This is a genomic window from Longicatena caecimuris, from assembly GCF_004341945.1.
Taxonomy (GTDB): domain Bacteria; phylum Bacillota_I; class Bacilli_A; order Erysipelotrichales; family Erysipelotrichaceae; genus Longicatena; species Longicatena caecimuris.
The window spans coordinates 1-57,671 of record NZ_SMBP01000010.1; the positions used below are offsets into that span (position 1 = coordinate 1).

At 36.2% G+C, this 57,671-nt stretch carries 48 protein-coding genes and 6 tRNA genes; 7 read left to right on the forward strand and 47 right to left on the reverse strand.

All coding sequences use genetic code 11. The features are described from left to right. From EDD61_RS07155 to nagA, 5 genes are all read right to left on the reverse strand, one after another. The coding region (locus EDD61_RS07155) for an InlB B-repeat-containing protein (protein ID WP_207900999.1) at positions 1–2,902 on the reverse strand (2,902 nt) is incomplete at its 3' end. A 191-nt stretch (positions 2,903–3,093) separates the two neighbouring features. Beyond that, on the reverse strand, positions 3,094–3,360 hold the full coding sequence (locus EDD61_RS07160; RefSeq protein ID WP_008687304.1) for a GNAT family N-acetyltransferase: 267 nt from the start codon (positions 3,358–3,360) through the stop codon (positions 3,094–3,096). Continuing rightward, positions 3,360–4,223, reverse strand: coding sequence for an aldose 1-epimerase family protein (locus EDD61_RS07165; protein ID WP_132224799.1), 864 nt, complete (start codon positions 4,221–4,223; stop codon positions 3,360–3,362). Before EDD61_RS07165 ends, EDD61_RS07160 begins: the two co-directional genes overlap by 1 nt. A 52-nt stretch (positions 4,224–4,275) precedes the next feature. Next, positions 4,276–5,061, reverse strand: a complete 786-nt coding sequence (locus EDD61_RS07170; protein WP_132224801.1) for an HAD family hydrolase — start codon at positions 5,059–5,061, stop codon at positions 4,276–4,278. A gap of 78 nt (positions 5,062–5,139) precedes the next feature. Continuing rightward, positions 5,140–6,279: an N-acetylglucosamine-6-phosphate deacetylase gene (gene nagA / locus EDD61_RS07175; RefSeq protein ID WP_132224803.1), complete on the reverse strand. Its 1,140-nt coding sequence runs from the start codon at positions 6,277–6,279 to the stop codon at positions 5,140–5,142. Positions 6,280–6,638: 359 nt separating this feature from the next. Between nagA and EDD61_RS07180 the strand changes: the two genes are divergently transcribed. Then, positions 6,639–7,838, forward strand: coding sequence for an FprA family A-type flavoprotein (locus tag EDD61_RS07180; RefSeq protein WP_132224805.1), 1,200 nt, complete (start codon positions 6,639–6,641; stop codon positions 7,836–7,838). 178 nt (positions 7,839–8,016) lie between these two features. Here the strand turns inward: EDD61_RS07180 and EDD61_RS07185 are convergent, their stop codons facing one another. From EDD61_RS07185 to EDD61_RS07265, 17 genes are all read right to left on the reverse strand, one after another. After that, positions 8,017–9,855, reverse strand: coding sequence for an ABC transporter ATP-binding protein (locus EDD61_RS07185; RefSeq protein WP_132224807.1), 1,839 nt, complete (start codon positions 9,853–9,855; stop codon positions 8,017–8,019). Continuing rightward, a complete protein-coding gene (locus EDD61_RS07190; RefSeq protein ID WP_243642700.1) occupies positions 9,830–11,920 on the reverse strand; it encodes an ABC transporter ATP-binding protein in 2,091 nt (696 codons plus the stop codon). The genes EDD61_RS07185 and EDD61_RS07190 overlap by 26 nt, the downstream gene beginning before the upstream one ends. A gap of 222 nt (positions 11,921–12,142) precedes the next feature. After that, positions 12,143–13,327 (reverse strand): sensor histidine kinase, encoded by a 1,185-nt coding sequence (locus tag EDD61_RS07195; RefSeq protein ID WP_132224809.1) that lies wholly within the window; start codon positions 13,325–13,327, stop codon positions 12,143–12,145. After that, on the reverse strand, positions 13,328–14,041 hold the full coding sequence (locus EDD61_RS07200) for a LytR/AlgR family response regulator transcription factor (protein ID WP_132224811.1): 714 nt from the start codon (positions 14,039–14,041) through the stop codon (positions 13,328–13,330). 122 nt (positions 14,042–14,163) lie between these two features. Then, positions 14,164–14,775, reverse strand: a complete 612-nt coding sequence (locus tag EDD61_RS07205) for a thermonuclease family protein (RefSeq protein WP_132224813.1) — start codon at positions 14,773–14,775, stop codon at positions 14,164–14,166. 294 nt (positions 14,776–15,069) lie between these two features. After that, on the reverse strand, positions 15,070–15,990 hold the full coding sequence (locus EDD61_RS07210) for a SufB/SufD family protein (protein WP_020991147.1): 921 nt from the start codon (positions 15,988–15,990) through the stop codon (positions 15,070–15,072). A gap of 8 nt (positions 15,991–15,998) precedes the next feature. Further along, entirely contained in the window at positions 15,999–16,703 is a 705-nt protein-coding gene (locus EDD61_RS07215; RefSeq protein ID WP_008687291.1) for an ABC transporter ATP-binding protein, read from the reverse strand. 108 nt (positions 16,704–16,811) lie between these two features. Then, the gene (locus EDD61_RS07220) at positions 16,812–17,735 is read right to left on the reverse strand and encodes a hypothetical protein (protein WP_132224815.1); all 924 of its coding nucleotides are present in this window, start codon (positions 17,733–17,735) and stop codon (positions 16,812–16,814) included. A 226-nt stretch (positions 17,736–17,961) separates the two neighbouring features. Then, the gene (locus tag EDD61_RS07225) at positions 17,962–19,320 is read right to left on the reverse strand and encodes a PFL family protein (RefSeq protein ID WP_008687288.1); all 1,359 of its coding nucleotides are present in this window, start codon (positions 19,318–19,320) and stop codon (positions 17,962–17,964) included. 14 nt (positions 19,321–19,334) lie between these two features. Beyond that, positions 19,335–19,604: an ACT domain-containing protein gene (locus tag EDD61_RS07230; RefSeq protein ID WP_008687286.1), complete on the reverse strand. Its 270-nt coding sequence runs from the start codon at positions 19,602–19,604 to the stop codon at positions 19,335–19,337. A gap of 120 nt (positions 19,605–19,724) precedes the next feature. Further along, entirely contained in the window at positions 19,725–20,240 is a 516-nt protein-coding gene (locus EDD61_RS07235; RefSeq protein WP_008687284.1) for a hypothetical protein, read from the reverse strand. A gap of 60 nt (positions 20,241–20,300) precedes the next feature. After that, positions 20,301–21,419 (reverse strand): sensor histidine kinase, encoded by a 1,119-nt coding sequence (locus tag EDD61_RS07240; protein ID WP_132224817.1) that lies wholly within the window; start codon positions 21,417–21,419, stop codon positions 20,301–20,303. Beyond that, on the reverse strand, positions 21,416–22,516 hold the full coding sequence (locus EDD61_RS07245; protein ID WP_132224819.1) for a sensor histidine kinase: 1,101 nt from the start codon (positions 22,514–22,516) through the stop codon (positions 21,416–21,418). Before EDD61_RS07245 ends, EDD61_RS07240 begins: the two co-directional genes overlap by 4 nt. Continuing rightward, positions 22,506–23,195, reverse strand: a complete 690-nt coding sequence (vanR, locus tag EDD61_RS07250; protein WP_008687279.1) for a VanR-ABDEGLN family response regulator transcription factor — start codon at positions 23,193–23,195, stop codon at positions 22,506–22,508. Before vanR ends, EDD61_RS07245 begins: the two co-directional genes overlap by 11 nt. Before the next feature lie 454 nt (positions 23,196–23,649). After that, positions 23,650–24,570: a transketolase family protein gene (locus EDD61_RS07255; protein ID WP_117548193.1), complete on the reverse strand. Its 921-nt coding sequence runs from the start codon at positions 24,568–24,570 to the stop codon at positions 23,650–23,652. Continuing rightward, positions 24,570–25,394 (reverse strand): transketolase, encoded by an 825-nt coding sequence (locus EDD61_RS07260; RefSeq protein WP_132224821.1) that lies wholly within the window; start codon positions 25,392–25,394, stop codon positions 24,570–24,572. Before EDD61_RS07260 ends, EDD61_RS07255 begins: the two co-directional genes overlap by 1 nt. Positions 25,395–25,953: 559 nt before the next feature. Beyond that, complete coding sequence (locus EDD61_RS07265; RefSeq protein ID WP_132224823.1) at positions 25,954–28,107, reverse strand: Tex family protein; 2,154 nt, start codon at positions 28,105–28,107, stop codon at positions 25,954–25,956. 700 nt (positions 28,108–28,807) lie between these two features. Here EDD61_RS07265 and EDD61_RS07270 point away from each other — a divergent pair. The 3 genes from EDD61_RS07270 to EDD61_RS07280 all read left to right on the forward strand — a co-directional run bounded on the left by EDD61_RS07270 (position 28,808) and on the right by EDD61_RS07280 (position 31,057). Next, positions 28,808–29,455, forward strand: coding sequence for a pentapeptide repeat-containing protein (locus EDD61_RS07270; RefSeq protein WP_132224825.1), 648 nt, complete (start codon positions 28,808–28,810; stop codon positions 29,453–29,455). Positions 29,456–29,632: 177 nt separating this feature from the next. Beyond that, the gene (locus tag EDD61_RS07275) at positions 29,633–30,733 is read left to right on the forward strand and encodes a DNA alkylation repair protein (protein ID WP_132224827.1); all 1,101 of its coding nucleotides are present in this window, start codon (positions 29,633–29,635) and stop codon (positions 30,731–30,733) included. Positions 30,734–30,826: 93 nt separating this feature from the next. Next, a complete protein-coding gene (locus tag EDD61_RS07280) occupies positions 30,827–31,057 on the forward strand; it encodes a DUF1905 domain-containing protein (protein ID WP_207901001.1) in 231 nt (76 codons plus the stop codon). Positions 31,058–31,227: 170 nt separating this feature from the next. Here the strand turns inward: EDD61_RS07280 and pepT are convergent, their stop codons facing one another. From pepT to EDD61_RS07395, 23 genes are all read right to left on the reverse strand, one after another. Then, on the reverse strand, positions 31,228–32,448 hold the full coding sequence (pepT, locus tag EDD61_RS07285; RefSeq protein ID WP_008687238.1) for a peptidase T: 1,221 nt from the start codon (positions 32,446–32,448) through the stop codon (positions 31,228–31,230). 100 nt (positions 32,449–32,548) lie between these two features. Beyond that, positions 32,549–32,995, reverse strand: a complete 447-nt coding sequence (locus EDD61_RS07290) for a DUF2383 domain-containing protein (protein ID WP_008979344.1) — start codon at positions 32,993–32,995, stop codon at positions 32,549–32,551. 206 nt (positions 32,996–33,201) lie between these two features. Further along, positions 33,202–34,224: an RNA-guided endonuclease InsQ/TnpB family protein gene (locus EDD61_RS07295; protein ID WP_132224829.1), complete on the reverse strand. Its 1,023-nt coding sequence runs from the start codon at positions 34,222–34,224 to the stop codon at positions 33,202–33,204. 537 nt (positions 34,225–34,761) lie between these two features. Next, positions 34,762–35,235 carry an IS200/IS605 family transposase gene (gene tnpA / locus EDD61_RS07300; protein ID WP_008686955.1) on the reverse strand — a complete coding sequence of 158 codons (474 nt, stop codon included), beginning with the start codon at positions 35,233–35,235 and terminating at the stop codon, positions 34,762–34,764. Between the two features lie 171 nt (positions 35,236–35,406). Continuing rightward, positions 35,407–35,480: transfer RNA gene (locus tag EDD61_RS07305), tRNA-Gly, on the reverse strand. A 10-nt stretch (positions 35,481–35,490) separates the two neighbouring features. Beyond that, a tRNA-Lys gene (locus EDD61_RS07310) sits at positions 35,491–35,566 on the reverse strand. 24 nt (positions 35,567–35,590) lie between these two features. Further along, positions 35,591–35,666 (reverse strand) — tRNA-Gln (locus EDD61_RS07315). Between the two features lie 8 nt (positions 35,667–35,674). Beyond that, positions 35,675–35,758, reverse strand: a tRNA-Tyr gene (locus EDD61_RS07320). A gap of 18 nt (positions 35,759–35,776) precedes the next feature. Continuing rightward, a tRNA-Thr gene (locus EDD61_RS07325) sits at positions 35,777–35,852 on the reverse strand. Between the two features lie 7 nt (positions 35,853–35,859). Then, a tRNA-Val gene (locus EDD61_RS07330) sits at positions 35,860–35,935 on the reverse strand. A gap of 165 nt (positions 35,936–36,100) precedes the next feature. Then, a complete protein-coding gene (locus EDD61_RS07335) occupies positions 36,101–36,382 on the reverse strand; it encodes a cyclic-di-AMP receptor (RefSeq protein ID WP_132224831.1) in 282 nt (93 codons plus the stop codon). Between the two features lie 203 nt (positions 36,383–36,585). Then, a complete protein-coding gene (locus tag EDD61_RS07340) occupies positions 36,586–37,035 on the reverse strand; it encodes a winged helix-turn-helix transcriptional regulator (RefSeq protein ID WP_008979347.1) in 450 nt (149 codons plus the stop codon). Positions 37,036–37,066: 31 nt separating this feature from the next. Then, positions 37,067–38,308 carry a redoxin domain-containing protein gene (locus tag EDD61_RS07345; RefSeq protein WP_008687231.1) on the reverse strand — a complete coding sequence of 414 codons (1,242 nt, stop codon included), beginning with the start codon at positions 38,306–38,308 and terminating at the stop codon, positions 37,067–37,069. Positions 38,309–38,674: 366 nt separating this feature from the next. After that, entirely contained in the window at positions 38,675–40,012 is a 1,338-nt protein-coding gene (locus EDD61_RS07350) for an FAD-dependent oxidoreductase (protein ID WP_008687230.1), read from the reverse strand. A gap of 217 nt (positions 40,013–40,229) precedes the next feature. Continuing rightward, positions 40,230–41,657 carry a deoxyguanosinetriphosphate triphosphohydrolase gene (locus tag EDD61_RS07355; RefSeq protein ID WP_132224833.1) on the reverse strand — a complete coding sequence of 476 codons (1,428 nt, stop codon included), beginning with the start codon at positions 41,655–41,657 and terminating at the stop codon, positions 40,230–40,232. A gap of 554 nt (positions 41,658–42,211) precedes the next feature. Then, positions 42,212–43,357 (reverse strand): DUF349 domain-containing protein, encoded by a 1,146-nt coding sequence (locus EDD61_RS07360; protein WP_117548185.1) that lies wholly within the window; start codon positions 43,355–43,357, stop codon positions 42,212–42,214. A gap of 325 nt (positions 43,358–43,682) precedes the next feature. Further along, positions 43,683–43,919, reverse strand: a complete 237-nt coding sequence (locus EDD61_RS07365; protein WP_132224835.1) for a DUF4314 domain-containing protein — start codon at positions 43,917–43,919, stop codon at positions 43,683–43,685. Between the two features lie 571 nt (positions 43,920–44,490). Then, positions 44,491–44,943, reverse strand: a complete 453-nt coding sequence (locus EDD61_RS07370) for a PTS sugar transporter subunit IIA (protein ID WP_008687222.1) — start codon at positions 44,941–44,943, stop codon at positions 44,491–44,493. A gap of 13 nt (positions 44,944–44,956) precedes the next feature. Beyond that, a complete protein-coding gene (locus tag EDD61_RS07375; protein ID WP_226896988.1) occupies positions 44,957–46,927 on the reverse strand; it encodes a BglG family transcription antiterminator in 1,971 nt (656 codons plus the stop codon). Positions 46,928–47,307: 380 nt separating this feature from the next. Continuing rightward, entirely contained in the window at positions 47,308–47,667 is a 360-nt protein-coding gene (locus EDD61_RS07380) for a VOC family protein (protein WP_008687219.1), read from the reverse strand. Positions 47,668–47,816: 149 nt separating this feature from the next. Beyond that, positions 47,817–48,860, reverse strand: a complete 1,044-nt coding sequence (locus tag EDD61_RS07385; protein ID WP_008687216.1) for a ribonucleotide-diphosphate reductase subunit beta — start codon at positions 48,858–48,860, stop codon at positions 47,817–47,819. A gap of 10 nt (positions 48,861–48,870) precedes the next feature. Beyond that, positions 48,871–51,372 carry a ribonucleoside-diphosphate reductase subunit alpha gene (locus EDD61_RS07390; RefSeq protein ID WP_132224837.1) on the reverse strand — a complete coding sequence of 834 codons (2,502 nt, stop codon included), beginning with the start codon at positions 51,370–51,372 and terminating at the stop codon, positions 48,871–48,873. Positions 51,373–51,502: 130 nt separating this feature from the next. Then, positions 51,503–52,141, reverse strand: coding sequence for a hypothetical protein (locus EDD61_RS07395; protein WP_008687213.1), 639 nt, complete (start codon positions 52,139–52,141; stop codon positions 51,503–51,505). 443 nt (positions 52,142–52,584) lie between these two features. On the opposite strand from EDD61_RS07395, the gene EDD61_RS07400 reads away from it, so the two are divergent. Both EDD61_RS07400 and EDD61_RS07405 read left to right on the forward strand, forming a co-directional pair. Continuing rightward, the gene (locus tag EDD61_RS07400) at positions 52,585–53,070 is read left to right on the forward strand and encodes a hypothetical protein (RefSeq protein ID WP_132224839.1); all 486 of its coding nucleotides are present in this window, start codon (positions 52,585–52,587) and stop codon (positions 53,068–53,070) included. After that, complete coding sequence (locus EDD61_RS07405; RefSeq protein WP_008687209.1) at positions 53,067–53,366, forward strand: hypothetical protein; 300 nt, start codon at positions 53,067–53,069, stop codon at positions 53,364–53,366. Before EDD61_RS07400 ends, EDD61_RS07405 begins: the two co-directional genes overlap by 4 nt. A 196-nt stretch (positions 53,367–53,562) precedes the next feature. Here EDD61_RS07405 and EDD61_RS07410 read toward each other — a convergent pair whose 3' ends face one another. After that, the gene (locus tag EDD61_RS07410) at positions 53,563–56,196 is read right to left on the reverse strand and encodes a heavy metal translocating P-type ATPase (RefSeq protein ID WP_132224841.1); all 2,634 of its coding nucleotides are present in this window, start codon (positions 56,194–56,196) and stop codon (positions 53,563–53,565) included. A gap of 45 nt (positions 56,197–56,241) precedes the next feature. Continuing rightward, a complete protein-coding gene (locus tag EDD61_RS07415; RefSeq protein WP_008687206.1) occupies positions 56,242–56,505 on the reverse strand; it encodes a metal-sensing transcriptional repressor in 264 nt (87 codons plus the stop codon). Between the two features lie 252 nt (positions 56,506–56,757). On the opposite strand from EDD61_RS07415, the gene EDD61_RS07420 reads away from it, so the two are divergent. After that, positions 56,758–57,504 carry a GNAT family N-acetyltransferase gene (locus tag EDD61_RS07420; RefSeq protein WP_117548173.1) on the forward strand — a complete coding sequence of 249 codons (747 nt, stop codon included), beginning with the start codon at positions 56,758–56,760 and terminating at the stop codon, positions 57,502–57,504. The last annotated feature ends 167 nt before the right edge of the window (positions 57,505–57,671 follow it).

Consider the following 57,671-nt stretch of genomic DNA (forward strand, 5'->3'; position numbering starts at 1 on the left):
GTGGAAGTAAAGAATCAACAAGATTACCCTCATAAATTGGTGTTTTTGATAATTCTTCTGTAGACCATATCTCTTTTTTTAATGTATACCAGTTTGTTTTAATTTCTGTATTATTTTGATTGTTATTTCGACTATATGAAGGTTGATAGGGACTAAATACAGGTGATAACTTCCATCCTGCAAATACATATCCCTCATCAGCGACAGGTATTGGTAAATCTAGTGTGCGAAGATATATGTCTTCTCCACTATCTTGTATGTATTTAATAATTTCGCCTGTTTTATTATAATAAACACCATGCTCACTTACCATATAAGATGTAGGTATTTCTCTATTTTTTATTTCATATGTTACTTCTGAAACATCCATAGGTAATACGATATCTTTTTTATACTCTCCATCTAAATCTTTAACATACAATTCTTCTGTAAAGATGCAGTAAGTATCAATATTACTATACTCATAAGTCAGTTTTTGATATAGTTCAGAATACTTATTTTGTGACAAAAATTTTGAGGCATCAAGTTTAAACCCTTTAGGAGCATAAGTAGTTACCGCTAGTTTGTTCCCATTTCCTTGATTCAATTCAAAGGTTACTTTAATAAAATCATTTCTATTTTTTAATTCTTCTTCACTCATCCATTGTGCATATAGTTGAACTGGTTTCTCTTTTCCTTTTATTAATTCTTTAACATCATCGATAGTTGCTGTCCAATATGATAAGAACTCATCAGGATTCTTATTATCAGGTGTTAAAGACCATCCTATAAAATACTTATTTTCCTTTACGGGAATACTTAGATAATAGTTGTATAATAGAGGAAGTTTTTCAATATTTATAAGATTTTTTTCCAATAGCACATCTTTTTCATTAGGATTACATAAAATGTCTAATTCTGTATAAATCGCATCTAATCGTAATTCACCATTTGTTATTGCATTTATATATTTAAACACAGGAATCGTGATGAATGATCTATAATCATAGTCTTGCCAAACATAGTCCAACGGATACCACCCATTAAAATAACTTCCATTGTATTCTAAACCATCTACGGGCATATTCTTCAACTTAATATCATCACCTAATTCATATTCTGTATTATCCACAGGACATGTAACTGAATCAGGACATTCATATACAATTTTAAACTTTGACTTCTCCATTACTATAGGCTCTAAAACCACTCCATTTTCATACGTATACTGAGCAGCAAAAGGTTCATAAATCTCATCTAACTGCTTATTTTTCCATCCAATAAATACATAATTTGAGTTTTTAATTTCATCCGAGATATCTGGTAGTAAAAATGCATATTTATTACTCCATTTAGAGTTTAACACAATTAATTCTGGTTTTTCGATTTCTATATTACTTGGTAAGGAAGATAAATCAAATGTAACCTCAGGAGCACGTATTAAAACTGGTGTAAGATTAACTTTTGCATTATCTTCGTCAGAATGTACAATATTTAGCAATTTTTGAAAAGTGATTAAATCATTCTCTTTCAAAATATCTCCATTATAGGTTTTCCACCCATAAAAAACACTATCTTCAGAGGTTAATGTACCTCCATCAGCAATAGTTAAATAACTCTTTTGCCCTGGAGCATAACCATAAATATTGTTATCAACTGGTGGCTCTCCTTGCAAATCACCTTTCTCGTATATGACTTTTATTCCTGTATATTCCCCATACAAATGGATATAACCATACATTAATGTTTCTAATATTATATAATCTGGTATCTCATTTGTGAACTCATATGTTTTTGTTGGCTCATACTCTGTTCTGTATAATTCGTTTTGTGCTTTACTACGAATAGGAGGAAAACCATAAAGAAATTCTGGTATCCATGTATAGACAGATTTAATATCATTGATTTTTACTTCTGGCATTGTTACTTCGCCTGTTGTAAATTTATATATTTTACTTCCATTTTCCTCTGTTACATAATGATAACTAAATGGTTTTGTTATTTCTTTTGATGTAATTAACTTATTGTCTTTTGTTATATAGTCAAAAGACAACGTTACTTGATCTGTTTTATATATCGCATATAATTCTATGGAATATTCTCCGTTATGAATAAACACATAATCTGAAAAATCAACCTTTGTTATATCTTCTTCTGGTTTTATTCTAGGTACGCTTTCATCTATATATGCCGTAGTTCTTGCTGCCCAGTATAGAAATTCTCTTGTTTCCAGTCCAGATTCTCTAAATTCTTCAGGATAATTAATTATATCTGTTCCCTCTATAGTTTTTTCCAACCATTCATTATTTGCACTATAGTATATAATTTTTGTGATTTCTAAATCTTTTGTTCCTTTTGCTTTAATTTCTTTTTTCATAAATTGTGCAACAAAAGTGCTATCTTCTTTTATTTCTATCTCTTTCCCAGGCTCATAGACCTTGCCATCTTTTTCATTCTTCCAGCCTGCAAAGACTTCATTCTCATATTCGCTATTGCGATATACCGGTAGTGTTATCTTCCCATCTTTTGTTTCTTCTTCATGGTATATAGTTTCCTTATCTCCATTTATATCCATGAAATTTACCTTAAAGACTTTCTCTTTCCAGATTGCATAAACATCTAGTGTTATTTCGTCTTTCATCACTTCATTCAATTTCGTCTTTTCCGCTACACGTTTACCTTTGCCATCCGCTTGCAAGTTCCATGCTACAAAGGTTCTTCCTTCCCATGTAAAAAGACTTCCTTCTTCGATGGCCTCTTCTTTGCTTGCATATTCTTTGTCTATAATCTCATCTGTTCCATCATTCTTATGATAATGCACGGTGAAGCTTTCTTTTATTTCTTCTGCTTTGATCGTTCCTTGTGATGGCAGTATTGTCAGTGCCATCATAAACACCAAAAACAATACTCCTAATTGTTTCATCCGCTCCTTCATTTTTTCCTCACCTTTCAGTTTCACTTATTTGTGCAATAAGCATTTTTCTGTAACCGTTTACATATAAATTATAACCGATTTGTTTATGAATAGCAATGTAGTTCCTTCGTTATCATACTATTTGGGTTATAAAAAAAGTTCTCATAGGCTTTTTCAACCTACAAGAACCTAATAAATCACTACATCCAGTACGTAGCATATTCCTTATGTTTTTCCGCCCATTTAAGAGCATAAGAGCACGTCGCTGTACTTTTGCGTTGTTCCTTTTCTAATAGACTTTGATAAGCTGCCATCAGTTGTGCGGCAACGCCCTGTCCACGCAGACACTCATCAACAAAGGTATGATCAACATTATAATAATCTCCTTCATCTGTATAGGTCAGCTCTGCCAACAGTTTGCCCTCTTGCATCAGATAAATACGCCCGCGTTCCATCTGAAAATGCACTAGAACACCTCAATCGTATAAGCTGTGGTAAATGTTTTGCCTGGGCTTAACAGCATCGTGCCTTCACGATGGTAGAAATCTTCTTTGACCTCACTAAAGTCCGCATGTCCATACCATGGCTCTAAGCAAATAAATGGAGCACCTTTTTTTGCTGTCCAAATAGCGACATATGGATAACCGGCGATGCTGATAGTAGCCCCATGACCCTTAGGCCCTTTTAAGGTCAGATAGGCACTTCTAGCGTCTTTATAAATCAAGGTCGCAAAGTTTTCGATTTCTTCATAGCTGCATGGCATGTCTTTGATCACAACATCCTTTAATTCATATGGATGTTTTTTATCAGGATCAAATACCAACTGTTGCATATGCTCTTCGTTCGTGAAAGATAAAGTGTATTCCTCAAATTTCTCACCTTCACATAAAGGGCAGTTAAATCCCGGATGTAAGCCAAAGGTAAATGGCATTTCATTTTCTCCGGTATTTGTAATATGATAAGTAATCGTTAATTTATTGTCTTTTAATGTATAAGCAATTTCATAATGGAATGGGAATGGATACTGTGCTAAGGTTTCTTCGCTGCTGTCAAGTTCCATGATAACTTCCTTACCATCGTCTTTTTTACAATGTAAGGTTGCATAACGAATAAGACCGTGATTTTTCATTGCATACGTCTTCCCATTAATCTGATAATCCTTTGTATATGTGTTTCCGATAATTGGAAACAGTGAAGGATTTTTGCCTCCCCAGTTATCATTATCACCCTGCCACATATACTGCAAGCCAGTTTGTTTATCCGTAAAGCTGTAAATTTCTCCTCCTTTTTCCACAAAGGTTACTTCATAACGTTCATTTTCCAGTTTCATGCGTACATCTCCTTTTTTCTATATGTTTATTATATCACGAATATGATATCGCTTAGATAAGATTATGTTCTTTACAGAAATGATATAAACCATCCTCATCAATATGGCCACACACCACATCCGCAGCCGTCAATGCTTTAGGATTTGCATTGCCCATGGCAACACCAACACCGGCTGCCTTTAACATATTGACATCATTAGCCCCATCGCCAAAGCATATGATATCCTGCATGGCAACGTTCCATTTCTCACATAAATGGGCAATTCCTTTACTTTTATCAATATCACGGGCAGTAATTTCTAAGGTATGACGTGAATGTTCCACAATATAGCTTTCTTGTAATAACTGCTTTATTTCTTCTGCCTGCCTTTGTTCACTCGGATAGGCTAGCATATTGTACACCTTTTCATTTTCATAGGGCTTTTCTATTGGCATATTTAAATATAGTTTAAAAAATTCATCAAGGATGCGAGCATCACCGTAATGAGCAATGCAATCATCAGCGAAAGTAGAATAGCGTACTGCTATTTTTTCTTTCTTTGTATAGTCTAATAATTTCTGAATTTCATCCGTTTGCATAGGACTTTCTTCAAATACTTCATTTCCTTCCATGACCAAAGCACCACCATCATAAATACAGGCATCAAAGGCAAATTCTCGGAAAAAGCGGGGCAGATTGCTTGTTTCAAAACGGCATCGGCTGGTCGCAAAACCAACCTTATAACCATTTTCTTTTAACTTATGTAGGGTATATTGTGTAGATTGGGGAAAATCATGTACACGATGGGTATACAAGGTACCATCTACATCAAAAAATAAGGCTTTTATTTTCTTCATAGCTTACTCCTTTACTTCATCATCAAACATCTTACCACAGAAAAAGCGGCATGGACACCCATACCGCCTATTTTCTTTTTAGAATGCTTCTTTTCCTTTTAAGTAAGTCATTTCTACTGAATAATCATCATTTAATACAACGATATCCGCATCATAACCGGCTACTAATTTACCCTTACGATCATCAACACCTAAATATCTTGCTGGGTTGATCGTACAAGAATTGATGGCATAATCCCAAGGAATCATTGCCTTTTCAACCAATACTTTTAAGCCCTGGTTTACTTTTAAAGTAGAACCAGCTAAGCCTTTGGTATCTGTCAAATGTGCACTTCCATCCGGATACAATTCAATCTCATTACCACCGAACAATACTTTGGTACCTACTGGCAAGCCCTTTACCATTAAAGCATCAGTAATCATGATCGTATAATCTCTTCCTTTTGCCATAAACAAATCATTTAAGGCATCTGGTGTAGAATGGTTTCCATCACAGATTACTTCACCAAATGTATCACGGAAACGCATAGCAGCGCCAACCAAACCTGGTTTACGGTGATGGAATGGTGTCATACCGTTAAAGATATGTGTCATACCGGTAGCACCATTAGCGATTGCCATACCAGCTTCTTCGATCGTTGCAGCAGAATGTCCAATGCTGACACGAACACCTGTTTCTGCACAATATTTCGTCAATTTGAAATCGTCATCTTGTTCCGTAGCCATGGTGATAACTTTAATTAATCCATCAGCGGCAGTTTGATAACGTTTGAATTGTTCTACATCTGGTTTTACGATACACTGTTCAGGCTGTGCCCCCTTGTATTTCATATCCAGATAAGGTCCTTCAAAATGAATACCTAAGATTTCCGCACCTTCATAGCCTTCCTTCACTACATTAGCTACATTGCGTACTGCTTTGGTTAATACTTCTTCTGTCTGCGTAATTGTTGTAGGGCAGATGCTGGTAACACCTTCCTCAGGAATGTTCTTCATCCAATTGCGCAATCCTTCAGGCTCTGCATCATTTGTATCAAAGCCATATGCTCCATGTGTATGGATATCAATAAATCCCGGCACAATGCGTTTGTCGCCATAGTCTTTATCTACTTCCTTAGCACCATAAGCCAGAACGTTTTTGATTTTGCCATCTTCAACTTCCAGCTGAGCTTCTAAGAAGTGCCCTATGACCCATACGCGTTTACTTTGAATAATCATGAAAAAATCCTCCTTTAATCATCCTTTTTTATTCTCTTTTATTATACTCCAAACCTTTTGATAAAGAAAGAAACGCGACTTTTTTTTCGTTTTTTTATTCCTTTTCCTCTTTCCTTAAGATGCATTCCACAAAAGTTATGCTTGTGTATGATAGATCCGCCTATTCTTTATTCTTATTTATTATTAGTAAGTTCTATAGTAATTATTAGTGAGTTCTATGCTTTAATTTAACAGAATTTTCTGATTTCTTATAAAATGTCTTAATTTTTAAGCATATAACTTTCATTTTATATAAGAAAAGCATAGAATAATCAACGGTAAAAGTGATAAAATTAACAATACGAAAAGGAGTGATTGAAATGAAACAAGCCATTCAATTAAAAGAAAACATGTATTGGGTAGGTGTTCATGATTTTAACTGCCGCCATTTCCACGGGGATCTATTTCCGATTAGTGAGGGGACAACCTATAATTCCTACCTGATCGTTGATGAGCAGATCACCTTGATTGATACGGTGGAGGAAGAATTTTTTGACATTATGATGGAGCGCATTCATTCCATCATCGGGGACAAACCAATCGATAATGTAATCGTGCAGCATGCTGAACCAGATCATTCCGGAGGTTTTGTGAAGTTCATGCAGGCATATCCAAATGCGCAGCCATATACTTCCAATGCCGGTGTGAAAATTATGTTGAAGCAATATTTCAGGGAATATGATTATCATAAAGTAAAAACCGGTGATACCCTATGTACTGGTGACTATACGCTCACCTTTGTGGAAATGCCGATGATTCATTGGCCGGATAACATGCTAACCTATGTGGATAAAGCAAACATTGTCTTTTCTAATGATGCCTTTGGACAGCATATAGCAAGCTATGATATCTTTGATGATGCACATGGTTTAGCAAAATGTATCGATCGGGCAAAAGACTATTATGCAAATATTGTAATGCCATATGGTATGCAGGTTGCCAATAAATTAAAACAGATTCAAGAAATGGGATTACCAATTGATATGATTGCCCCTGCGCATGGCATCATATGGCGTACGTACATAAAGGAATTATTTGATGCTTACCAGGAATTTGCGACATTTGCCGCAAAAGATAAAGTGGTTATTGTGTATGAAAGTGTTTGGAAGCATACCCAGATGATGGCTGAAGCACTGGCAGAAGGCCTTGGAAGAAATAGTATTTGTGTAAAGATCTTTAAATGTTCCCTAACTTCTCCTGCTATTATTATGAAGGAATTACTGGATGCTAAGGCTATTTTAGTAGGTAGTGGTAACTACAATAATGCTATGGCACCAAGCATCGCTGCTTTCTTAGAAAAACTAGCTAGCTGCAAGGTAAAGAATAAAAAAGCTCTGGGCTTTGGTTCATATGGCTGGGCGGATGTAGTGACAAAGCAGGTAAATGAACGTCTTGTACGAGCTGGTTTGCCTTTATTACAGGATGGTGTGGTATCACAGAATTATACGCCAACCCAAGAAGATCTCGATGCTTTAATGGAACTAGGTAAAACGTTAGCAGCAGAAATAAAAGCAAATTAAATATTAAAAAAATTCTTACTCCATACGTACTTCAAAGAGGCACTATGATGAGTGAGAATTTTTTATATGCGTGCTTATTATATGTGTGCTATTCTATGCGTGCTTTTCTATGTGTGCTATTATGAAAGATACCACAACATTGTAACTATGATAATAACGGCTCGTATGCGGATATTAATTACACATAATATTTAGCTTGTGCCTTCCACATTTTCGCATACACTTGTTTTGTATCCTTCATCAATTCCTCATGCGTCCCGCGCTGCAACAATTGTCCATGATCAAATACTAGAATATCATCACAGAAACGACAGCTGCTCATACGATGAGATATATAAATACTTGTCTTATTTTTAACCATGTCGTGGAAATGCGTATAAATTTCATATTCACTAATCGGATCTAAGGCACTGGTAGGTTCATCAAGAATCACAAAAGGTGCATCTTTATACAATGCTCTGGCAATCGCTATTTTTTGTGCTTCCCCACCAGATACATCTTCGCCATCCTTTTCTCGATAAAACATAGGCGTTGCTAAACCATCCTTCATGCGTTCTACACGCTTTCTTACTCCCGCCTGTTGTAGCACTTGCCAAACTCTTGTTTCATCATACTGCTGTTCACATGCGACATTTTCTCCTACTGGAAACTCGAAAAGAGTAAAGTCTTGAAAAACAGCCGCAAACAGATTCAGATATTCTTGATAATCATATTTACGAATATCAATCCCATTCAAAGTGATAGAACCCTCACTCACGTCATATAAACGGCATAATAGCTTAATAAAAGTTGACTTTCCGGCACCATTTGGTCCAACCAGTGCAATCTTTTGTTTCAAATTCAATGTTAAGGATACGTTTTTTAATACGTAAGTATTCGTATTCGGATAAGCAAAACTAACATTATGAAAGGCTATTTCAAATTCATTATCTAATCGTTTTTCAACAGGCAGTGTACCGGTATCCAACTTATTCTCTTTTTTCATATATTCACTATAATAGCTTAAATACCCTATCATCGTACGTAACTGCCCATTATTTTCTACCAAAGATCGCAAAGCTTCATTTAACTTGGCTATCGCACTAGAATATTTCGTGAATTCCCCAATCGAAATAGCGTGTGAGAAGAACTTTAACGTGGCAAATATATAGGACAATAACATAACGATATGATTGATAAAAACATAAAACAAGGTGGACCTGCGTGTATATTGCCACTCTTTCCTAAGCGATTGATTCAATCGTTCACATAATGCATTCCATGCCTGTAATAACATTGGCTGCATACGATAGATACGTACATCCTTTCCCTTATCTGCATGGAACGCATAACTATCGAAATATTGCATTTCTTGATGTACTGACATATCATGCTCAAATATCTGCAAATTGTTTTTATTGACATACTCTGCGGATTTCCCATATAACAGCAGTAAGCTGATAAATAAGACACATAGTGTGCAAAGCGAGCCAACAGGTGTCAGAAAAAAGCCAAGTACCCCCGGCATCCTCTGCCCATATTTTTGACACAGTTCCAAGAGCAATACGATAGCAATGCTCACCGATAACAGATGTTGTACCATTTCGGTATAAATTTCAAGCAGCAGACCAAATCCTCCATGAATCGCCATTGCCGCATCCGCTTGTGAAAAAGCTTCTAAGCCTTCTTTATCCGCAAATGTCGCATAGTCTAGATCAATCGTCTTTAAACAAATCATCGCATTGAACTGACGATGAACAGACATGGAACGAACCTGACTTTTGCTTTTTACATAATCCAATAAAAGCCCAAACAGTAAATTAACGATTAACATGATGAGAATGGTATAACCGGCTTTTTCCCAATGCCGTTGTAATAAAGCATCAATAATGATGGCACTAAACAAGATCTGAAGATAAGGGGATACAGCTTCCATGGTATGGCGTAATAAGAAAATTGGTAAAGCAGAATGATCAAGACGATAGATAAAACGTAAAAGCTGAAAGCCTTGTTTATGCATTTGGTATAATTTCTTCATTCCTTCCAGCCTCCTTTTGATAATAATGTGCCTGCATCTGAAACATCTTCGCATAAGCTCCCTGTTTCTTAAGCAATTCCTCATGACTGCCTTCTTCGATGATCTTACCATGCTCTAAAAATAAAATACGATCAGCGAAGCGGGTACTGCTTAGACGATGTGAGATAAATAACGAAATCTTCCCCTCACTTAACTGGGCATATTTCTGATAAAGCTCACTTTCCGCAATTGGATCTAAAGCACTGGTAGGCTCATCTAGTATGAGAATAGGTGCTTTTTTATATAAGGCTCTCGCTAACATCAGTTTTTGTATTTCACCGCCACTTAACAAAATACCATCCTTTTGCAGATACGTAGTAAGATGTGTATGAATTCCCTGTGGCAGCTGATCAATCTTATCTTGCAGACCGGCCTTTTGTAAACAGCTTAAAATACGTTCTTCATCATAGATGGCATAGGTATCGCCACACTGCATCTTCTTTAATAATCGATTCATAGCAGCATCTTTGCTCTTGAGCGTTTGTTTGTCCTGGCTAGTCGTACAGGCAACATTACTGGCAATGTCAAAGGCAAAAATCTGTGAGTCTTGGAAAACGATGGATAACATCGAAACATATAATTCATGAGGAATTTGTGCAATATCCATATCATTTACATAAATATGTCCGGATGTTAAAGGATACAAACCACATAACAGTTTTACCAGTGTCGTTTTGCCGGCTCCATTCATACCAACCAAAGCAATTTTTTCATTGGCATGCAAGGTGATATTAAAATGTTCAAAGATGGGTGGCTGCCCCGGATAAGCAAAGCTTACATCCTCAAAACGTATTTCATGACATTCTTTTAGCCTGTTATCTTCAAGCGCATTCGTTGCTTCAAGACGCGTTTTTGCGTTTTCTCGTGGTTGAGATGTAGTAGATATTTCTGGAACTTCCTTACTTTCCATAGCCACCGTTTCTTGTCTGCCTTCCTTTTGATCTTTATCTTCCTGTGCCAGATATGCCTGTAGAAACGATACACTCAAAGACTCCTGATTCAAGATGGTCAACGTTTCAACAATTGTTTGCATCCATGCTGTAAAGCCACTGATAACACCTAGGTAAAGCAAGAACTGTGCAACATCCAAATCTCCATTGATCATGAGATAAAGCAAATATCCATAAGCTGCCCCATCCCGCAGAAAGGTCGCCATTCTAGCGGTAGCATCTGCTAAAAAGCGTTTCTGCATGACATCTTGATAAATATTCACTGCTTCTTTACGCAAGCGTTCAAAATTATCCGCAAACCATGGAGCTAAATGATACATGCGAATATCTTTGGCTTTTTCCAAATTGATGCTGTCATTCTTCATGCCCCAAAACTTACCATTGTTCTCCCAGAAGCGTCCCATCTTTTGGTATTCATAAATATTAGCTCGTCGTTTTGCAAACGCGGCTGCACCACCGGCAATCATAATCAAAAACAGTAGGAATGGTTGCAATTGTCCAATGCAAATGGCATATAGCAACAAACCTAATACACTGCTGGCAAGTGATATGCTGCTTTCTAACAAAGCTCCAACACCATGACTGCTTCCCTGTAACAACGCCTGGCGAATTTCCATTTCCATCTCGGTATTCTCACCATTCTCTAAGCTCAAAAGATCCATATGCACGCGCCGTTTATAAAAACGATGCATGTACAATGCCATTCGCAACATCTCAAAGATGCGCATGTTTTGCGCATGAAACCATGTATCAGCCAGATAAATACCTAGAATTCCTACGATCCATATACTCAGTTTCTCACAGATCGTAACAAGATCTATCTGATGTTCCAGCAAGCCAACTAAATAAACAGGAAGCAACATCAGAAGAATAGGCGCAATAGTTTTTAAAATAATTTCCAACACCATATACACATAATATTGTCTTCCACAACTTCTGATATCTTTTAATAACATCCGCATATTATCTTTATAGCGATAGTTCTTTCGTATTTCTTCTCTAGTCATAACATCAACCTTTCTCATACCAACAGTCAATACATGAAACCATAATTTCATAACGATTCCTAACCGCAAAACAATCCTCCTATTTCCCCATTGTTTGACAGTTCTTAAGCTATCGTATGACTTCTAAAATGTTTCTATGGAAAAGTATAACAAAACAATAGTAAAAAAGACATTTCATTCACGAAATCCCTTTTTTCGTTCATAAAACGTCGTTTTCTATATGCCTTTCTATTAGAATATTATCCCTTTCTATCAGAACATTACAAAAGGTGCGCAGCGTGAAGCTATGCTTTATGTGCAAGCTTCGATTGCTGCTTCTTCATCACAGGATACAATCGGCAACATGACTTCACTAACGAATACACCAGGTTCATTTTGCAAGTTTAAGTAACCATCATAACGTTCAACCGTTAACTTTACCCGCTTCATGCCATGCCCATGATTCCCACGCTTTTCGCTGATATAGCTCTTTTGATTGAAGTTCAGATCTTCCATAGCTGCATTCGTAAAAGACATATACAGCTGTTGCTTCACAATTTCTAAATAAATCCTGATAAAACGTTCCTTTTCCTCTAACATCTCACATGCTTCAATGGCATTATCTAACAAATTGCCAATGATAACACATAAATCAATATCACGTATCGCGATATGTTTTGCGACATGTGCTTTACACTGCACATCTATCTGCTTCTGTTTTGCGATGGTCAACTTGGAATTGAGAATCGCATCAACCATCAAATTCCCACTTTTTACCAAGGCATCAACATTATCGAGATCTTTTTCCAGCTCAAACAAATAGGCATCTGCCTCTTTATACTGTCCTAACTGCAAATACGCTTTTAAAGATTGCAAATGATTATGATAATCATGCCGCCAGCCACGCATATTCATATAAACACTTTTTACTTCCGCATAATGATGCGCCATTACATCTTCTTGAAATGCTCTGGTATTTTTCTCAAAGTTCGCTGCATATTGCCCATGCAAATACTGCACCATTCCTATCCATAGCAACAAGAAAATGCCTGCACTTGGCTGTTGCATCGCCAGATAACAAACCAGCACGCTGACTCCACTATGTAATAACAGCATAAACCAGGTGACATGTAACTGTAAATACAATAAGATCCCATACTGTAGCGCAACCATTGATAAAGCAATGATCCAAACAGGCGCTGCCAACAGCCATACCATGACAAGATAATCGATGAAAAACGCAAGTATGCTAAATAGACCATACCGCAGTTTATCATACAAGGTGGCATCACAATAAAAGAAAAGAAAACAATACAGTAGAAAGAACCCACTTAACCAAATAACAAATTGAACATGGAGCATATACCCTATCCCAAAACTACATAAAATCAACAGCCACAATACCATATGTTTAGTTTTTCCAGAATCAAAATGGAAAAGCTGTAACTGTAACAGATAAATGCTGCATAAGGCAAATGCTATAGCCAAGAGTTCCATTTACTTAGCCTCCTTAAAATGATGGGCAATAAAGGCCTTGCTCAGCAGACGGTATTTCCCTTTGGGAATCGGTATGCATTGTCCATTGCTCATCCATAGCGTTTGTGTATTGATTTTTTCTATGGCCTCAAGTTGAATCAGATAACTGCGTGATAAATGAAAAAACAGGGATGTTGGTAACTCTTCCTCCATTTCCTTCATCGTTTTTTTCACATGATAACATTGTTTTTTCATATGAACATCCAAATAATGACCATCACTTTCTACATACAGGATATCTTTTACAGGAAAGCGCAGCCACTGTTTATCACAACAAAGAGCGATGGTTGGCTGCTGTGTGTTTAGTTTCTCTATTGCCTTATCTAAACAAGCGAACAGCTGTTCTTTTTTTATAGGCTTCATCAGATAATTTAAAGCCTGTACATTAAATCCATCATAAACATAATCACTGACACCGGTAATAAAAATAATGATCGTATCCTTGGAATACTTTCTGACAAGTTTTGCCAGCTCCATGCCATTTAATCCTTTCATTTGAATATCTAATAATAGAATAGGGATGGCATAGTCTTCCTGATAAGCAAACAAAAGGGCATCCGCATTGGAATAGCATTCTATTGTCAAAGGTTGATGATAAATGTTTTGATATTCTTCCACATAGCTTGCGATAAGTTGCAGCTGCACAGCCTCATCATCACATATTGCGATACGCATCAAACCCCTCCATTCTGTTTCCATTATACGCGTTGTTGCTTTATCTTACAAGCATAGGAAAAAAGAGCCTTTCCTTGCCTAAGTTTGGTTTATGCAGGTGGCTCTTGCTTATAGAAGAAGCATTATTTCTTCTTTAATTGTTTCATGCCCTGACGAATCAGTTTTTGTTTCTGACGTTTCCCCTTCGTAAAGAAAACACCAATAAAGATTAATAAGATACCGCCAACAGCTGTTAAATAGTATGGTAATTCTGTCTTTTCTTCTTCATATGTGCCATCACTCCACATGTTCAGCTTTTGTTTTTTGGCTGCTTTTTCTAAACTCTTTAATTCATCGGTATAAGCATAATCCCCATAGATGTATTTGACTTCGGCTAAGCCTTGCTTCACCAATTCTCTTTGTAAAAGCTTCCCATCCGCATACACCCAGGCTAAGGTTCTGCCATATTTATCTGTTTCATCACTGCCATCATCATACTCTAATTCTATTGTTTTGGCATTGGTTAAGGCATCACACACATAGGCACTTGCTTCTTTTCCATATGGTTCTTTTTCCTTTGTATATTCCGGTGCATTTATAGCCAGAAAACGTATCGTTGTATCTTTCCCTTTGACTATGAAATGTGCTGTATCGCCATCTGTACATTTACTGAGTGTAACCTTTTGCTTTGTATTTGCCTGGACTGGCAATAGACATATCAAGCATACCAAACATAAACAAATGAATTTCTTCATCCTATTCCTCCTTTATAAGACTTTTATTATACTAGATACCACCTACATTGAGCAAGTCGCTTTTAAAGATGCAGGTATCCTTTGTGTAGATATGCAAGTAACCCTTCGTGTAGGTAGAAACTAGCCCTTTGTGTAGATATGCAGGTAACCCTTCGTGTAGATATGAAACTAGCCCTTTGTGTAGATATGCAGGTATCCTTCGTGTAGGTATGAAGCTTGCCCTTTGTTAATACTGATGCTTCTTAGGTAAAAATACATGTGCCACCGAAATCATCAATGAAAAAAAGATGAATCCTATTTCAAGAATCCATCTACGATAACTTTTTCTGCTTCTTCTACACTTAAGCCAAATGTCTGCAATTTCACCAATTGATCGGAATTGATCTTTCCGATAGCTGCCTCATGCACAATTTCCGCATCCACATGATTCGCTGCGATTTCCGGAATTGAGCTGATCTTTGCATGATCCATAATGATGGAATCACATTGAATGTGCGCACGGGATTTATTGTTTCCAATGGCAATAGGGTGGAATACCTGAATCGAGTCATCCTTCCCCACCGAACGGGATACGATTTGCACAACGCTGTCTTCCCCATTCAAATTCACGGTTACATCACTATGCGCAGTCTGCTTGCCATGTGTCATTAGTTTTTCATTGATGACCAACTTGGCATGCGGACCTAAGTTCGCTTCGGTTTTACGCATCGTAGAATCTACACCTTTGATCTGGCTCATATCCATCTGCGCATAAGCACCATCTTCCATGTGAATGATCGTTACCGGATTTAAGATACGACCACCACTGCCATTACCTTCTCCATAATGCTTTTCAACATAGCGCACCTTTGCGTTTTTTGCGATATGAAAGGTATGAATGCCATCATGCTGAGATGTATCACAGCCATCGTTATGAATACCACAGCCGGCAATAATCTCCACATCTGCATTTTCACCTATGTAAAAATCATTGTATACAACATCCTTAATACCGCTATCGGTTAAGATAACCGGAATATGCAGACTTTCTCCTACCGTGTTGGCATCGACAATGATATCAATGCCTGGTTTATCCAATTTGGCATTGATTCTGACATGCTCAGTAGAATGGCGTTCAATGCCTTCACCATTCTTTCGCAGACTAAATGCACTTCCCGGCATAAAGCCACGTATATCGGCAATTGTCTGTAACAAGTCTTTTTCCATGTTTTCCATATGCTCACCTACTTTTTCAATCCGCAAGGCTCAAATTCATTCATCAAAGATGGCAAAATAGCCTCGCGTGTTCCTCTTGTTTTCATGCGACCATTCTCAATGATAATGATTTCATCCGCCAGCTGCATGATTCTTTCCTGATGCGAAATCAGGATGATAGACTGTTTGGATTGTGCCTGTAAATGCTGGAAAGTTTCCACCAGCTTCGCAAAACTCCATAAGTCAATGCCTGCCTCCGGCTCATCAAAGATGGACAGCTTTAAATCTCTGGCTAAGATTGTCGCAATTTCAATACGCTTCACTTCTCCTCCGGATAAGGAAGCATCCACATCACGATCTAAATAATCCTTCGAACACAAGCCGACATCACTTAAATAGCTGCAGCAGACATCTTCATCCAGATCCTTGCCATGAGCAAGTGATAACAAATGCCGCACACTCATGCCTTTAAAACGTGGGGGCTGTTGAAAAGCATAACCGATTTTACGTTTTGCTCGCTCATCAACACTAAGCTCGGTGATATCTTCGCCATCAAATAAGATCTGTCCACTTGTTGGCTTCTCGATTCCCATGATGATCTTGGCAAGGGTAGACTTCCCTCCGCCATTTGGTCCGGTGATGACTGTAAATTGATTATCCGCAATTGTCATCGTAATATCATTTAGTATATGTTTTCCTTCTACTTCAAAGGATACATGCTTTAATTCCAACATCTTCATCGCTCCTTTATATCGCGCTTTTTTATTTTATCACAAAATTTGGAAAATATAGCATGATTTGATTGGAAAGCATGTAAAAATAGTAAAAAAAGAAGAACAGGTCTACTCATCCTGTTCCATTTCATCAAAAAGCCTTTGTATTTTTGTATGTAATGCATTTTGTCGTTCTAAACACTGACACTTTTCATCCAATAGCTGATCTTGTAAAGCAATGATATTTTCAAGTCCTGCTTTCAGTTGTTCATAGCTTTTATTAATTCTCGAATATGCCATAAAATCAAAGATGAAATTATCAAAGAAGATATCTGCTGTACTTAGCCAGCTCTCTATTTCCATTGGCGCAATATCAATGCTATGCACATCCTTAACTTCCTTTTGTAAACGTAACAAATCTTGTTGCAGTTGGGCAATTTTTTTCGATGCTTCTTTTACATGCGAATGCTTGATCATGGATGTCATCATACCGCCTCCGGCAATATCCATCATGCCCCAATCAGATGCACTGCTCATTTCAGATACAGCGAAACGTAACTTATCCGTAACAACATAGCTTGCCGCAATAGCCTCTTGCAGTTCTTTATCCAATAATTGTTCCTGTTCCAATTGGCTGTATAGCTCTGCTGCCTCTTTGCCATGTTCCCCTTGCAAAGCTTCCTGTTTTTGCATTTCTTCCAAAGCGCCGCGTAAAGCATCTTCTTGAGCAATTTCTTCTTCGCACTTTACTAATTCGGCATTGGTGATTTCTAGGTCTTGCTGTAGTTGACTGACTAGGATAGCTGCTTTGACAGCTTCCTGTTCTTCTTTGACTAAGCGCTCTTCCTTATCTTTCGCAAACCAGGCTACTAAGCTGGCTAAAGAGGCATGCTGGAGTTTTTCAACATCCTGTTGTTCTTTTTCTGCGATATGCATTGCCACTTCCAGTTTCTGGCTGATTTCTTCATAGCGCTGTTCCAATTCTCTTTGATAGTCTTTTAAACCTTCTATTTTTGATAAGCGATGTTTAATTTCTATTATACTTTCATTCATATCCGTTTCCCCTTTCGTGTTATATCGTAATGTAAAGGAATATCTAATAGCGTTAACCATCCTTATAGAATTACGATTTTTGCAAGTCGCCTTGTAATTACACGCAACACTTCCCTAGGATGATTCTATATGGAATACAGATAACTTCTTGTATCTTTCATACAATCATACTGAACAGAAAAAGTCTAAAAGCTATCTTCCTATAGTTTTTAGACTTTTGTATCATTTAATTCTTCAAGCTCTGTAAAGGAGCTGGTATTCTTCCCATTCGATGAATCATGACAGAATTATCACTCTGATTAATTTTCATGATAGGGCCACTTCCTAACAAACCGCCAAATTCCAGTTCATCACCTGCTTGTTTACCAACTGCCGGAATCACACGAACTGCTGTTGTCTTAGAATTCACCATACCAATTGCAGCTTCATCCGCAATGATACCACTAATTACCTCAGCAGTTGTTTCACCAGGAATTACAATCATATCTAAACCTACGGAACATACCGCTGTCATAGCTTCTAATTTTTCCAGGCATAAAACACCGGCACGTGTCGCGGCAATCATACCGGCATCCTCACTGACCGGGATAAATGCTCCACTGAGACCGCCAACCGTGCTACTTGCCATGACACCGCCTTTTTTTACCGCATCATTCAGCATTGCCAGACAAGCTGTCGTACCATATGCCCCACAAGTCTGTAAGCCCATTTCCTCTAAGATATATGCTACGCTATCACCGACAGCCGGTGTCGGTGCTAAAGAAAGATCCACGATACCAAATGGTACACCTAAGCGCTCACTTGCCAAGGAGCCAACCAATTGACCCATACGTGTGATCTTAAAGGCTGTCTTTTTGATGATATCCGCAATCTCATTCATCGGCGCATCCTTAGGAGCTTTCGCTAACGCAGCCCTTACCACACCCGGACCAGATACACCTACATTTATGACACAATCCGGTTCTCCAACACCATGGAAAGCACCGGCCATAAAAGGATTATCCTCAGGTGCATTACAGAATACAACAAGCTTTGCTGCTCCAATACAATTGTTATCTTTTGTCAGTTCAGCCGCTTCCTTCACCATACGACCCATAAGCTCTACTGCATTCATATTAATGCCTGCCTTTGTGCTGCCAACATTAACAGATGCACACACATGCTCCGTCTGTGCTAATGCCCGTGGGATAGATTCCATTAATTCGCGATCGCCGGCTGCACATCCTTTCTGCACTAATGCGGAATAACCACCAATAAAGTTAACCCCTACTGCTTGTGCGCACTTTTCCAATGTCAATGCATATTTTACAGGATCACCGCCACTAGCAGCTACCAACATGGCAATCGGTGTAACCGAAATTCGCTTATTAATAATAGGGATACCATATTCACGAGAAATATCTTCTCCTGTTTTGACCAGGTCTTTTGCCAACCGCGTAATCTTATTGTATATCTTCTCACAAGAACGATCGATATCACTGTCGCAGCAATCTAATAAAGATATACCCATGGTAATCGTACGAACATCTAAGTATTCTTCATCGATCATCTTTATGGTTTCCAGAATATCATGTACATTTATCATAGACAATTCTCCTTCTAAATTTTATGCATGGAATTAAAAATATCCTCATGCATGACGTGGATAATTAAACCTTCTTTTTTTCCTACCTCTTCCATATGCTGTGCAAAATCACTCAAGGATGTATTACCTTTTGTAATATCAATCAGCATGATCATCGCAAACATATCTTGCAGCAATGTCTGTGAAACTTCCAGCACATTCATATTCGCCTTTTCGCATTCTACACTGACTTTCGCCAGAATGCCTACCATATCTTTACCAATTACACTTACTACCGCTCTCATCTTTTTGCCTCCTCTTAAATCTTATCTTAAATTATACTGTATAGTGAAAAAAAGCACAACTATAAATCTAAAAAATGTATACATGTGTATTTACACCGCATACATTTTAAAAGAATATACCTATTTAAACGTCTCATTTGCAATTGCCATTGGCTGTAACTCAAACGGTTCCCAAGCCGCCTGCAACCCTTCTAGATTACAAATAAATTCTTCTTCGCGATAAGGGACATCCTTCTGCTGCTTTAAACAGTCCGCAATCTTAAGGGACATCGCATTTGATAGTTGCACGATTTTTCTACCTTTCACTATATTCTTACCATCAAGTAAATATAACGTGCAGGTATAACCACTGCCTGTAGCAAAATGTGTAAACAATGTTTCATCATAATCGTTATCATGCACATTAAATACGAAATCACTCGTATCAATCGCATCCTCCAATGTTAATAAGAAGATGGCGATATCATATTTATATACAAACGCTATTTCCAACGGCTGTTTCTTTAATGCCTTCAACTCGAAATCCGTCCATGTTTCATCCTTGATCACAAAGACAAATTCGTGATCGACATAGTCCATAACCGTTCCTTCCTCTTCAATGGCTATCGGAAATTGCTCATTTACTTCACAACGCATACGCTTTCTTTCCTTTCTGTACTATTCACTTCATGCATAAGCCACCAGCATCCTTTCAGCTTATGCATGCGCTGCTTCTTTCTCCAAAGTTTCTTTGGGCAAATCAATATAAAACTGCAAGGTATCCTGCAAAGAACTTGCCCTAAGGATGCCTTTATGCATATCAACAATCTGTTTTGCAATACCTAAACCCAATACATGCTGCTTACCACTTCCATGCAAATCCTCTAAGCGATAATAGTTATGGAAAATATGAGCAATCTGATATGCGGACAAATGAGGAACACTGCCTTTCATCACAATCGTATAATGCGCACTATGCTCCATAAGCTGTATAACAATGGTACTATTGGCATCCCCTAATGCAATCATATTCCGTAATAAATCACGCAGAACTCTGGCAATCTTGTCATTATCCGCATATAAGGGCAGCTGATGTTCATACTGCACATCCACTTTCATACTCTTTTCTTCCAACATTTGATAATATTCATCCAACACCTGCTCCACCATGCGATCCAAATACATATGCTCCGGTGTCCATTTCGCATAACGCAGATTGAATCGAGTGATATCAAAGAACTCATTGATCATCTCTTCCAGATCCATGGATTTATAAAGAACACTTGCCATAAACTCCTTACGTAATTGTGGCGATATTCTTTGTTCCTTTTCTAACAGTTCTAAATACATTAAAATATTTGATAAAGGCAATTTTATATCCTGTGCTAATAAATAAATCAAATCCTTCTTCTTTTCTTCATCCTCTAAAGCTGCTTTCTCATTGCGCTGATAATCCTCCGCAATGGATAAGATTAGTTTTTGGGTAGGCTGCAACTCTTTAGGAAAATTTAACTTTTCGCGTTGCTTTTCCAAAACATCATCCATACCTTCCATTAACACGCGAAGATAGTTTGACAGCTCTCGGCATAGAAAATAAACAAGCATAAAGCCAGTAATGGCAATAATGGCAGGTAAAACAATAGCAAAAATCTTCTTAAAGGTTGAAAATGGGTCACCATCTATCAAAAGTACTTTTAAAAAATCAATGACAATGCCATTTAATACATTATCAAAAATATACAAGATCGTAGCTCCACCTAGGCTCAATGCCAATACAATAAAGGTATATTTCAGCACCAAGCGGCGTTCTAAGTTTTTCAAATATCGCTCTTTCATATCGATGCCCCTAACGTATAAGGTAGATGCAGATAAAAGGAAATCTCATCGCCATCTAATTCTGCATGAATATCCCCATGATGCAGCTGCATAATTTCTCGAGCAATGGCTAAACCTAAGCCGGCACCACCACTGCTGGAACTGCGGGCACTCTGTGCACGATAAAATTTATCAAACAAATGTGCAACGGCTTCTTCCTTCATATCCTCAGCTTTATTGCGATATAATAGTTGAATGCCCTGCTCTTGTTTTGTGACCGTAATATAAATGGTCGTATCCGGTTTTGCGTAATTGATAGCATTACGCATCAGATTATCAAATACACGCTGTAGTTTATCATAATCACCATCAATCAACATATCTTGTGGGATTTCTTCCTTTAATTTAAGACCTTTTCCTTCTAATAAAGGATAAAAACCTACCAGTTGCTGCTTTAACATCATAGTCAAATCAATATGTGTAACATCCAGTTGTGACACCTTATCATCATAACGTAAAACTTCAGAAAACTCATCAATCAATTCATTTAAACGATTTGCTTTACTATGTGCAATGGCTAAAGAAGATGCTTCCTGTTCTTCATTCAAATGATGATCCAAAATGTGATTGATATAACCGATCATTGATGTTAAGGGGGTTTTCAGATCATGTGCCAGATACATTAATAATTCATTCTTATGCTCTTTCTTTTGTGCAGACACTTCTTCACTCACACTGCGTTTGGCAAGCAAACTTTCGACTTTCTTTTGAGCCTCCAGAAATTGTGGAAACATTTTGAAAAATAAAGGCTGCTTACGCAAAGGTTTTCCTTGTAGACAGAGTAGTAAGGCATCCATGCTGTGAAAGAAGGATACAATAAAAAATAACAATAAAGCGATAAACCCAATGGTGAATAACAAGGTATTAATCTCCCATGAATGCTGTAAATAGTAATAATAAAAATCCCCATTGTTTAAAGTTCCTTTACTGGCTTCTAAACCAGCTTTACTGCCGATCATGGCAATAAAGAGTAATAAAACAGCAGATACGATAAGCGTCAACAGCAGAAACCGCAGAGTCAATTGTTTCCGCAGCTGCTGATACCAATTATTCTTCAATTTTATATCCTACGCCCCAAACCGTTTTAATAAATTTCGGATTACGAGGCGGTTCCATCATCTTCTCTCGCAAGCGGCGAATATGTACCATCACCGTGTTATTGGAATCAAAATATTTTTCTTTCCACACGGCTTCAAACAATTCTTCACTAGGAACGACTCTGCCACGATTCTTACATAAATACCACAAAATCGAAAATTCAATCGGTGTCAGATTTAAGACTTTATCATAAAGTGTGCATTGATGAGAATCATTATCGATGATAAGTCCTTTAAAATCAATCACATTTACATTATCCTTTGTTGTATTATATTTCTTATAACGACGCAATTGTGCCTTTACTCGTGCTACCATCTCCAGCGGATTAAACGGTTTGGTTATGTAATCATCCGCTCCTAATGACAATCCCTGAATCTTATCCATATCCTCAATTTTAGCCGTTAACATGATAACCGGGAATGTATATTTTTCACGTATGATCTTGCATATCTCAAAGCCGTTAATCTTTGGCATCATGATATCCAACATCGCCAAGTCAACGGGATTATCCTTTATAAAACGCAATGCATCTTCGCTGTCATAAAATTCGTGGACCTGATATCCCTCATTTTTCAGATACAGGGTGACAAGGTCAGCGATTTCTTTTTCATCATCCAGTACCAATATTCTTGTTTGCATAGTATCCCTCCATGCTTGTATTATAACAAATCCTTCACATAAATTCCTTATCTAAAAGAAATGTAAGAAAATTGTAAGCCACAATCTATAATTTCTGTCTCTTTTTCTTTTATACATGCTTATAACCATGAAGGTTAATGGATGCTTATAAACGTGAAAATTTACAGATGCTTATGAATTGAAAAAATGCTTATGAACATAAAAGTTAACAGATTCTTATGAACCTAAAAGCTAACAGATGCTTATGAATGTAAAAGCTAACAGATGCTTATCTACCTAAAAGCTAATGAATGCTTATGAACTTGCATGAAATTGTACATTACATGCCATACTGGTAGTTACTTATTCTTTAAACTTAATGCTTGCACAAAAGATTTCTCTCAAATATCACAAAAGCTACTTGTATGAAAAAAGAAGAAGGAAAGGCTCTCCCTCTTCTCTTTATCGATATGTATTATTCTTCAATAACTGCTTTAACAATATCCTTACTAGTTAAGCCATATTTTTCCAACAAGCCAGCAGGTGTACCACTTTCTCCGAAAGTATCCTGAACGCCAACCATCTTGATTTTTGCTGGAGCATACTGGCTCAATGTTTCAGCAACTGCACTGCCCAAGCCGCCGATGACACTATGCTCTTCACAAGTAACGAATAAATCATGGCTCTTCGCCAGTTCTACCAATAAATCTTTATCAATTGGTTTGATCGTATGCATATCCACTACAGTTGGTTCATAGCCTTTTTCCTTTAGCTCATCATAAGCCTGTAATGCTGCTTCGACCATAATGCCACAAGCTATGATTGCGACCTTTTTCCCTTGACGTAGGACATTTCCTTTTCCAACTTCAAACGCCATATCTTCTGAATATACCGTTTCCACTGCACTTCTGCCTAGACGAACGTAGCAAGGTCCATCAATTTCCGCCACAGCACGGATAACTTTATCCGTTTCCACTGCATCTGCCGGACAAATGACAGTCATACCAGGAATGCCTCGCATTAGGGAGATATCTTCAATGCTTTGATGACTGGCACCATCTTCACCAACCGTCAGACCGGCATGTGATGCACAGACTTTTACATTCAGATGTGGATAACCGATAGAATTACGAATTTGTTCAAAAGCTCTACCAGTCGCAAACATGGCGAAGCTGGATGCGAAGACGATATTACCACTTGCTGCCAGACCTGCCGCAACAGCCATCATATTGCCTTCTGCTATTCCCATATTATAATGCTGTTCAGGTGCTACTGCTTTGACTTCTTTTGTCTTTGTTGAACCAGACAAATCAGCATCTAACACGATGATATTTTTATTTTCTTTTGCTAATGCCGCTAAAGTTTTCCCATAAGCTTCACGTGTAGCTACTTTCATTATTTATTTCCCTCCAATTCTTTGAGTGCATCCTGACACTGTTGCGCACTAGGGGCAACACCATGCCAACCTGCCTGATTTTCCATGAAGGAAACACCTTTTCCTTTCACCGTTTTCGCGACAACTACCGTAGGTTTGCCCTTAACGGTTTTCGCCTCTTCACATGCCTCAATTACAGATGCAAGATCATTACCATCTTCCAGCGTAATGACATTCCAGCCAAAGGCTTTAAATTTTTCATCAATTGGTGAAGGATTCATGACATCACTAATCTTGCCATCAATTTGCAATCCATTGTTATCTACAAATGCCAAAAGGTTATCCAGCTTGTAATGAGCAGCTGCCATAGCGGCTTCCCATACTTCACCTTCTTGACATTCTCCATCGCCTAACAATGTGTATACACGATAAGGCAGTTTATGATACTTGTTCGATAACGCCATTCCCACAGCCGTTGAAATACCTTGCCCTAAAGAGCCGGTTGACATATCTACCCCAGGCAACTTACGCATGCTAGGATGTCCCTGTAAACGAGAATTCAGCTTACGGAAGGTTGCTAATTCTGTTTCTTCAAGAAATCCTTTTTCTGCTAATACAGCATACAACAGCGGTGATGCATGTCCTTTTGATAACACAAAACGATCACGCTGATTGCTCGTCAGATTGTTCTCATCAATATTCATCTGTGTGAAATAAATAGCCGTCGCAATTTCCACAGAGGATAAACTTCCACCCGGATGACCAGATTTTGCTTCTGTCACCATTTTTACGATATTCTTTCGGATATTCGTCGCATGTCCCTTTAATACGTCGATTTTTGACATTCCTTAGTCCTCCTTATAATTACCACGTTTATTATACTATAAAATCTTTATTTTTCATAAGGAAATTACGTTTTGTGTAAAACTTTCGCTTGCCTTTATTACAAAGCGATATCGTCAATATTTAGTTATATGGATACTACATGTCACATGTTTAGAAATGATGAAATTTTAAATTTAAACTGTCAAAGAAAGCTTGGTTTTCTTCACTTTTTAGCTGATCGTAATTTGCATTGCAAATGATAAAAAAATGTTGTTCAGATACAAAAAAAGATCATAATGAAATTAATTCCATTAGGTTGTAAAGGATAACGCACATCATTATCTATGAAAGTGGTTCTACTTATCCATATTAAATAAAGATGAATAGATGATGCTCTTAACGTAGCATCTTTAAGAAAAGGATGTGTTTTTTAATCGAAATGATCCTGCGGGTGAAAAGACCAACACGTCATTTGCTTAGAAAACACATCCATATCTTCATTATAAAGTACTTCCATTACTACCTGATACTATTTTTATCATCATTGACTAACCAGTACCCTCTTCATCAACCACAGCTTTATTTTTGCAATGGTAACAGACTAAGTTGTACTTTTTGTTTTTCTTGATCAATATTGTATACCCAGACTTTGACAACATCTCCTACAGCCACAACTTCACTAGGATGTTGCACTCGCTGACGGCGCATTTTTGAAATATGTACTAAGCCGTCTTCATGCAAACCGATATCTACAAAAGCACCAAAGTCCACAACATTACGAACAACACCTTCCAATTCATCTCCGATATGCAGATCTTCCAGCTCCAATACATCACTTCGTAAAATTGGCGCATCATAGCGTTCACGATAATCACGCAATGGAGAACGTATGGCATCTAAGATATCTTCAATCGTATATACATCAGCGCCTAATTCTTTTGCTAAGGCTGAAGATGTCACTTTTTCCAAAGAAGCTCTTGCTTCCTCGCTTCCCATCATAGAAGGTGTTAAAGCAAATTGGGCAAGAATTTTTTTCGCCAAAGCATAACTTTCAGGATGAATAGATGTTCGATCTAAAGGTTCATCACCGTCTTCAATGCGCAGGAAACCAGCCGCCTGTTCAAATGATTTTGCTCCGACCTTTGGAATTTGCTTTAACTCGATGCGGTTTCTTATTTCACCATGGTCTTCACGATAGGTCACAATTGATTTCGCGGTGGCTGCACTTAAACCAGATATATTTTTCAATAACTCACTGCTGGCAGTATTCACATTTACTCCTACACGGTTCACTGCTTTTGTAACGACAAAATCCAAACGTTCTTTTAATCGTTTCGTTGGCAGGTCGTGTTGATATTGACCAACACCGATAGATTGTGGATCTATTTTAATCAATTCTGCAAGTGGATCAATAACTCTTCGAGCGATTGATATAGCTGAACGCTGTTCTACTTGAAGATCCGGAAATTCTTCACGGGCGAGCTTACTGGCAGAGTATACGGATGCTCCTGCCTCACTGACGATGGTGTAAGACACCGCAAGGTGATGATCACGTATCAACTTTGCAACAAAAGCTTCGCTCTCGCGACTGGCTGTACCATTGCCAATTGCGATGATTTTTATAGGATATGTTTTTAGCAAATTCAGCATGATACTTTCGGCTTCTTTTGTCCTGGCATTTGGCTGATGGGGGTAGATGACACTGATTTTCAATAGCTTTCCGGTTTCGTCTATTACCGCAAGTTTACATCCTGTACGAAAAGCTGGGTCAAAGCCTAAAACCATTTTTTGTTTCATTGGTGGTTGCAACAATAGTTTTTCTAAATTCATAGAGAATACTTCGATTGATTGTTCGTGTGCTCTTTCACTCAGTTCATTGCGAATTTCTCGTTCTACGCTTGGAAATGCAAGGCGTTTTAATCCATCCTGCACAGCTTCTTCAATATAAGGAACCGCTGGACATTGGCGTTTTTTGGTGAATCTCTGGATAGCCCAATTCAGTTGATAATCTTCATCAAAATCTATGGAGACTTGGATGACCTTTTCTTTTTCTGCACGATCGATTGCCATGATACGATGACTCGCTAGGGTGGAAATACGTTCATTGTAATCGTAATACATTTTATACACTTTTTTTGTATCTTCATGTTTCTTTTTCTCTTTTGTCACTAGGCGTCCATAATGTTCCATACTGTTTCTGATGCGTTTGCGGATTTCAGCATCATCACTAGCTTTTTCGGCAATAATATCTTTTGCCCCTTGCAAAGCATCTTGAATAGTTGGTACATCTTCTTTTATATAGTTTGCTGCTTCTTGTGCGACATTTACGTTTGGCAGTAGTTTTAATAACCATTCAGCAAGTGGAGCAAGACCTTTTGCCTGTGCATCTGTTGCACGGGTTTTGCGTTTTTGTTGATATGGTCGATATATGTCTTCTACTTGTGACAGCTTTTCGCATGCTTCAATTTGTTTTTTTATTTCTTCTGTTAATTTTCCTTGTTGTTCAATAAGACGTGCCACGTCTTCCTTACGTTTTTTTAGGTTTAGCTGATATGCATAATTTTCCTGAATGACGCGGATTTGTTCTTCATCTAGACCATTTGTGACTTCTTTTCGATAACGGGCGATGAAAGGGACCGTATTTCCCTGCTCTAGTAGATCTAAGGTGTTTACCACTTGTTTTTCACTGATATTAAGGGATTTTGCAATTGGTGTGATAATCATTTGTTCCATTTTAATGTCCTTCCTTTATTTGGTTTTGGTTAGTGTTCTATAACTTGTCAATTTTACGCATAAGTGCTTTGAATGAATATGTGTTTTAAATATCATGTGTTTTAAACGAATATGCGTTTTGAATTAACATGTATTTTGAATATCATGTATTTTGACTGAATATGTAGGTTTAGATGGAGTAATCAGATATAAAATACGATTCATGCTCTCTTAAAATGATAATATAAAAGCAAAATATAGAATCAATCCATGTATATAAAATACATGATATCATTATAAGACGAAATACCAATGATTGGCAAGTTTAGTTTATTTCTGAAAGGAGCAGATTTTTGAAAAAAAACAAAAAATTGGCTTTGATAATCGTCAAGATATAATCATAAAAAAGATGACTATAGTTTTTAAAAAGATTCACTTTTATCATAACGCTACTTCATCATATTTTATAAGGAATAGATGTAAAAGGACCTTTTTCTCTACATTTTTTAGGTTTATAATTAACGTGAAAGACTCTTTTTCACTATATGTTGTCAATGAGTAAGGATTAAAGTAAAAACTATACAAGATTATTCTTTTCATGATAAAATTTTGCACCATGATCAAAAAGTATATAGACTTTCATAACATGGGTGTTATAATGAATCCATTAGAATTTACTTAATTAATTTAACCGTTATACACAAATAACTTGGAGGTTTAAATGAAAATTGAGAAACCAAGAATACCCTCATATTTAGAAGAACAGACAGAATTCCACAAAATGGTGGAAGAGGAGCCCTATCTACAAGGACTAAGTTTTAAAAATTGTCTAATTCGTGAACCAGAATTGTCATGTCTGCATTTGGATGGCATAGTATTTGAAAATGTATGTTTTGAAGACTGTAATTTTCTTAACATTGACATGATTGATGTCATTTTTGAAAATTGTGAATTTAACAATGTTGTTTTTAGTGATGGTGCCATACATCGCACTATTTTCAAAACATGTCGCGCAATGGGAACACAATTCATTGATTGTGTGTTACATAATATACAATATATTGAATGCAATCTGCATTATGCGAATTTCAGTGGAAGTCGTTATAAACAGACGATATATAAAAAATGTGATATAGGTAGTTCTAGCTTCATTCAATGTGAATTTAAAAAAACGTTATTTGAACATTGCAGTTTAGTAGATAGTGAATTTTATAATACTAGTCTTGATGGCATGAATTTTGCGACAAGCGAAATTGATGGTATTGGTGTAACACAAGATTTATTAAAAGGCGCCATCGTAAGCACAGATCAAGCGCTACAGCTAGTAAAACTATTAGGCTTAATAGTAGATGAAACTGAGTTGGAATAACCATAATGGTTATCTTTATCTTATTACACGCCACAACAATCCACATAAAGTAATTTATACTGTAATTACATATTAGAAAAACCAACTAAAAATTTGATTGTCCCCTAAAACACTGCATCTATCAGCATTATCAAAGGTTTTAAGATATGGGAACTCTGTATTCGAAGGAGGAATAATATGGCGGAATTATTTAAGGACAGATTTAATTATGAATCACTATACAAGCTCGCATCACAGATTCAAACGGTTTATGATGAGTTTCCGGTAGATGCGTTTTTAAAATCCACGATGGACGAAATGTGGGATAGTTTAAAATTGAAACAGAGGATCATGCAAATTAGTGTAAATTTAGGGAAGTATTTACCAGACGACTATAAAACAGCCATTCACATTATTGATAAAGTGATAATGAATTATGATACCTGCTCAGATGGTTTTGTTTCCTTTTTCCCAACTTTTGTTGAGCTTTACGGACAGGATAAAGAAAACTGGGACGTCTCTATGTCAGCTTTAGCAAGATATACTCCATACGCATCAGCTGAATTTGCAGTAAGAGCGTTTATTATTAACGATGAAGAACGTATGATGGCGCAGATGGCATCATGGGCTAAAGATAATAATGAGCATGTCCGTAGGCTTGCCAGCGAAGGTTGTCGCCCCAGACTGCCTTGGGGACAAAGCTTGCCGAACTTCCAAAAAGATCCATCTCCGATTCTCCGTATTTTAGAGTTGCTAAAAGCAGACCCTTCACTGTATGTTCGTAAAAGTGTAGCCAATAACCTGAATGATATATCAAAAACACATCCTGATATAGTGGTGAAGGTTGCTAAGGATTGGTATGGTAAAGACAAGAATACAGATTGGATTATCAAACACGGGTGCAGGACACTTCTTAAAAAGGGCAATAGCGAAGTGATTCGTATTTTGGGATTTTCAGATGCTGGCTGTGTCAGAGTTAATGCTTTTTCACTAGAAACTGTATCTGTTCCTGCAGGGGGTATTTTGACTTTTTCCTTCGAGCTTGAAGCTGAAAAGAAAACTAAGGCACGGCTGGAATATGGAATTGATTATGTTAAAGCAAACGGTAGGTGGAACCGTAAAATATTCCAAATATCCGAGCTTGTTTTCAAGGAAAAGGAAAAGAGGTATTACACAAAAACACATTCCTTTGCGGATACAAGTACAAGGAAACATTACCCTGGAATCCATTCAATTACGCTTATAGTTAATGGTACTGAGCGGGGTACACTAGAGTTTGAAGTATTGGCGGCAAAATAGAATTTGCAGGAGGTGTAAAATGAAGAACAAAGGAATGAAGTTTGAATTTTCAGCAAAGCCATATCATTATTCTGCGACAGAAGGAATGGTTGGATGGGTTTTTGTTTCTCTTCCAAACCCATAGATATAAGAAATATTTTTAAATGTTTAGAAGAAGGTTGGGGTCGATTAAAAGTAACAGCAATAATTGGTAATACACAATGGCAAACTGCTATTTGGTTTGATACAAAGCAGGATACTTATTTACTTCCACTTAAAGCGGCAGTTAGAAAAAAAGAATGTATTGAACTTAATAAACCTTTGCAAGTTATTGTCTGTGTTTAATTTAAAAAGGAAATCTAAATACCTCACTGTGATATAGGATATTAGGAGATTTATTAAATCATCCTATAATCATCACATTAAAGATAGATTTCCTTTCTTTTAGTAGTCAGATGTTAGTACTAATAGAATATCCTTACCGTCTTTTCTATTTATAATACTAATGATTAATTTTATAATTTCAAACTATTTTCAACTATTTTCAAAAGCAATGCGACGCTTTTCTCCATTTCATTTATGGAAACATATTCATATTTACCGTGATAGTTATAACCACCGGTTCCTAAGTTAGGACAAGGGAGACCTTCATATGTCAGGCGTGCTCCATCAGTACCACCACGAATAGCTGCGGAAGCAGGCTGTAAACCTATTTCTTCCATAGATTTTTTTACCAACTCAATAATATTCATATTTTGTTCGATGATTTGACGCATATTTGCATAACTATCCGTTATCTGTAATGTAATCGTATTTTCAGGATACTTTTTATTTAAGTAATCAGCTATGCGCTTAAAGTCTTCTTTTTGTTGTTCAAATAATGTTTCATCATGATTACGAATAATATAAGACATATGCGCGTGTTCACATTCTCCATGCATATCAGTTAAATGATTAAATCCTTCATAACCTTCTGTATATGCTGGGTTTTGTTCAACAGGCAACATGGAATGAAATTCCATTCCAACTAAAAGAGCATTTATCATCTTACCTTTAGCGGAACCTGGATGAATGCTTAATCCTTGTATATCCAATACTGCACTAGCTGCATTAAAGTTCTCATAATCAATAAACTCAACTTCGCCGCCATCTACTGTATAGGCGAAATCCGCATCAAATGCTTTCACATTAAAGTGATCTGTACCTCTGCCTACTTCTTCATCAGGGGTAAATGCTATTTTTATATCACCATGCGGTAAGTTTTTTTGAATAATTGTTTCTAGCATAGTCATTATTTCGGCTATACCGGCTTTATCATCAGCGCCTAGTAAGGTTGTTCCATCAGTAACAATTAGGTTCTCACCAATATTACGATTTAGGCTTTCAAAATCATTTGGCCCCATATGAATATTTAATTTTTCATTCAAAATGATATCAGAGCCATCATAATTTTCAATTATTCTTGGTTTTACATTTTCACCACTCATATCAGGTGAAGTATCCATATGAGCTATAAATCCTATTTTAGGACAATTAGCCTCGCAATTGGCAAGTAAACTTCCATATACAATACCAAATTCATCTACATATGCATTTGTAACACCAATATTTTTCAACTCATCTACTAAGTATTTTGCCAACTTTAATTGTTTTAAAGAACTTGGTGTTGTTTGTGAGTTCTCATCAGATTGAGTGTCAAAAGTGACATATTTTAAAAATCTTTCTTGTACTTTCATATCTATCCTTCTTTTATATTGTAAATGACTTATAAATGTTATTTACATAATTTCCTTTCTTAGAAGAATTATACAATGAAACAAGCAAGAAAGCCAAGTATTACTCTTCAAATTCAATACGGTATCTATCTAATTTATGATATATAGAAGCATAATCATCTTTCATAATGGCAATCGTCTTTTCTGTTTCATCATCCAAAATGAAATTTCGTGCGTCAAAATCATGCAATGCTTTTGCTCCCATTTCCATATTATGAACAGCCACTTTCAATACTTCTTTATCACTATCAACCGTTAAATTTTTAATATGTGATATGACATCTGTGATTGTACCCATAATTCCTGCTGAGTCAATAGGTTCGCCTCCATGGGCTAATATTAATCCTGTTAAAGATTTTTCATGAATGTGTAGCATGAGTAAAATTTCATCAAATTCTTTATGCAATGTTTCACTTTTGATTTTTTCACGCAAATCTTCAAATATGGATGCACCCATATGTGTTCCTTTCAATAGTTGATTTAATTCTTCTAATAATTTATCTTCCATACTTTTCACCTCACGATTATTATGGAGTTCATTCTTTATGTCTATTCTCAAATGTGTACGTGCCGAGAAAAAGCCATGCTCAGCACGTACCATATAGGGTTCGAACCACATGGCTTTTTTTCCATTGGCTATGCCTTTGGATATGGATGTGCCTTCACCCGTCCTGTAGCGGTATCTATGAGATACTACAGGCCGATTCAGAAGAATCAAAGTGCATGGAGGATGTTAATAGCTGCAACAACATCACGATGTCCATGATATCCGCACTTACATTGATAGGTTCGATCTTTTGGTTTATTTATTCGCCCGCATTTAGGACATTTTTTTGATGTATTATATGGATTTACATATCTAACTTCAATACCGGCGAGTTGAGCTTTATATGTAATAAATTGTTGAAGTCTTTGATAAGACCATAAATAGGCATTAGAGACTTGCCTGACATTAAAGCGATCATGGATAGAGGTTAATTTTTCTAGATATATCATTCCTACATCATTTTCCAAAGCATAAGAAATTATGTCTTTTGAAATCTTATGATCTTGATCAGCCAAGACATTATGTAGTTTATGCCGGAATTGGCGCAATTTCTTAAACTGCTTTCTTCGTTGCATTTCTTGTATATGACGTTTATATTTACGTAGATAAAATTGGCGTTGCCTACCATTTCCAAAAAAACGATAATGCTGATTATCAAGAGCAGCAACTGCGGGTACTTTCATTCCTATATCAATACCCATTGTTTTACGACTTGTTGAAAAAATGATGGGAATATCTACATTTATAAAGGCATACCAGTTTTCTTGAATATGCATTAATTCTAAATTCATCATTTTACCCCTAGCTAACTGCATTAAAGGTTGTTCATTATGATACATAGGAAGATCAATGAATCTTTTATGTTCAAGAAGACCTAACTCTAGCTGCAGGAGATCACCGTTTAGGCGATAGGAGGAGTTGCTCCAACAGCTAGAGCAGCGGATCTTTCGGCTATTTTTACATCCACAACGATATTCGTATTCTTTTTTAGCAAAATCGAGTACTAAGTGTTTGCTATGAAAAGAGATATGATTACTAATATTTTTATATAGGTATTCGTAACTATGATTTTCTTTTATAAAAATATCGGCTATGCGTTTTATCTCTTTATGATATATAGTTTCATACCAAGTTAAGCAGTGCTTTAAGTGTTCATTTAAATCTAATGATAGTTTGATCGTTATGTACATTTGATTTCACCTAGATTTCCCTTCACTTATATATACGATTCTAAAATAGAAAATCGTAATTTTTGGTGAATTTTTTTTAATTTCAATAAAACATTGAATTTATGATATTATTTTTTACATTTCCACCCTTTTATATTTATATTATGAATTCGTGCCGCAGAGGGTCTATGTACACGTTTCTCCACCATATTCTTATTAAATAGAGCCCAAGTCCTAGGACTTGGCCATCTTAGCGTTCTTAAGAGCGCAATAGCCAAGCGAAACACGCTATTATTACCCCAGCCGAGGCACTATCAAGAAGCATCTGACTTTTTCGATATCGCCAAGGTCACCAACACGTTAGACTATTTAGTGACATTCAGCCTTCCTTTCTTTACTATGAACTCCATTGTCATTCTCAAGCTAACATGAATAGTGATTCTCATCACATCAATAAATATCCACCAGCTTAGCTGGTGGTTTTTACGTAATCGCCCCAAGGGGCTCAGATTCAGGCTACGCTTACCAGCGTAACAATACGGTCTGGCATTTGCATTTTTATTTCTTATTACCCGTAAACGGGTCTTCTATATCCAGTGTCAATTGTTCACTTAGTTCATCTTCTTTTAATTGATTTTTTATATATGCTTCAATTACTTTGTCATTCTTTCCTGCTGTATCTACATAATATCCTCTACACCAAAATGATCGATTCCTATATTTATATTTCATATTCCCCCATTTCTGATAGATCATAATACTACTTTTCCCTTTCAGAAATCCCATAAATCCTGATACTGTCATTTTAGGTGGGATTTCAACTAGCATATGCACATGATCTGGGCATACTTCTGCTGTTATAATTTTCACACCTTTCCACTCGCATAATTCTCTCAGTATTGCTCCTATTTCTAGTCGCTTTTCTCCATAAAAAACTTTTCTTCTATACTTTGGCGCAAAGACTATGTGGTATTTGCAATTCCATGTGGTGTGTGATAAAGTATGTACGTCATTTAATGGATTATTATTCATTATTTGTCCTCCTTTTGATTTTTATGCAGTTGCCAGACCGCATTCTTATTCTATCAAAAGGAGTTTTATTTTTAAAGGCTCATCGCTAAAGCTCTACGGAACCCCCAGACTATCTGGGGGTTTTCTCATACAAAAAAAGCAATCAGTGTATGATTGCTTTATTGAACTATATGGAGCGGGTGATGAGAATCGAACTCACGTAGTCAGCTTGGAAGGCTGAAGTTCTACCATTGAACTACACCCGCAACATTTAAATGGTGACCCGTGGGCGATTCGAACGCCCGACCCTCTGATTAAAAGTCAGATGCTCTACCAACTGAGCTAACGGGTCATTTATAATGTTGATTTTTTAAAATGGCTGGGGTAACTGGACTCGAACCAGTGGAATGCCAGAGTCAAAGTCTGGTGCCTTACCGCTTGGCTATACCCCAATAAGAGATGGTGGGGGGGGACGGATTCGAACCGCCGAACCATAAGGAACTGAGTTACAGTCAGCCGCGTTTAGCCTCTTCGCTACCCCCCCAGCTCTATTTATTAAGAATGGTGCCGACTATAGGAATTGAACCCACAACCTACTGATTACAAGTCAGTTGCTCTACCAATTGAGCTAAGTCGGCACATTTATGGTGGAGGCTAAGGGACTTGAACCCCTGACCCTCTGCTTGTAAGGCAGACGCTCTCCCAACTGAGCTAAGCCTCCACATAATTTATGCAATCACTGATTTCCTGAGTCCTTTCCATCAGCGCCTTAATATAATACCATCTGTTTATTTTTCTGTCAACAATTTTTTAAAACTTTTTTATATTTTTTTCAACACACTTTTATAATGCATAATCTTCCCATTTTAAAGCCTTTTTATATTGCCTAAGGATTGATTTTTTTAAAATAAGTTGAAGATATAACATATATTTTTACTTGACCTCTAAACGGCTCAGACATTCCCGGATGCCTGCCTCCTTCATTTTCTAATATCGCGATAACATTATCAGCTTCACCTTTTTCCACGCCAAGTAATAAAACAATATCACCATATTGTAAAAACTCTCCATTGCAACCAATTTCAGTAGCAGAATAACCATGCTTAACAAGTAATGATGTAATATTATCTGAATATTCTTCACTAGCTATGATTAAGATTAATTCCATCTTATACACCTCTTGTAATATGATAACATATTTCAATTATTATTTCCGCCACTTTCTAAAAACTAATTATAAAATAGAGAATCATCATGATTCTATCAAAAAAGCCAAAGTATTTTCCATTCATATCGTCAACCTTGGCTTACTATTCTATATACAGATAAACTTTTCACTTACTGTTAAATAATGATGATCCTTACCATATATTAAATTTCGTCAATAACATCATCTAAATCATTGATGATGATATCCTCTTTATTCAAAATCTCATCACATTCATCACATACATAAGCAATATGTATGTTAGAGCCACAGCTTTTATGTTTTAAACATTTATAACTTTTATTCAGATGCTTATCTCCCCATAATAATATAGCATTATAAATATCATCTAAATCACTAGATTTCTCTGTTAACAAATATTGATATCTAGGAGGATGTGTTGAATATAATTCACATGTAAGTAAATCATCTTCACATAACCCTTTTAGTCTCTCCGATAAAAGATTTGTAGGGATACCGACTAAATGTTTTTGTATATCTTTGAATGTATGACACCCTTCTTTTACTGCATGTAAAATCAATAAAGTCCATTTATCTCCAATTAAGTTCAGTGTTTGTGCTATATTACATTTTAAATCATATTGTTTTTTCATATCATCATCTTTTCCCTATAACTTTCTTATACTAATTAGCATTTAACGTTTTTAAAATCATATTCTCCATCATTTCCATTGTCAAAGCACCTTCGATATATCCATAAGGTTTTCCTTCTTTGTCTAGCATAAAAGTAGTCGGCATACTACCAATACCAAATGTTGAATAAATAAATCCATCATCAAATAAAACAGGTACTGTCAGAGCATTATCCGAAATGAATTCTTTTAAATCAGATTTACCCTTTTCTTGCCCACCTGGATAAACAATTGTCAGAATTGCCACATGCTTATCACTTCTATATTTCTCATAAAGTTTTTGAATATTTGGCAGCTCACCACGGCAAGGCGGGCACCATGTCGCCCAAAAATTCAGAAAGACAACTTTACCTTTGTAATCCTCAAGTTTGATAATCTTATCATGTTGATCTTTTAATTCATAACTGCCTAACTGTTGCAATAATGCTTTCTCCTGTTCACTATTTTTCTCATCTTTATTCTCTCCACCATCTTCTTTTTTATCTTCATTCTTATCTTTAATCATAGCATTATTACTGCTTTGTGTCATGTAATTACTGATAAAGTTCATTTTACCGCTTACCATTGATACACCAAAAAATATTAATATGATTGCTCCTAATTTTACTGTATAGTTCATAATACTCTTATGATTGGACAGCCAATTTAATATACTATCTGTAAAGATACCAATAAGTAGGAAAGGTATTGTTAATCCAAGAGCATATATGACCATTAGAAAATTACTCATCCAAAGATTTTGTGAGCTATTCGCCAAAAGTAGAATACTGGAAAGAGCTGGCCCTATACACGGTGTCCATGCAAAACTAAAAGTAAACCCCATCAAAAACGCAAGTAGTAAGTTCATTTCTTTCTTTAAAGTAAACGGGAGTCTTCTTGTTTTCCCCAAAAAATTAGATTTGAAAAATCCCAATTGAAATAATCCTAATACAATAATAAGTATGCCTCCTACTTTTATGAATACGGACATATGATCTCTGAAAAATGAACTGATCAATGTGATTGATATATTCATCAATAAAATGGCGGTAAATATACCAAATATAAAACTAAGTGTAAAAAATATTACGAAACGTTTTTTTCTTATTTGTTTGTTGTTAACATCACTTCCAATTAAATATCCCATGTACACCGGCAATAATGGGAGCACACATGGCGAAAGGAAGGATAGCACTCCTTCCATAAATACCATAAGTATGCTTATATGTTGCATTGTATCCTGTAAATTCATCATAGGCAGTTATTTCCCCATCTTTCTTTTTCTATCTTTTAAATTTAAAATAACATTTCTTTTTTAACATAGCAAATCTAATATTTTAAAATTAAGTCTTTTTTATATTTATATTGTTATTTTTGTATTATAACTATTGCAATACAATATTTTAAGACATGTTGCATTATAACTATTGCGATACAATACTTTAAGGCATTTTACATTATAACTACATATTTTTAGGTTCTATAATTTTCAGTTTACCAATATCAGCAAAGAACTTTTATTCTATTAGAAACTTTCAGCAATACCCATGACTTACAGTAAACACCATTTTATCTTTATTTTGTTTATAAATTTAACATTTTGTTTATAAATTTAATCATATCAGAAGTTACCAAACAGATCATTTAACGCCTCACTCATTGTAGGATGAGTGAAAATGTGGTTTGCTATGTCTGAAGTCTTTAATCCAAGATTTATTGCAAGCTGAACGAAATTGATCATTTCTTCTGAAGCAGTACACAACAATACACACCCTAGTATTTTATCCGTTTTGGCATCAGCAATTGCTTTTAACACGCCTTCTTTGCATTCATTTACATGTGCTCGTGGTATAGCAGAAACTGCCAGTTTTGCCACTTTGATTTCATACCCCTCATTTTTTGCCTCCTCTTCACTCATCCCTACGCGTGAAAAAGTTGGTTCAATAAAGACAGAATAGGGTATCGCTCCTCTATTATCAGTTGTACGTTTTTTATCACCAAATATATGATCTTTTACAATACGATAATCATCTAATGAAATATATGTGAATTGTAGTCCACCTTTAACATCACCCATTGCGTAGATGTGTGGCTGAGACGTTTGTAGATATCGATTTACCTTAATAGCTCCACGAGCATCTGTTTCTACACCGGCTTGTTCAAGATGTAATCCATCTGTATTAGCTTTTCTTCCAGTTGCCAATAACACAGCATTTACTGTTAATTGCTGTATATTACCATCTTTGTTTTTATAAGTAACTATCACATCAGAATCATTTACATTTTCCACCGAAAGGACATTGCTTTTAAACTCAAATTGTACACCTTGTCTTTCTAATATTTGTTGTATATGTAAAGCGATATCCTCATCCTCTCGCTTGACAAGACGATCACCATATTCAAAAACGGTCACTTGAGTTCCATAACGAGCAAACATGCTTGAAAATTCTAAGCCAATATATCCGCCACCAATAATTGCTAACGTTTTAGGCTGTTCTTTCTCTTTCATTATATCAGCACTTACATATATATGTTTTGTATGCTCGATACCTTGAATATTAGGGATGATAGGAACACTTCCTGTGTTAACAAAAAGATAATCACCATATATTTCTTTCGTACCCTTTTCATTTTCATATGAAATTACGTGGGTGTTTACAAAGCTTGCTTTAGCGGTAATTACATCAATGTTAGGATTTTGATTCAGCTTCTCAAAGTTCTTTTTTCTCAAAATTGACGTTATTTCTTCTTTTTTGTTAATAGCATCAGAAAAGGTTCTTTTACCAGCTTGTACAATCAAAGATTTTGATGGTATGCATCCTTCGTTAATGCATGTGCCACCATACATCTTTGACGATTTTTCTATCATCGCGACTTTTTTACCTTGCTTTGCGAACTCTGCTGCCAAAGTTTTTGCTCCTTTTCCAAATCCAATCATGATTGCATCATATTTTTTCATGAATATTGCCTCCTTATCATTTATGAACTCAGTATAACATAGTTACTTTATATTTTAAAGTGATTTGATAAAATATATTTATATGCAAGCAAAAGTAATTTAAACTCTCTCTTTTCTTTATATCTCGATTTTCATAAACTTTTTCAATGCTCCCTTTCATATAAAAAGAATCAGGCAGCTATAACCACCCGATGTCTTTAACATATAATAAACTTTATCAAATTCCTCTTAACTCTTGATATAATCGTTTCGCATAACTATCTGTCATACCTGCAATGAAATCCGTAGCAAGTAGTAAGCGGGCATACACTTTATCTTCTTCACTTTTTACAGTTTTTGCTGTTTCATGATATTGCTCTAAATAATTTTGTGATAAAAGATCAATATACTTTTTTTGTATCTCCGTAATTTCTATATCTGTATCATATGGCAATAAAGCATCGACAAAGCGATCTAACAGAAAGCTGAGAATTTCATTTCCCATCAATTCTAATTTTAGAATTGAAGAATGACAATATATGCGTCGATAGGCAAATTCTTTCAACGCATTAATTAGTTTACCTTCAGAGCTTTCTGTGTTTAATTCATCAAAAAATTCGCCATTCATAATTTCATCATAGTGAAGGATAAAAGCATCACTAACTCTTGAAACACTATAAAGTTGTTTTTTTGTAAGCCAAGAAAAGACTGCATATTTATAAGGATCCACTGATGTTTTAGATCCAATTTGCTCCTGGATTCCGTTTTCCAACTCTTTTTCTAATAGCGCTTTTCCTTTCTCATCGCCAGCTTTAATGACAACATCCAGTAAATCTTGATATGTATATAATCCTTTGTTATAACCATCCTCCAGATCAGCAAAAGTGTATGCAAGATCATCTGCCGCCTCTAATAAAAAGCACAGTGGATTACGTGTATTTCGTGTACCGGTATTATTCTTTATCATAGCAAATTGCTCTTGCTCATTTTGAAAATACCCAATTTTCTTTTTTAGTAAATTGCGTTCATGTTTAGGTTTCTGTTTTTCCTTCATCATCGTCAAAGAATCGCATGGATATTTTATAATTGTATCCATAACAGCAGATGTAAGATGCATTCCATTTTTCCCTATTAACCTGTGCAATTTCGTAATAATACGCAATGCCTGGGCATTTCCTTCAAAGTTTTCCAAATCTGCAATTTGTTGCGGATCTAGTATGTTGCGCAACTTTCTACCTTTAAATTCTTTTATGTCTAAGTTTTTTTTGAACCAATCGCGTATGCTGAATTCGCCAAAATGACCAAATGGTGGATTCCCGATATCATGTAGCAATCCTGCACAATTTAAAGTTTCCATGACTTTGATAGTATCTGGCTGATGTTCTTCATCTTCTAATTGTTTTTCTAATATCACATTACACACTTGTTTTCCCATTAATTTTGCTAAAGAGCTGACTTCCATAGAATGTGTCAGTCTTGTTCTTACAAAGTCACTGTGATCTAAAGGAAAGACTTGTGTTTTATCTTGTAGTCGACGATAAGAAGCACTGCGGATTATACGATGATAATCGCTTTCTATTTCGCTGCGATATCGATGTGCTTCTTTTGTCTTTCTACTTGGAATACGTTCTTCACTAGTGATTAAATCCCATTGTAATCGTCCCATTTTCAAACCTCTTTCTTGTTTTTATGTCATTTACACTATACCTCATTCGAAACTAAAATGGAAGAATTTCACTACATACAATAACTTTATGTTCATTAAAAAAAATCATTACTTCCTATTTTTAAAATATCACAATTTCCGCATCTATTATTATCTATTTTACTGACTCCGATATAATATTTCTAGTAAGCACTTATCTCGACGTATAAAAAAACCTTTCGCCATGAATAGCAAGGATTACTTACTAAATTCATAACGAAAGGATATGCCAAATAACTTCATTATATTATTGCATAGTTACTTCCCTTCATACCATGCTATAAGGATTTCATTTCCAGCAATACCGGCAATTTTTTATTGCTGATTATAATCATCTACTATCATCTTATCCGCATCGCTTTAGATTTCATAACATCATCTTATCCGCAACGCTTTAGATTTCATAACATCATCTAATCAGCATTGCATTTAAATGCCATAACTATCATCTGAACAGCATTGTGTTTAGATGCCACAACTAGTATTTAAACAGCATTGCGCTTAGCTTAGGTACATTATTGCTCATTCAATCTTTTCTCAATATCTGCTAATTCTTCTTCTAACTGTTGGATGAACTCTTTCTTTTCTTCTATACGCTCTTCCATTTCATCAATAGCTCTTTGTCCCAATAGACCAACCATTTCATCTTGCATACGCTTGATTTGGCGTTTTTGGTTTTGTACAAGCTCTTGTTTACGAGAACGCGCATCCATCATACGTTGACGCCATTGCTGATGCTTTTGCTCGTTCCATTGCTTCAAACCATTAAAATAGGCATCCATAATTTCACGGAATTCTTTCCAAACCTGATCTTCTTTATCTTTACCACAGGAACCAATTGTTTTCCATTCCACATTGAGATCTTTCATCTCTTTTGTATTTTCTCTCGTATATTCATTCCTATCAACAATTACTTTAGCTTTAGCAATTAATTCCTTCTTCTGTTCATACTTTTGATCTTGCTCAGCGTGTAATTCATTATAATATGCATTTCGACGTTCATAGAATGTTTGTCTGCTTTCATTAAATGCTGCCCATAACTGATCTTCATACTCTTTACCAGCACTTCCAACAGCTTTCCACTCTTCCATCAAATGGCGGAACTCTTCACTTGTTTTCTGCCAATCCTTAGAATCTACAAGAGCAGCAGCTTTTTTAATCAAGTCTTCTTTTACTTGGCGGGCATTGCCAAATTTTGATTGTAATTCTTCCCAATGTTGATGTTTACGATCAAAAAACTTTTGACGTGCTGCATTAAATGCATCCCACAATTGATCATCGGTATCTCTACCGGCAGAACCTGTTGCTTTCCATTGATTCATCAGTTCATTCATTTCTTCACTTCCCTGATTCCAATTATCTGTTTCGGCTAATGTTTCAGCGCGCTGAATCAGTTCCTGTTTCAATACTTCATTACTTTGATATCCCTCTTTACGTTTTGCATAAAACACATCAATATAACTATCAAATTCTTCTGACAATTTTTCTTCATATGCAGAATCCCAATAAGAAATTCTTTTCCATCTTTTCTTTAAATTTAAGATTTCTTTCCAATCTGCTGTCTCTGGCAAATTCTTTGCCTCTTCTATCAAGGCTTCACGACAGCGAATATCTTCATCATAATCATTTACTTCATACAATTCATCATTCTCGTTATACATATATATTCCTCCAGTTCAAATTCCTTTATAGTGTCGCTCACAATATCAATTTTACCTCATCTTGGTGGAAATTTCATCCCCATTTTGAAATTTACTCGCTTATTATAAACGATTTTTTCATTTGGATAAGATAAATTTTCCTAATTGAAAGAACAAACGACATAATTATTTGAATTTGCCTATAAGAAGGGCACCCTATGATATCTATTCTATTAACTGTATCTTCATATAAAATAAAAATGATAAAACCATTGAATTTTGCTTCATTCTTAATAATAGTTTACCATTTTAATTATTCCATCTTATCCACGAGCTTATTCACTGATTATTTTAAAATCTTACAAACATCAATCCCATATAAAACATGCAACGTACTTCCATTATCCCAATGTACTAGCAAACTGCCAATATCAACTCCATAAACCGTACCTTTTGTACCTACAGGAGGAGCTTGTACATCATCCATTTTCACTAATTCCACTCTTGTTCCTATCGGATATAACTTCCGCAAACATGCTAGCATCTTAGTTGATATACATATATTATCTTGTTTATTATACATATTACCGCTTGCCTTTCTATAAAGGATTTCATCTTTTTAATAGGGTCTATTTGTCTTTTTAAAAAGTTATTTCGTTTCCTTTTATTAACCTTTAAATAAGTCATTTCATCATTTTGAAACAACTTCCTTTCCTTTAAAAAGGTTTCATTCATCTTTCGAATTTTATTTAATGTGAAACTTCCTTCATCTTATGAGAAAACTTCTTTCACCCTAAGCGTAAGACTTCTTTCACCTTTTGATAAACTATAACACATAGTGCGTACAGCAGTATCAAAATACAAGTTACTTAATATATTCGAAAGGAAACTATCGAAAAACTTTCATTCTCAATTCTCCAGCCCTCTTTTAACAATAATGAAACGTATACCGGTTTCAAACATGTAACATTCAAAACACAATAAAAAAAGAAGATTTGATCTTATTTTATCAACATGATCAAAATCTTCCTATTTTTTATTCACCCTTTATTTCACTCTTTAAAAGCAAGAATCCTATCAACGCGCGGATTTTTTACTTTCTTCATGTAACACAAACATAAAATGATTTGTAGCAATCCTAATTACCCCTTAAATTAATCCTTAAAAACCGCTTTGATTTCTTCTACTGTTTCCGCCTTCAACAAGGTTTCAATCGCTTCATCGTTACCAAGCTTACGTGCGATTTCTGCTAACAATAACATATGATTCCGCGCATATTCATGATCATTGGAAACAGCAAAGAGGAAAATCAGCTTAACGCCATTCCCATCCAGCGTCTCCCATTCTATTTCATGATCCAACTTACCAATAGCAATACCAACATTGGTCACAGAATCACTTTTACCATGAGGAATAGCCACATAATTGCCAATTCCTGTCATACCTTCACTTTCCCTTAAATAAATATCCTTCTTAAAAGATGCTACATCATCGATATAATTTGCATCCTTTAACCTCTGTGCCAGTACAGTCAAAGCTTCATCCTTATTCTCTGCCTGCACATGCATATCGATAATTCTTTCATCTAATACATCATTCAGTTTCATTGTAATATCCTCCCTATTGAATTAAATATTTATACAATTCTACATTCGATTTCATCTGCTTAAGTTTCTGTACTTTTTCATCTGTTTCTACTAATGAGATGTATTGTTTATAGAACACCTGGATGCGTTTTACTTCATCTGGTGTATCCATCTTGAATCCTAATAGAAACACTACATCTACTAAATCATCATTCCACAGAATAGGATTTTTCAAGGTTGCTATAACGACTTTCGAGTTATTGACTTCACTCTGTGCCCCATGTGGCAAACTGACGCCATTTCCTATGGAAGTCGTCGTTGCTTTCTCTCTTTCCAAGACACTCTCGCAGAATTTTCCAGTTACAAAGCCTTTGTTTTCCATCTGTTGAGACAAATAAATTAACAATTCCGTTTTATCTTTCACATCCAAATTCATAAAAATCAAGTCTGGAGAAAATAGTGGAAAACAAATAGGTGAGAAAGGATTTGGCACATCATCTGTCTTAAGATTCAATTCCTCCATATGGGAACGCAACTTCAAGATACCACCATCGCTTAGAATATTAGAAATTTCGACGATTCGTTTATCATGAAACGGCAAGGTGTGCGGTGTGATGATCATATCCATCTCCGCCTGCTCTTCCAATTTAAAATCATGAATACCTTCCACACGAATTTCATTAATTTCAGGAACCAACTTACGCAGACGTTCTACTAACAATTGTGCATGTCCGCGGCTGGAATCCGTTAACAGACATACCCGATATTGTCTGGTCTTTCGTTCAATGGCAGATTGAATGTACAGCACGATATATCCCAATTCATCTTCGGTAATCTGTAAGCCATATGTCTCTTCAAATAAAATGCTGATAGCCCAGGTTGCTCGGAAAACATTTTTATACTCTTTCTTAATAAATGGCACTAAAGAATTGCTTTGCGGTGTTCCATAACGAATCCTGAAAATCGTTGGTCGCAAATGAAATATCAAAGATTCCTTTAATTTTTCATCACTCAGCAAATCAACGTCCAGAATATTTCCGATAACATCCAGCATACGATTCACAAAACCAATCAATTTATCATCGTACTGTTTCACTTGTCCAAGTGTTTCACTCAACTCACTGCGCCCAATAAACTTCGAACACATGATTTGAATAGAGAGAAATACCACTTCTTCATTCGATACCAGAATATGCATTTTCTCATGTAGTTTTTTGAAGATTGCCACGGTAAATGGATATTCGTTGTAACGCTGGATTAATTCTAATTCTTCATTGTCATAACGCAGATGTGAATTAAAATCTTTTCGCTGATAGGCAAGGCAGCAATAAATCAGAATTTCATGAAAAGAATCATCCGTGAAACGATAATTCCATTCATTTTCTGTTTCGATAATGCATTTTTTTATCAGATTGACATCCAGATTTCCAAAGAAATAGAACATATTCTTTCTAATTTCTTCTAGATCTCCTTTTCCCATAATGAGATTTTTTAAAGCCACTCGATAATTGTTTTCCTCATACTGCATCCGCAAACCACGATTACGTTCATTTACAATAACAATATGATATCTGCCCAACCATTCTTCACATTCTTTGATGACCTTCAATACGGTTGGCGTGCTAACATATAATTCATTTGCCAACTGCTGTGTTGTCATGGTTTCATTAGGCAACATGCGAAACAGACGTTTTAAAGTCAGCATCATTCTTTCCATAGCATCATAACTGACACTGATTTCATCGCTGCTTTCCAACATTCTGACAATGCGTGAGCGTTGTTTTTCATCAGCCTCTAACCAAATACCTACCCTTGGTTTTTTACAGATTTCGCCTAGATCATTATCACGCAGGTAATCTTCTATCGCACTGAGTTTATTTCGTGTCGATTTTTCACTTAATCCGATTTCTGACGCGATTTTGCCTGTTGAGACGATATCCCCATCCATCAGAATTGATAATACCTGGCGTACATAATAATTTGTTTTCGCATCTTTCAAGGACACATCTCCACCTTTCTGCATCTATAAGATATCATGTAATAATCTTCCCTGAAAAAAAGGATAGGGAATTTTAATACGGTATTTTTCCCATATAGGGAAAAAGGGAGGGGCATTTTAATACGGTAATTCATCCGTTTTTTCTTTTTTAACTAAATAATGTATCAGATGCCTATTCATCTTACCACGAGGATAAATCCACAAAAATGGATATATAAAATAAAAAAATTTGTTGATGATGGTGACCCTATCGTAAGAAGGGTTACATAGGTTAACATTGGCAAATAGAGTAAGTATTTATATGGTAATGCTGGCAAAATAAAAAAAGGCAAATTGAAATAAACCATTGTGATTGGTTTCATTCCATTTTACATTTGCCTTTTTCATCAGGATCGTTTTAACAGTTGTAATGTATAACCATCAGGATCTTTTATAAAATAGAAACAAATGGTCGGATTTGGAGCAATAGGACCTGTTAATTCATAACCATTCTTTAATAACATCGCAACGAAAGCATCAAGATTTTCTATCTCTAAACCGATGGATACTCCATTTCCTACTTCTTTATCAGCTTCCCTACGATTTTGAATAAGCTCAATTAAGACCTCATTCTTCGTTTTTAACATCGCAATTTCATGTATACCTCCATGAAAACGTGATACTACTTGCATACCGAAAACTTCTGTATAAAAAGCAATGCTTTTCTTTATATCAGAAACGCTTAAGGTTACCCAGGTTATCTTCATAAACTATACCTCTTCTTAGTAATGATGCATTCATGCGAATACATTTATAATGGTTAACAAAATTATAGCATAGGTAATTTTTATCGTCGATACCCGCTAAAACGATGTTTCAAACCTAGTATACATAATTTATGCTAAGCGTTAAAAGATTATAAATCATCCACTAATGCACTTGACTTTGCATAGGCAGAACTGCGGGCTTCAAAGAAATCCGTTTTAATCAAATTGGCATTCGCATACATCGATACCCATTCCATGGATGCCGGTTCTTTTTCATAGCCTTCATATAAGGTTCCAAAGCCTAATGATGTGCTGCGCAAATTTCCCAGGTAATAGATATATTCGCGAACCATTTGCATTGTTAAGCCTTCAATATCATTTCCTATCACATACGAGCCCCAGCGAATTTCTTCTTCTACCCCATAACGCAGCATATCCTTATATTCTTCCACCAACGCAGGTGTAAAAAGCTGTGGTTCTTCTTTTTGCAGTTCTAGGATCATAGAACGGAAAAGCCATAAATGGGTATTTTCATCACGGTTAATATAACGTATCTCTTGTACCGAACCTGGCATTTTTCCCATACGACCTAAATTATAAAAGAACATGAAACCGGAATAGAAATAAATACCTTCCAATATATAATTGGCCATCATCGTCTTCATTAAATGGATGCCATCATGATGGGTAATAAAATCATTGTATAAATCGCCAATAAATTTATTTCTTTCCAATAAACGCGCATCATTTTTCCATTGGTATAAAATATCATTACGTTCTTGCGAAGAACAGATGGAATCCAACATATAGCTGTAACTTTGTGAATGTAATGCCTCTTGAAAGGCTTGTATAGTTAAACAGAGGTTGACTTCATTTGCGGTAATATAGTCCCCTACATTAGGCAAATTTGCCGTTTGAATAGAATCTAGAAAAATTAAGAAGGATAAGGTTTTATCATAGGCATTCTTCTCGGCCTGCGATAATCGGCGATAGTCTTTAACATCCTGATTCAGATTAATTTCTTCAGGAATCCAGAAATTGTTCATCGCTTGCCGATACCAGTCAGATACCCAAGTATATTTCATATTGTTAAAGTCATTGAGGTTCGTGGTATTGCCATTGATCATGCGTCTGTTGATTACATCGCAATCCCCATGTTCATTAAATAACGGTTTTCGTTTTAAATCAGTCATAAGTTCTCCTTTAAGATGCACAAGATTCGCATTCTTCTACTTCTAATGCCTTACTACGCACATAATATAGTGTTTTAACACCATTTTCCCATGCCTGGATATATAAATTCAGAACCGTGCGCAATGTAAATTCATTTGTGATATATAAGTTTACAGACTGTGCCTGATCGATATGGCGCTGACGGATACCAGCAGCTTTCACGATCCATTCCTGTTGTATCTGATGGGCGTTTTTGTAGAGCCAGAAAGTCTGTGGATTAAGATCAGGCGCCACACGGGCAATCATACTGCCTTTTTTCTCTTCTAAAAAATATTTGTTCATGATGGGGTCTACACCGGCGCTGGTGCCCGCGATGATTGATGTTGAACTAGTTGGCGCAACAGCCAACAAATAAGCGTTGCGCATCCCATATGTGTGAACATCCTGAGCAAGTTTCTGCCAACTTTCGTTTTGATAACCACGTTTCGTAAAGTAAGCGCCACTGTCCCAGTCACTCCCTTTAAAATATTGATAACTGCCTTTTTCTTTGGCTAAAACATTACTTGCCTGAATGGCATAAGCATTGATCGTTTCAAACAGCGTATCCACAAATTGCAAATGTTCCTCACTTTCAAAGCGCAAACCTTGTTTTACCAGCATGTGATGATATCCGCTAACCCCTAAGCCAATTGCTCGATATTGACGATTTGTTATTTCTGCATATGGAATCGGATAGTAGTTTAAATCGATGACATTATCTAATGCGCGAACGATCGTATGTATGATATGTGAAAGCTCTTGCTTGTTTGTCACATCAATATTACCTAAGGATAGACTCGCTAGATTACAAACAACAAAATCGCCTGGCTTGCTTTTATTTACAACAATCTCTTCCTCATCAACCTTTATGATTTGTGGTTCTGTTAAAGTGATAGCTGACATGTTTTGGGCAATTTCTGTACATAAATTACTACAATAGATCATGCCCTTATGCCCATTGGGATTCATTTTATTTACCTGATCGCGATTAAATGTGAAAGGTGTTCCTGTCTCCACCGCGGACTTTAGAATCAGACGCACTAGATCTTTTAAGATCATTTCACGTTTTGAGATGCGAGCGTCATTCACACAGTCAAAGTAACGTTCTTCCCATTCTTCGCCATAAAAATCTTCTAATTGATAGCCTTTCACTTTCCCTATCTCATGCGGACACATCAGATACCATGTTGCGTTTAAATCCTCTTTCGCCATTTTCCAAAATAAATCCGGATAACAGATAGCCGGGAAGACATCATGAGCTTTCATGCGATCATCCCCATTATTGGTACGTAAATTTAGAAATTCAGGTAAGTCCTTATGCCATGCATCCAAATACACTGCAACCGCTCCCTGACGCACTCCTAGCTGATCCACTGCTGTAGCGGTATCATTGACCAGCTTGATCCAGCGTATCACTCCACCGGCCGCTCCTTTAAATCCGCGAATATCGCTGCCATTTGCGCGTACTTTTCCAAAATAAAGGCCCATGCCACCGCCATATTTGGAAATTTGCGCAAAGTTATCAATAGACTTATAAATATTAGCTAAAGTATCTGCGACCGTATCAATAAAACAGCTGGATAGTTGATGGTATGGTTTGCGAGCATTGGCCATCGTCGGTGTTGCCATTGTTACCTTTAAGGTGCTTAGGATATCATAAATCTGTTTTGCCCAATATACACGATTCGTCTCAGGTATTGCCAGATGCATGGCGATTCCCATAAACATTTCCTGTGGCGTTTCCATCAGCTGTAAATCATGCGTACGCAGTAAATAGCGTTTCACCACTAATTCTAAACCGCTATATGTAAACAAAGCATCACGCTCATCCTTTACGTATCGCTTTAGTTCATCGATTTCTTCTTTCTGATAAGCATCTAACATATAAGCACCATATAACCCTTGTTTGCTTAAATACTGAATCTTCTCATAAAAGGAAGTAAGCTGCAGTTGCTTCATACGGGCATTAATTTCCTGATGTAGTTGGTAGCTCAAAAAACGTGCTGCAATATATTCCCATTTCGGTGTTTCCTTACTAATCAGCTCGACACATGCTTTCATAAGCATTTGCAAGCGTTCTTCATGCCCCATGGTTTCTTTTAAAAAGGAATGAAATTTGATATAAAGTGCATGCAAATCATATGTTTCATCAAAATCTTTCTGGATTTGCATAAAGATGGGCAATAGTTTTTCATCCTGTACCTCATGGCATAGTTCTAAGAGCATTTGTCGTTTTTCTTTACGTTTTTCACGATATAAAATATAAGCCTTAGCTTCATTATAAAATTGATATGCCATCAGCTTTTGTTCTACAAGATCTTGGATATCTTCTACGCTGACTTTAGCTGAGCCTTGTATTTCTTGGGTGATTTCCATTGCGATCTGCTTTAACTGATCCATAGGAACATCCGTCACAAAAGCTTTTTTCATCGCTTGGATCATTTTTTCAGAATCAAATGTTTGAATGGTACCATCGCGTTTTATGATTTTCATATACATTTTCCACCTTTTCTCTTACCGTTAGTATATAGAGAATCTTATGGTTTACGCAACTGAGATGCACAAGGAAGATACTGGCAGAAAAAAAGAATGCCTTCTTAATAGCAGACATTCTCTTACTTGACTATTTCCCTTTTATCATTTTATTGATTTTTGTTTCATATGGTGTATCTTTCATATCTGTTTTCGCGATACGCAAGTGTTCCATTTCTTTTTTCTTTTGATCTAAATAGCTATACTGTAATGCCAACAGATAATGGAACATGCCTCGATCAAAGCCTGGTTCACATGCTTTCACGTGTTCTTCCATCACATCAATATAATCTGTTTTCTTCAATAATAAGATCTCATAAATCAGATTGCATTGTTCATATAATGTTTCATCCGTTACACCTTGCATACGATCAAGGATTTCTTTTGCCTTCACCTTATCTTCTTCATCTACATAGAAGTAAAATGCCTTCATGCATACATCTAAACGCTGCTTCTTGTTGATGCGCATATTTAAGATCAAATCAAACTGCTCACGAATCTTGGTACTATCTCCCATCATGAAGAAGGCATTTAAACGCATATGTTCACGATTAAATGGCGCAAAAAAGTATTTGCAGGCAAGCGAGTCTAAGATAGTGAAGAATTTGTCAAAATCCTGGTTTTGTAAACATTTCAATAATTTATTGAATGTACTGCGTTTGTACCATTGTGTACCAACTACAGAAATAATCAAAACGACGATAAAAGCGATCCATACGATTGGTTTCATAAAGCACCTTCCATTTCTTACTCAATGTTTATATTGTACTATAACTTTCTTTATTTTTCATCAACATTTTACATTTTTAGGTGATATTCACAAACTTAAATGTTTTTTTATCATCTTTTTTAAGATAAAGCTGATTCATTCAGATACATATTCACTATTATTTCTTACTACTTTTATGATAAAGAATAACATTTGCATTCTTTTGATACCTTTCGAAGATATTTTACATAACAACTTACTATCTATACATAATTTCACAGAAGGAAAAACCATTTTTCACAAAAAACAGTTTTATTTTATACAATTTATACAAATAAATGTATCTTAGCCATCTAAAAAAATAATTACCAAAGGGAATTTTTCAGAAAATATAAGAAAATAAAAAATATATTGAATTAACCTATGAAATTTTTATAATGCCCTTATAGAGGGAGGAAAAAGCAATGGAATTGAAACAATTATTCAGTACGCAAGACAATGAATTAGAAATTATAACGGATTCTTTCAAAATTAATAAAAACATTATTGAATTTAACAGCCGTATTATTCAAGTATGTAATATTGAAAGTATATCCATGGTTGAACCAAAAAAGAAAGGAATTACGATCGGCGTTTTCATAGGTTTTATCATAGGACTTGCATTACTTTCTTATCAACCTTTGGTAGGAACCATTGTCATTGGTTTAAGTGCATTTTATATTTATTGTATTGTTCAAGGGAATAAAAAATTAGGTAAAAATCTTTATATTAATTTAGTATCGGGGTATTATATCGTAATTAATTTTAAAAATGTAACCTTTGCCTATAAAATCATGGAAACCATAGAAAACTATCTAAATGGTTCAAATGAATCAAGTGTATCGATCAACGTTCAGGATTCTGTCATTACCTTTGGTGATGATAGTCCTATTTATGGGAATGCGAAATGAAAGATATAAAAATCGAACATAGCGTGGTTAGTGTTGGAGATAATAGCCCGATTTATATTCACAGTGAACAAGCTATTCAATGGCAAACATTAGAAGATGATTGTTTTAATTTACTATCGAAATTAGCGGTAGAAGATATACAAAGATTTCAACTTAAACAATTAACGAAAAAGATTTTTCATAAGGACACAAATGGCTTAAAGGAATTTATGAAAAAACACGCTGAGTTATTAACTTCTAATATTATCAGTGCTATTGTCTCTCAATATTTCATACAATTTCTTTCATCTTTATAAGGTATCTTATAATGTATCTTGAAGGTATACAGGAAGTATTCAGAAGTAAAAAGTCATTTGTCATTCCTCATATCATGCCTATCCTAAACGTCATCGCCTGAACGTCAGATTCTAAACAACAGGTTCTTAACAACAAATTCTAAACAACAAATTCTAAATAGAAAAGCTCTCCTTTCTGTGAGAGCTTTTCATGTTATTATTTGAAATTACGCAAACGTAACGCATTTGATACGACTGATACCGAACTAAATGCCATCGCTGCACCGGCAAATACTGGTGATAGCAGTATACCAAAGAACGGATATAAAATACCTGCAGCAATCGGAATACCAATGCTGTTATAGAAGAATGCCCAAAATAGATTTTGCTTGATATTGCGGATAACCGCTTTGGATAAGCGAATCGCTGTTGCGACATCCTCAATACTATCTTTCATCAAAACGATATCGGCACTTTCAACAGCTACATCACTGCCGCTTCCTATCGCAATACCAACCTCACTTTGCGTTAAAGCAACAGCATCATTGATTCCATCGCCAACCATCGCAAGCGTATGGCCTGCCTTTTGTAATCGTTCGACTTCCTTTCCTTTTTCATCCGGTAATACCTGTGCAATCACATGGGTAATGCCTGCTGAAGAAGCAATGGCCTGCGCTGTGATTTCATTATCTCCGGTTAGCATATACACATCTATATGAGCGTCCTGCAATTGTTTGACGACTGCTTTCACTTCCGGTTTGATCTTATCGGCAATGGCAATAATCCCTTGTACCTCTTCATTCCTTGCGACCCAAACGACGGTTTTACCACTTTGCAGATACGTCTGTTCCTGTGCTTCATAAACGGCGGTCGCAATCTGCATTCCCTGCATGAATTTACGACTTCCTACCAATAATCTGCCATCATCCATCTCTGTGCTTAAGCCTAAACCATTATGTGTTTTTACATGGGATAAGGTTTCATAGGATAGCTGCAATTCTTCTGCCTTTGTTAAGATGGCAGTAGCAAGGGGATGCTTAGAGCCTTGTTCCAGCATAGCAGCAAATGTTAATACCTTATGTTCATCCTGTTGTGTCGCAACATCTGTTACTACCGGTTTCCCTATGGTAAGAGTTCCTGTCTTATCAAAGACAATGGTATCAATCGTGCTTGCTGTTTCCAAAGCTTCTCCGCTTTTAATAAAAATACCTAACTGAGCGGCTTTGCCTGTACCTACCATAATGGCGGTTGGGGTTGCCAAACCTAATGCACATGGACAAGCTATTACCAACACACTCACGAAAATAGTTAAAGCAAAGGCGAAATCTTGCGTCACCATGTACCAGATAATAGCAGCCACTATTGCGATGCTCATGACCGTTGGGACAAAGAATAAAGAAATACGATCGGCAATACGGGCAATAGGTGCCTTTTTCCCTTGAGCTTCTTCGACCATATGAATGATCTTTGCTAATGTGGTATCTTCTTGCGTAGCACTGCAACGCATCAAAATACGTCCATCTAAATCAATGGTTCCCTGCTGCAGCTTATCCCCTACTGTTTTCTTAACCGGCATACTTTCTCCGGTAAGCATACTTTCATCAACATTAGCACTACCTTCCAACAAGATGCCATCCACTGCCATATGTTCACCCGGTTTTACGACCAAGGTATCCCCGACACTAACTTCCTCAATCTGAATGAGGATTTCTTTACCTTCTCGCCAAAGCGTAGCCGTCTGTGGGCGAAGTTGCAACAATGCCTGAATAGCACCGGTGGATTTCTTCTTGGATATGCTTTCCAAATGCTTGCCAAACTGCACCAATGCCACAACAACACCGGCACCTTCAAAATACAAAGCATGGACGGCATGGACATTGCCTTGATAAATTTGCATAAGAGATACCAAAGAATAAAGATATGCACTTCCGGTACCAATCGCTACCAGTGTATCCATATTCGGTGCCTTATGCAGCAACGCCTTGATCCCTCTGGTAAAGAAATGATGTCCACTGATCAAGATGATCGTTGCTAACACAAATTGGATACCTGCGAAATTAAAGGGATGCGTCTTATAAGAAATAATGTTTGGCAAAGGCAATTCAATGCTTCCCAACATATGGGACATACCGATATATAAGAGGAAAAAAGCCAAGACCAGTGTACCGTAAACATGTAACTTTTCATAAGAGCGTTTTTCTTTTTCGATTGTTTTTTCCACATGTAAGTGACCTTTAAAACCGGCTTTTTGAATCGCTTCTAGAATTTCACTGAGTTTAATACGCTTTTTATCATAGCGAACTTCCGCTTGATTCATCACAAGATTCACATCTGCCTGTAAGACACCATCTTTTTTACGCAACACTCGTTCAATACTGGCACTACAAGCCGCACAGCTCATGCCTTCAATATCCAACACTACCTGTTCTTCTTCATTTTCCTCTTCCAAAATAAAACCGGCCTTTTCCAAAGCTTCTTTCCAAGCCTTAAAGTTTTTTTCATGATATGTTATTGTCACATTGTTCATGATGAGATTTACACTGGCATCTTCTACCTCATCGAATCGTTTTAAGATGCGTTCTACGGATGCACTGCAGGCTGCACAGCTCATACCTTTTACTGTCCATGTCTGCATTTGCGCATCACTTTTTTCCAGCAATTGATACCCACCTTTTTCCACAGCTTTCTGCATATCCGCAAAAGCCGGCAAATCCTCACCTTCAACAACGACTTCTTCTAGTACAAGATTTACCTGTGCACTGGTTACACCATCCATTCTTTTTAATATTCGTTCAACAGCTGACGCACAAGCCGAGCAGCTCATACCGCCAATCTGATAAGTCTTTTTCATAGTATACCTCCTAGCAATATCCACGTTTTAACAGCATCACATGAACTATTTCAAAAGAATAGCTAAAACATCTTCGATTTCCTGAAGTTTTTCATCAGAATCACCTGTTGCAATCGCTGTTTTTACACATGTGTGCAAATGCCCACTTAGTATATGCAGATTTGCTTTCTTTAACAGTGACTGACTGGCCATGATTTGATTTGAAATGTCGATACAATAGCGTTCATCCTCAATCATACGGATGATGCCATCGATCTGTCCTCTGGCTGTTTTTAGATTCTGTAATGCTTTTTTTCTTTCCGGTGTCATAAAGTTACCTCCCCCCAGGGGTGCTGGGTTCATGCTTATTATAAAAGAGGGGAATTGATAAGTCAACGCTAATGCCTACTGCCCTTTCAACATGCAGGTGGTACTCTTACAAATAGGTATATTCATAAGGGTAATAACTTTTAAAGCCTTATTTTATCACCTTATCATTAGGTAAAGAAGTTTATTTTCTTGTAAGTTTATCCATATCAAGTTATACTGTTCGTACTGGAAAGTATTTATGAGGGAATAAGTATGTGTGCTGAATTTATAAATTTGACAATGGAGAATCTAGCTGATGAACATTTATGCTGCATCATTCGCAGTAAGAAAAAACATCCCGGTGTTGAAGCAAAACGTCTTTGGTTACAACAACGTTTAAAGGAAGGTCATACCTTTCGTAAACTTAATAAAAAAGCAACTGTCTTTATTGAATATGCTCCATTAGCATCTGCCTGGGTGCCTATCCGCGGTGAGAACTATATGTATATTTATTGCTTATGGGTAGAAAGTAAAGAAAAAGGCAATGGCTATGGTAAGGCCTTATTAGAGTATTGCATTCAGGATGCTAAAGCGAAAGGAAAATCCGGTATCTGTATGCTTGGAGCAACTAAGCAAAAAGCTTGGCTATCAGATCAAAGTTTTGCCAAGAAATATGGTTTCCAGATTGTCGATACTGCCCATGCATATGAATTGCTGGCTCTCTCCTTTGATGGAACGTTTCCTCACTTTAATGAGACCGCTAAGAAACAGCAGATTGAAAATACCGTATTAACAATATATTATGATATGCAATGCCCTTTTATCTATCAAAAAATTGAAAAGTTGCAACAATATTGTGAAGAACATGCCATACCTGCAACCTTTCTGAAAGTGGATTCCTTACAAGAAGCTAAACAGCTTCCTTGCGTATTTAATAATTTTGCCGTTTTTTATAAAGGACAATTTCAAACGGTGAATTTATTAGATGTAGCTACTCTGGAAAAAATCTTGAAAAAGTGATCTGCCCCCTGTCAAGTAGACAGGTGAAATAAATAAAATCAGTAATTGATGACTTGTCGTAAAGATAGGTCATCTTTTTCTATAATGTCTTAAATGAACAATATCCAATAGAAGTAAATCAACGCATTTAACTTTATTCACTGTTGATAACGCTGCTGTCCTTACTT

Coding starts and splice junctions, on each gene's coding strand:
- EDD61_RS07410 (WP_132224841.1), bottom strand. CDS start 56,196: ATGAAAAAGACTTATCAGATTGGCGGTATGAGCTGCTCGGCTTGTGCG.
- EDD61_RS07395 (WP_008687213.1), bottom strand. CDS start 52,141: ATGAAACCAATCGTATGGATCGCTTTTATCGTCGTTTTGATTATTTCT.
- EDD61_RS07180 (WP_132224805.1), top strand. CDS start 6,639: ATGAAACAAGCCATTCAATTAAAAGAAAACATGTATTGGGTAGGTGTT.
- EDD61_RS07420 (WP_117548173.1), top strand. CDS start 56,758: ATGTGTGCTGAATTTATAAATTTGACAATGGAGAATCTAGCTGATGAA.
- tnpA (WP_008686955.1), bottom strand. CDS start 35,235: ATGAATAATAATCCATTAAATGACGTACATACTTTATCACACACCACA.
- EDD61_RS07385 (WP_008687216.1), bottom strand. CDS start 48,860: ATGACTGATTTAAAACGAAAACCGTTATTTAATGAACATGGGGATTGC.
- EDD61_RS07165 (WP_132224799.1), bottom strand. CDS start 4,223: ATGAAACTGGAAAATGAACGTTATGAAGTAACCTTTGTGGAAAAAGGA.
- nagA (WP_132224803.1), bottom strand. CDS start 6,279: ATGATTATTCAAAGTAAACGCGTATGGGTCATAGGGCACTTCTTAGAA.
- EDD61_RS07360 (WP_117548185.1), bottom strand. CDS start 43,357: ATGTATAACGAGAATGATGAATTGTATGAAGTAAATGATTATGATGAA.
- EDD61_RS07265 (WP_132224823.1), bottom strand. CDS start 28,107: ATGGAACAAATGATTATCACACCAATTGCAAAATCCCTTAATATCAGT.
- EDD61_RS07255 (WP_117548193.1), bottom strand. CDS start 24,570: ATGAAAGTAGCTACACGTGAAGCTTATGGGAAAACTTTAGCGGCATTA.
- EDD61_RS07200 (WP_132224811.1), bottom strand. CDS start 14,041: ATGCGTATCGCAATATGTGATGATGAGGCTGTGCAGCTGCAACTTATC.
- EDD61_RS07345 (WP_008687231.1), bottom strand. CDS start 38,308: ATGATGAATTTACAGGATACAATGCAACATATAAGCATACTTATGGTA.
- EDD61_RS07390 (WP_132224837.1), bottom strand. CDS start 51,372: ATGAAAATCATAAAACGCGATGGTACCATTCAAACATTTGATTCTGAA.
- EDD61_RS07210 (WP_020991147.1), bottom strand. CDS start 15,990: ATGGAAAACATGGAAAAAGACTTGTTACAGACAATTGCCGATATACGT.
- EDD61_RS07295 (WP_132224829.1), bottom strand. CDS start 34,224: ATGTACATAACGATCAAACTATCATTAGATTTAAATGAACACTTAAAG.
- EDD61_RS07340 (WP_008979347.1), bottom strand. CDS start 37,035: ATGAAAAAACAATATGATTTAAAATGTAATATAGCACAAACACTGAAC.
- EDD61_RS07290 (WP_008979344.1), bottom strand. CDS start 32,995: ATGGAAGATAAATTATTAGAAGAATTAAATCAACTATTGAAAGGAACA.
- EDD61_RS07230 (WP_008687286.1), bottom strand. CDS start 19,604: ATGAGAGCGGTAGTAAGTGTAATTGGTAAAGATATGGTAGGCATTCTG.
- vanR (WP_008687279.1), bottom strand. CDS start 23,195: ATGCAAACAAGAATATTGGTACTGGATGATGAAAAAGAAATCGCTGAC.
- EDD61_RS07275 (WP_132224827.1), top strand. CDS start 29,633: ATGGCGGAATTATTTAAGGACAGATTTAATTATGAATCACTATACAAG.
- EDD61_RS07335 (WP_132224831.1), bottom strand. CDS start 36,382: ATGGAATTAATCTTAATCATAGCTAGTGAAGAATATTCAGATAATATT.
- EDD61_RS07270 (WP_132224825.1), top strand. CDS start 28,808: ATGAAAATTGAGAAACCAAGAATACCCTCATATTTAGAAGAACAGACA.
- EDD61_RS07215 (WP_008687291.1), bottom strand. CDS start 16,703: ATGTTGGAATTAAAGCATGTATCCTTTGAAGTAGAAGGAAAACATATA.
- EDD61_RS07170 (WP_132224801.1), bottom strand. CDS start 5,061: ATGAAGAAAATAAAAGCCTTATTTTTTGATGTAGATGGTACCTTGTAT.
- EDD61_RS07235 (WP_008687284.1), bottom strand. CDS start 20,240: ATGCGTTGTGAAGTAAATGAGCAATTTCCGATAGCCATTGAAGAGGAA.
- EDD61_RS07365 (WP_132224835.1), bottom strand. CDS start 43,919: ATGTATAATAAACAAGATAATATATGTATATCAACTAAGATGCTAGCA.
- EDD61_RS07280 (WP_207901001.1), top strand. CDS start 30,827: ATGGGTTTTTGTTTCTCTTCCAAACCCATAGATATAAGAAATATTTTT.
- EDD61_RS07225 (WP_008687288.1), bottom strand. CDS start 19,320: ATGATAAATGTACATGATATTCTGGAAACCATAAAGATGATCGATGAA.
- EDD61_RS07220 (WP_132224815.1), bottom strand. CDS start 17,735: ATGAATGAAAGTATAATAGAAATTAAACATCGCTTATCAAAAATAGAA.
- EDD61_RS07370 (WP_008687222.1), bottom strand. CDS start 44,943: ATGAAACTGAATGATGTATTAGATGAAAGAATTATCGATATGCATGTG.
- EDD61_RS07350 (WP_008687230.1), bottom strand. CDS start 40,012: ATGAAAAAATATGATGCAATCATGATTGGATTTGGAAAAGGAGCAAAA.
- EDD61_RS07205 (WP_132224813.1), bottom strand. CDS start 14,775: ATGAAGAAATTCATTTGTTTATGTTTGGTATGCTTGATATGTCTATTG.
- EDD61_RS07405 (WP_008687209.1), top strand. CDS start 53,067: ATGAAAGATATAAAAATCGAACATAGCGTGGTTAGTGTTGGAGATAAT.
- EDD61_RS07355 (WP_132224833.1), bottom strand. CDS start 41,657: ATGGGACGATTACAATGGGATTTAATCACTAGTGAAGAACGTATTCCA.
- pepT (WP_008687238.1), bottom strand. CDS start 32,448: ATGAAAGTACAAGAAAGATTTTTAAAATATGTCACTTTTGACACTCAA.
- EDD61_RS07415 (WP_008687206.1), bottom strand. CDS start 56,505: ATGACACCGGAAAGAAAAAAAGCATTACAGAATCTAAAAACAGCCAGA.
- EDD61_RS07260 (WP_132224821.1), bottom strand. CDS start 25,394: ATGTCAAAAATCGACGTATTAAAGGGACATGCGACGAATATCCGAAAG.
- EDD61_RS07400 (WP_132224839.1), top strand. CDS start 52,585: ATGGAATTGAAACAATTATTCAGTACGCAAGACAATGAATTAGAAATT.
- EDD61_RS07240 (WP_132224817.1), bottom strand. CDS start 21,419: ATGAAAGAGCGATATTTGAAAAACTTAGAACGCCGCTTGGTGCTGAAA.
- EDD61_RS07195 (WP_132224809.1), bottom strand. CDS start 13,327: ATGGAACTCTTGGCTATAGCATTTGCCTTATGCAGCATTTATCTGTTA.
- EDD61_RS07380 (WP_008687219.1), bottom strand. CDS start 47,667: ATGAAGATAACCTGGGTAACCTTAAGCGTTTCTGATATAAAGAAAAGC.
- EDD61_RS07185 (WP_132224807.1), bottom strand. CDS start 9,855: ATGAAGAAATTATACCAAATGCATAAACAAGGCTTTCAGCTTTTACGT.